The following is a 57671-nucleotide window of genomic DNA, read 5'->3' as shown; positions in this document are numbered from 1 at the left end:
TCCCCGAGCTCTTCACTGCTCAGGCGCCCGCCGTCGGCGTACCACTGCGAGACACCGATACCCATATCGATCAGCGCCCACGACACGATTTTGACGTCGTCAGCCACAAACACGCCAGATTCGATGCCTTCGCGCACGATCGCCATCCAGCGAGCTACGTAATCACGACGCATCTGCACCACAATCGAGCGCGTTGGCTCTTCTAACGCACGAATTTCGCTATTGACTATTCGTGCCCGGCGGGCTTGCTCTGCATGGAAAATGGTGTGGTATTTCATGCTGGCGAATAACTTATCCGCACTCGTTTTCATCGGTGAATAGCCGGTGGCGTGAAAACGTAGCAGGGCTTCCATGGAGCTGACAGCGATATCAGCCAGCACCTCCTGTTTCGAGCGGTAGTGGTTGTACAGGCTGGATGCACGCATGCCGACGACGGCCGCAATGTCTTCCATTCCGGTTGCGTGGTAGCCGCGCTCGTCGAAAAGCTGCATCGCGGCCTCGGCGATTTGTGCTCGGCGTTTCGGATTTGCCATGGGTGTGATCTCCTAGTCGGGCGCATTGGCGGCAAAGCGCTAGTAGTAACGCGCTGTAAGCAAAGGACTGTAAGCCATGCACTGTAAGCAACGCACTAGCAGTTGTGCAATAACAGTTAAGCATGTCAGAAAATGTTGTGTGCATTCTGCTTGACTATCAGTGCGATGTGAGTCACAATTAATATGAATGAATATTCGTTTGGAGGAGTGACTGTAACCATGTCCAATAACCCACTTGCCGCCGGTACTGACCTGCTTGGCGTCTTCAATGACTTACCGGAAGCTGATCTCAACGCATGGAAGCGTGCATACAGTCTTCGGGAACCAATTGAAGCCGTCATCAATGATTATTGGCAGCGCGCAGAAATCCCCTTTGCTCTGATACCGGAGATTGCCAAGCAAGACCTGCTCACGGATGGTTTGGACGTGGAAGGCCACGAGACCCTTTCACATCTGGGCTCTGGTCTGGCACTGATGGATGTCGCGCGTACAGATGGTTCCGTCGCCACTATCCTGGCGGTACAGGCCGGTTTAGCGATGCGTGCGATTGATATGTGCGGTTCGCAGGAGCAAAAGGATAAGTACCTGCCCAAGATGGCGAAAGGTGAGGTTCTTGGTGCCTTCGCGTTGACGGAACCAGAGCACGGCTCGGACTCAATCGCGTTGGAAACTTCTGCCGTACGAGATGGAGACGAGTGGGTGCTCAACGGTGAAAAGAAATGGATCGGCCTGGGTAAGGGCGGTGACATCACGGTTGTGTGGGCACGCACCGAAGAAGGCGACGTGTCTGGCTTTATCGTTCCACAGGACACCGAGGGTTATGACGCGGAAGTTATCGAGAACAAGATTTCGCTGCGTGCCATCCACCAGGCCCACATCAAACTCAACGATGTCCGGGTCCCCGCAGAAAACCAGCTGGCCAACGCTAAGACTTTCAAGGATACTGCCGCGGTACTGATGGCAACGCGCACAGGTGTTGCCTGGATCGCTTTGGGTGCGGCCATTGGTTGCTATGAAAAGGCCCGGGCATATGTGGATGAGCGTATTCAGTTCGGTCGTCGTCTTTCGGAAAATCAGATCATCCAGCAGCGTTTGGTGAATATGCAGCTAGAGCTCAGTGAAATGATGCTGTTGAACCGCCATATTGCGGAGCTGGATGCGGCGGGTAAGCTTACGTCGGAGCAGGCTGCTTTCAACAAGCTACGTTGTACCCGTGGCGCGCGAAAAGTTGCTGCGGATGCGCGTGACATGCTGGGTGGTGTCGGTATTTTGCTGGATAACAACATTGCCCGTCACTTTGCTGATATTGAGGCCTACCACACTTATGAGGGTACGGATACTGTGCAGTCGTTGATCATCGGTAAGAAGATCACCGGCGTGGGAGCCTTCAAATAATCACGGTGCCATATCTAGCGGGGGATATCCTGGGCGTCGCTGACAGGCTTAGTGACGACGAACGCCCCCGGCTCCAGGAAATCCACAAATTTTTTGTAATCAGAAAATTCGCCCAAAGATCACTGACTGTTGATCGTTGGCCTGCTTAATCAGCTTGGCTCCGAGGAGCAGCGCGCACAGTGGTTGGATAAGCTACGACGTGTCGACGCAATAGGGGAAAGCCCACTATAAACAAAGAGCTCCAGCAAGCGGAAGACCGGCCAGAAAGAATCTGGCCGGTCTTTGGCTACTTAGCCCTTTGTACTCAGTCCTTTGCTCGAGCCCCCTACTGTCCTACTGCTACGCCAACCTGCTCGTTGCGTCTCCGGAGCTGGGTTGTGTAAGAAATAGTGCAGCAAGTTAGGCAGCGGGCCGTGCACCACACCGGGCGTTAAGCTCGGGCATCAAAGCGGATGCCAAACTGAGCAACGAGCTGGACAAACGAACTGTAGCGCGAGTTATTCCATTTAGTTGTTCAACGGTTTGCGGGTTTTCGCCATGTGCATTGCACGCTCCACATTTGCTGGCATAGCAATCAGTGGCACCGCGTGTTCGACTTCCCGGTCCGCGAAGTCATCGAAGCTCAGCTCACTGACACCATCAGCAGCGGTGAAGTGCTTCGCCAGCTGGCGGGCGATGACGTGATCGTTATCCGTCATACCCTCGATTGGCCAACCTTCATCCAGTGGGGTGTCACCAGAGTACAGAGCGATCTTGTCCTCATTGATGGGGGAATAACCATCGATCATCTCGGCGGCCTTTTCAATGGCATACCCCAGCACGTGATCCGGCGACATCAAAATAGCATCGCCTTCACGAATGAATCCGTAATCAGCTGCGAAGTACATATTCGGCAGCGGCTTGGCATCGGTAATCACATTGAATGCGCGCTGGTGGTAATCGTCGTAAAGATGACGCATGCGCTCTAGCAAGGACACCGTACCGGACCATGCCGGGAACAGTCCGACATTACGCTCTGGGAAACCGACCTTGGTATCAGCGTGGACAACCACGCGGTCACAGGAAAGGTATAGCTCGGAACCGCCGCCCAGGGCAGCACCACGTACAGCGCCAACAACGGGGAAAGGTGCGGTGCGAAGCGTGCGCATGACCTGCGAACCGTTGCGCACGAGATCATCGATGCGCTGGGTATCGCCGCTTTCGCCTGCTTCAGCAATGGACTTCAAATCGGCACCTGCAGAAAACGCGCGCTGTTCGTCGTTGCCGATGACCAAGGCTTTGATGCCCAGTTTGTCGGCATCATCGACGACGGCGCGCACGTCGTTGAGTGCAGCCTGACTCAAAGAGTTGAGCGGTGTTTGCAAATCTAGAATGGCGACGCCGTTATCCAGCAGGTGGACGTTCAGCTTGTCTGCCTCACGCACGGTCTTGGCCTTGCCGGATGCCAGCAGTTCCTTGACCGTGACCACACCGGCGCGGTCCTTGGTCTCGGACACGGTGCCGTCGGTAGCCAGTACCTTGCCCACCTCTGGGTAGAACCCACCTGCCTTGATGGCAGCCTGCAGCAGGGCCGGGGTTTCGTCATAAAGCTCGGCGACTTTGTCCAGACCAATGGAATCAGCCAGCGCGAATGGGCCCTGTTTCCAGCCATACCCTAGGACCATGGCCTTATCCATCAGCTCGACGGTATCGGCGATTTCTTCTGCGGTATCCAAGCAGTAGCCCAGCGTGGCGGCAAACAGATCGCGTGCGTAGCGGCCACCGGTGCTGTCTTCTGCAATTACCGACGCAGCATCCTTGTGCTTGGTTGCAGGATCTTCCGGCTTTTGGCGCTCGCCATAGCTGAAGTCATCTTGAATGACCTTGTCGCGGCCCTGGTAGAAACCGCCATCGCCGGTGCGTCCAGTGAGCCCGCGTTCTACCAGGCCGTTGATGACGTCGTTTTTCTCCAGGTTGAATTGGTGCATCTTGTCCGATTCCGGCAGTGCGTTGGTCAGCGATGACCAGATGGGCTTCACCAGTTGCAGACCGATGTAGTCCAACAAGCCGAACACACCGGTGCGCGGGATACCGAATGGCTTGGAGAACACGGCGTCGGCAAGCTCATAAGACACACCCTGCTTCATGGCCAGCTCGGCACCAGCACCCAGCCAGAAACAGCCCAGACGGTTAGCAATAAAGCCTGGAGTATCACGGCAATCCACCACGACCTTGCCCAGCTGCTGTTCTGCAGCAGCATTCAAAATTTTCAGTGTATTCTCGCTGGTCTTCTCGCCTTCGACGATTTCCACCAGGCGCATCACACGCGGAGGGTTGAAAAAGTGGGTGATGGCGAAGCGGCTGGACAGATCGTCGGAAAGCTGAGCGGTCAGCTCCGCTAACGGGATGGTCGAGGTATTCGACGACAAAATAGCCCGGTCATTCAGGTGCGGCGCGACGGTTTCATAGAGGGAACGCTTAGCGTCCAGGTCTTCAAAAATGGCTTCCACGACCCAGTCGCACTCGGTAAGTTTCTCGAGGTCGTCAGTGGTATTTCCAGCTGAGATATTTTCCACGAACTTCGGGTGCACAAATCCCTTGCGCTTTTTCTGGGTTTCAATTCCTTTGTGTGCGCGGGCGCTACGTTCCTCGTGCGTTTCGCCGTCGTCGGCCATGTCCAGCAGTGTGACCTTGATGCCCGCACTTGATAGCAGTGCGGCGATACCAGCGCCCATGGAACCAGCACCGATCACCGCGGCCTTTTTCACGGGAGCTTCCACGGTGGTTGGTTGTGGGTCAGTCACAATCTTGGTTGCAGCGTTAGTCATGTTTATACAGCCTCCACAATCAAAGCGATGCCCTGGCCGCCACCAATGCACATGGTGACCAGGCCGTACTTCTTTCCTGCTGCACGCAGGTGATGCAGGATCTTCACGGTCAAAATAGCCCCAGATGCCCCGACCGGGTGGCCGTGGGCGACGGCACCGCCGTGCACGTTAGTCTTTTCGGGGTCGAATCCCAGCTCATCTTGCACGGCAATGGCCTGCGCGGCGAACGCCTCATTGGATTCGATGAGGTCGATATCGCCTAGGCTCAGGCCAGCCTTCTTCAATGCCTTCGGTACAGCAGCAATCGGGCCCAAGCCCATTTTGGTGGGGTCTACACCGGCGATGCCCCACGAAACCACGCGACCTAGCGGGTTGGTTCCGTGCTGATTCAAAGCGGATTCGCTGCCCAGCAGCAAGGCGGCAGCGCCGTCGTTAATCCCGGAGGAGTTACCCGGGGTGACGGTGCCGTCTTTGCGGAATACTGGTTTGAGCTTTGCCAGTGCTTCCGGGGTGGTTTCGCGTACGTGCTCGTCATAATCAAAAACGACCTCACCCTGGCGGGTTTGCAAGGTAACGGGCACGATTTCTTCTTTGTGCGCGCCATTGTCGCGGGCGGCAGCGGCGCGGCGCTGGGATTCTGCGGCGAATTCGTCTTGGCGCTCACGGGAAATTCCGTATTCTTCTGCGACGTTTTCGGCGGTGACACCCATGTGGCCGGTACCGAATGGGCAGGCCAGGGTTCCTAGTAGCCAGTCTTCCAAGACACCATCGCCCATTTTTAGGCCGCCGGTGCGCATGCCTTTGACGGAGTAGGGTGCCGAGCTCATGTGCTCGACACCGGCGGCTAACGCGAGGTCTGCATCTCCGCTTAAGATCTGTTGACCGGCAGAGACAATTGCTTGCACGCCGGAGCCGCATAGGCGGTTGACGTTGAAGGCGATGGAGGAGTCCTTCAGGCCGGAGTGGATACCGATCTTGCGGGACAGATACGCGTCAGACGGGGTAGTGGCCACGACGTTACCGGCGACGACGGATTCGATTGCCGCTGGGTCCACACCAGCTCGCGCGATGACTTCTTTCGCGGCAATGGTGCCCATTTCGGTAGGAGAGAGCTTGGCGAGTGAGCCCTGATTTTTCCCGATGGGAAGGCGGGCTGCATTGGCAATGTAGATCTCTGACATGAGACTCCTTGCTGTCTGAAACAACTGTCTACGAATGATTATTCGTTATGAATCGTAGTCTATGTCACAAATCTGGTTTCGGCAACGAGAACTACGCTGTAGCGAAAACTACTCAGCAATGAAAACTACTCAGTAACGAGAACTAATACGCCATTGGGAACTACTCCGGGATCGGGAATTAACCCGGGCTCTAGTCCCGCGCGGTAACCTTCTCATTCTCTGCGATCTCGGCTAACCGCTCCGTATCCACCATGCCCGCTACCACGACTGCGGAACCTCCCGCGGCCAGTGGCGACAGCACTTGACGCTGGAATGAGCTGGAATCAGTCCACCCCGTGGACAACAAGCGCTCCGCGTGGGGCTCGATGTCCGATTCAATGAGCTCTGCCAATGGGTGGGTTTCCCCCGGGTAGAAATCGCCATAAAAGCGCACCGTGGGGCCGAAATCAATCGCTCCCTCTGGGACTTGCTGTCCCAGTTCTTCGACACCGCGGCCAAATGGGTCCGTGGTCACGACGACGACATCGCCGCGATGTGTGTACTCGCTGGCTTTGTCCGTCGTGGTGAAAAAGACGACTGGCTCGGCAGCGTCAGAATTGTCACTGCCAGAAGTGTCAGCAGCGGAAGTGCCAGTAGCGAAAGTGTCGGTAGCAAAGTGCACCGTGACTCCGGCAGCCAGCGCACCGAGGGAAATCATCACCGTTTGCCACGAAACTGGCAGATCCACCAGGATCACCGAACCGTCGTCAAGATCCAATTCTTCGCGCAAGAAATTGGCCACTTTGGAAGCCCAGTTCTCGGTGGTCTGAGCGGAAAAATCCATGCGAGTACCGTCAGCTTCGTTATAGACGGTCAGTCGCGGACTTGCAGGGTCGTCGGCAAGCAAATGAGACAACATATCCATGACCCCATCCTAGGGATCACGCTGCGGACCTGCAGTGTGCACGCTGTGGATTAGTCGTGTGGTAGCAAACTGAGCGGCGCACTAGAACCCACTAGGACCTGCTAGACCCACACTGGGCAGAGCTTAGTGAGCGACTAGTGAACGCCAAGGAAACGCCTAGTGAACACAGCGCGGACCGTCCCCGCCGGCATCAATTTCTGGGGCATCCACCACGCTGCCGAAATTCTCCCCCACAGCGGCAGTGGCATCGTCGTGGCCAAGCTTGTCATCGTTCAGCGGCCCGTTGTAATCAGCGGCGACCACCACGACGATGGAATCTGGCTCCAGGTTGGCATTGTCTGTGACCGTGGAAATTCCCAGCTGCTCCGCCAAAGCCTGCGCACGCGGATCGTTGGCATCAGCAGCGACAACCTGAGAGGTAGTATAAAGCCCCTCATTGGCATTGGAAACATCCATCACGGTGTAGCCGTGCTCATCCAACCACGCGCCGACGGCAGCTGCGGTACCGGTGGGTGCTTGCGCGTTGAGGATATGCAGCTGGGCACCCTCGGCAACTATCTCGACGAGGTCGCGGCCTTGCTCATCGGCACCGTCGTGATTTTCGCCATCGCCAGCGCTGACCTCAGCGTCCGAGCCATCAGACCCATCTGGTCCGTCCGCGGAATCGTCTGGTTGATTCAACAGATGGTCCATGAAGGCATGAACTTGGTCTTCGTCGACAGTGATCACTGATTCGCCATAATCGCCGATAGCATCAACATCGGTGACCGGGATAGTGGTGAAAGTGACGTTTCCTCCCGCCAGGTTGGACAACTGGGTAGCAAAACTCATGATGTCCCAGTCCTCATCGATGATGACTGAACGCTCCACTGCGGTGGAGATTTTGTTCAGCGTCGACGGGTTAGTCAGGGTGCCGGTAGCCAATACTTTGTTCACCAACGAGGCCATATAGGCTTGTTGGCGCACGATGCGGTCTAGATCACCGCGGGGCAGGCCGTAGCGTTGGCGCACGAAAGCCAAAGCGTCGCGGCCATCTAGCGTGGACACCCCTGCGGGGAATTGTGCTCCGGACATCGGGTCGTCGACAGGCTCTTTCAAGCACACATCAACGCCACCGACGGCGTCGGTAAGCAGCACGAACCCCAACAAGCCAACCTCGGCGTAATGGTCCACTTCAATGCCAGTGAGGTCCGCAACCGCTGAAATCAGCCCGGCGCGGCCAGCGGCCATGGCGGCACGTTCTTGATCCACATCGAGATTTGGCGAGGCTTGTTCCTCTTCTGCACCTTGGCCTTGAGCACCAGCAGTATCAGCAGAAAGTCCCTGCTGGTAGGCCGCTTTGTGCTCGCTATAGACGGCGTTGAGCTTCATGTTGCCAAACTCGTCGTCATGCACATAAGTATCGCGGGGTAACGAAATCGCGGTGGCTTGGGAACCGTCGTTAGGCACTCGGATTAACATCATGGTGTCGGTGTTGTCTTCACCACCGAATTCCCCGGCATTGAGGTGATCGAGCTCTTCCCGGCTGAGTTCATTCCCGTGCGCATCGGTGCGCGAATCAGAACCGACCAGCAAGATATCGACGGCACCGTCCGGGGCTTGATTCCCAGAACCCTGGGAGGTCTCACTCAGCCCTAAATTTCCCGCCGAAGCCAAGCTGGAGCCGACGCGGCCGACTGTCCAATAACCCAAGGCGGTGATGAGCAAAGTCAACACTGAAAGCAGGGCGATGAAGACCTTGAGCCCGCCGGGGCCGCGTTGTTTGATCATGGTGCGGGAGTACGGGGCAGGCTGAATCTCTCGGATGGAGCGATTTCGATCATTCACGCTGTTCAACTTTAGGGCATCGCAGCACATTTTCGGTTACCATAAGCCCCATTGTGTCTGAGCAAACTAACCACTACAGCCGATTGCCCGTTATCACCGTGACATATTCACCGGGTAAGCACCTGCGCGCATTGCTGGATTCTCTGCCTGGTGCGACAAACCGCCCGGTGGAGGTGGTGCTGGCTGATAACGGCTCGACCGACGGCGCACCGGAAAAAGCGGCCGCGGAATATGATCACGTCACGTTTTTCCGCACCGGCGGTAACCTCGGCTATGGCGCGGGGATGAATGCCGGGGTGCGCGCCCTAGATGATGTGGACGACGAGCGCCTAGCTGACGGGACGCTTGCCGACGATTTCGTGCTGCTGACCAACCCAGATGTGCAATTCCACGACGGTGCGATCGACGAGCTGCTGGCGTGCGCGGCGCGCCATCCCGAGGCCGCGGCGATCGGCCCGCGCATTATCGAGGCCGACGGCTCCACCTATCCGTCGGCACGCGCTTTACCCAGCTTGGTCGATGGAATCGGGCACGCCATCTTGGCGGACCTGTGGCCGGCGAACCCGTTCTCGGCGCGGTACCGACAAGGTCAGGACATGGAAACTGAGCGCGCGGCCGGGTGGTTATCTGGTTCCTGCCTGTTGGTGCGCAGGGAAGCTTTCGCGCGCGTGGGTGGTTTCGACGAACGCTATTTCATGTATTTCGAAGACACAGATTTGGGTGACCGTTTCGCTCGCGCGGGATACAGCAATATTTACTGCCCGTCGGCACGGATTAGTCATGCACAGGGCCATTCCACCGAAGAAGAATCTGTGTCCGCCACCATGCTGCGGGTGCACCATGAATCTGCAGCACGCTATCTTTGTGATCGCCTACCGCATTGGTACCAAGCGCCGGTGCGTGCGGTACTGCGCGCCGGGTTAGGGCTGCGGGCGAAGATTGTGACACGCGACTGACACGCTTGCTCTGTGGTTGCAGATCCACTGTGATGGCAGATTCTTCGGGCTCGGTGTGTAAGCGCGGTTTGTCGATGTTGAACAGTTATATTTTGCTCCATGAGCAATACCGACGCCGTGATTCTGGTTGGTGGGCGAGGAACTCGCTTGCGTCCGCTGACCATCAATACGCCGAAGCCGATGCTGCCCACTGCTGGATATCCCTTTTTGCAGCACTTATTGGCCCGCATTAAGGCTGCGGGAATTGACCATGTCATTTTGTCGACGTCGTTTCGCGCTGAGGTGTTCGAGGAATATTTTGGTGATGGCTCTGACATGGGCTTGGAGATTGAGTACGTCGTTGAGGAAGAAGCCTTAGGTACTGGCGGTGGTATTCGCAACGTGTATGAGAAAATTCGCGGCAACAACGCCATGGTGTTCAACGGTGATGTGCTAGCCGCAACTGACCTGCGTGGAATTTTGCGTACCCACGAAGAAAAAGATGCAGATCTGACCATGCATTTGGTGCGTGTATCTGATCCGCGCGCTTTTGGCTGTGTGCCGACGGATGCCAATGGGCAGGTCACTGCGTTTATGGAAAAGACCGAAGACCCGCCGACGGACCAAATCAACGCCGGTTGTTACGTGTTCAAAAAAGATTTGATTGCCTCTATTCCCGCTGGGCGTAACGTCTCTGTAGAACGTGAGACATTCCCGCGGCTGCTCGACGAAGGACGCAGCGTGGTGGGGCACGTCGATGCTGCGTATTGGCGCGATATGGGACGCCCCGATGACTTTGTGCAAGGTTCTTCCGATTTGGTGCGTGGAATTGTTGGCTCTCCGCTGCTGGAGGGGCGCACCGGTGAAGCACTGGTGGACCCCGCTGCCGGCGTCGCCGGGGGAGTGCTGTTGTTGGGCGGAACCACGGTAGGCCGCGGTGCTGAGATTGGTGGTGGCTGCCGTATCGATTCTTCGGTGATTTTTGCTGGTGCCACCATCGAGCCTGGTGCGCGCATCCGGAATTCGATCATTGCTGACGGTGCGCATATCGGTGCAAACGCGATTATCGACGGATGCGTTATCGGTGAAGGTGCCCAGATCGGGGCGCGGTGTGAACTCGCGCCAGGTATGCGTGTGTGGCCAGGTGTCGACATTCCGGATACTGGTGTCCGGTTCAGTTCTGATGCTTAGAATGCTTCCGATGTTTTTCTGAATGCTTAGGTAGCGACACGCCGATGCATGACGAGAAGCTCCGCTTCTGTGTGACGAATGAACGCCTACCTGCCGATTAGTTTTCCGGAACCGATCAGGCTCTATATATAGTACCCCTGCTAGATACCCCCATTGTCGCGGTTTTGTTGCTGCTGTGACTGGTGAGGTCTTTTGCAGGGGTTTTCTGCTGGTTTCTGTTCTGATGGTGGATTCTGGGTTGACGATATTTAGTGTCTCATTGTCTAATCTTTGGAAGTATATGAACGAAACTACGGAGAAAGGACACGGCGTGGACGATATGGCTAAAAACGCCATTCTCCGTGGCGGCGCGGCAGCTCTATCGATCGAAGAGCTCTTTGGTGCGGTAGAACAAGAATGGCAAGACCAGGCGCTGTGCGCGCAGACGGATCCGGAAGCATTTTTCCCGGAAAAAGGTGGCTCTACCCGAGAGGCCAAGCGTATTTGTCAGGCCTGCCCGGTGCGTGATGAGTGCTTGGAGTTCGCTTTAGAGCACGATGAACGCTTCGGTATCTGGGGTGGCCTATCTGACCGTGAGCGTCGCCGCTTGAAGCGCGATATCGGCTAACACCTGAGTGTTCCGCGTACCCGTGAAGGGCCGGCCTCGAGGTGTGGTTAATCTTCCCACGGATAACGCGCATCCACATCACGCGGATCCAGGTTAAGGTACGTAGCTACCAAAACTGTCAGAATTTCTTGTAATAACTGCCTGCGTTGTTCGCTGTTGGTGGCTCGTTGCTCGATGGGTTTCCGGAACAACACAATCCGGGCGCGTGTCGGTTGGCCTTGTGCATCTATCCCGGGCTGTAATACGCGACCCAGTGGGACTGGTCCGTCGCTGAAAATTTCGTCGTCGACAAGAGCTAAATCCGAGCCCACATTCATGCGCGGCACGGTATCGACGGCGAGGTCTAATGCCTCCAATTGCGGGGCGAAGGATGCGTGTATGGAGCTAAAAGCATCCAGTGCAGCCATGTCGAATTGTTGGCTGCGGGAACGAAATCGCGGGGTTTGCTGTGGTAATAGCACACTACGCAGGCCGCGCCCATGGCGGTCGGTTCGTGGAGATAACCGCGCACTTTCAGTCATGGCATCAGCTTAGAACTGAACGGCAAATTTCGTCGTTGCGCCACGCCGGTTTCATCCGCTCAATCGAAAGGATGCTGCCGGGAGTACTCCCTGACCACAATTGGCAAACCTGGAGCCAATCTTTAAACTTGGTGGCGTGAATCAAATTCGTCGCTGCTCCCGTCCCGGCTGTGGTCAGCCTGCGCTCGCAACCTTGACGTATGCGTATGCCGAATCGACCGCGGTGGTGGGCCCGTTGACTAACCAGCCGGACCCGCATAGTTGGGACTTGTGCCAGAAGCACTCCGAAAAAATCACTGCTCCGGTCGGGTGGGAGATTGTTCGTGTCGGTGATGTCGATATTGATGACGAAGACGATTTGATTGCTCTCGCGGCTGCGGTGCGCGAAAATGGTCGCGTAACCAGTGGTCTTGTCGACGACCCCGATGCCAGCCCCGTAGCGCATACGTCCGCTTTCGCAGACGCGGCAGATCCAGAGCGTTCCAACCACCCGGTGCACCGCGTTCCGCGCGTGGTGGAGGAAAAGCAGCAGCGTCGCGCACACTTGCAGGTAGTGCCTGATGACGCCGATGCCGACAAGCCTGTACAAGATTCTGTCAGTGTTAATGGCAGCCGTCACGCGATCGGCCCACAGACCAATGCCGATAAGCACGAAACTGGCGGCGCACAAGATAGCGGCGACGATCATGGTGGCGACGAACATGCTGGAGAAGGCGATATAGAACGAGATGCTGATCCGGTTGATTCCATGCTGGAGGAGTTGCGTCATACCTCGGCAACCGATTTTGAATCGTTATGGCCGGATGAACGCCGCGACTAAACTGGATTAGTTGAGCCAACCTAAAAGCTGCTAGCTGCCCGGTAAGTTCCTGCTAATACCCCATGGGAACATTTTTTGTGTGCGTACTCATCGGAACCTCCGGGCACGTGACCGTTAGAATGGCGATTATGTATTCTGCGCAATTCCTCAACTCTGTAATCAAGGCCTATGATATTCGCGGTCTGGTGGAATCCGAGATCACCACGGATTTCGTCCGCAACGTCGGTCGCGCATTTGCAGATTTCCTAAAAAACCACGGCACCGAAACTCGTGTCGCTGTCGGCCACGATATGCGCCCGTCGTCTCCGGAGTTAGCTGCAGCCTTTGCAGAAGGGGTTGCAGAATCAGGTGTGAATGTCACCGCTTTGGGGCTGGTTTCTACCGATGAGCTGTACTTTGCCGCAGGGCAGCTGGATTGCGCGGGTGCGATGTTCACGGCTTCGCATAACCCGGCTTCATATAACGGAATCAAGCTCTGTCGCGCCGGAGCCAAGCCGGTGGGGCAGGATACCGGCCTGGGAGTTATCACCGATTACCTGGCAAATCTTGCCGACGATGGCGGCAGCGCTTGTTCGGCCGCGGCGCCGGAATCCAGTCACGGTACCGTCGACCGGCACGAAATTTTAGCCGACTATGCGCAGTACCTTAATGAATTGGTGCCGTTGTCTGCCGCGCGCCCACTAGTGGTTGCCGTGGATGCCGCTAATGGAATGGCCGGGCACACAGTGCCTGCGGTTTTTGCGGACCTGCCCATCGAGATTCGTCCGTTGTATTTCGAGCTGGATGGCACGTTCCCGAACCACGAGGCCAACCCGCTGGATCCGAAGAACCTGGTGGATTTGCAGCGCTTTACCGTAGAACAGGGCGCTGATGTCGGACTAGCCTTCGATGGCGATGCTGACCGCGTGTTCTTGGTGGATGAAAAGGGCCAGCCGGTGTCGCCGTCCGCCATTTGTGCATTGATTGCCGAGCGTATGCTCCAGCGTTATCCGGGTGCGACGATCATCCACAACCTGATCACCTCCAAGATGGTGCCGGAGCTCGTCGAAAAATCCGGCGGCACCGCGGTGCGCACGAAGGTCGGGCACTCGTTTATCAAAGCGGAAATGGCGAAGCATAACGCTGTTTTCGGTGGTGAACATTCCGCCCATTATTACTTCAGCGAGTTTTTCAACGCGGATTCCGGCATGCTTGCCGCGCTCCACATGCTTGCGGCCCTCGCCTCGTACGACGGCAGCCTGTCAGAGCTTATGGCTTCCTACCAGCATTATGCCGCCTCGGGCGAGATCAACTTTCGGGTTGCTGAGCAATCCGCTGCCCGCGAAAAAGTGCGCCAGACTTTTGTCGACCGAGCTGCAGATATCGACGAATTAGACGGAATGACAGTAAACCTGCAAGCAAGCACCGCGTGGTTTAACCTGCGCGCGTCCAACACCGAGCCATTGTTGCGCTTGAACGTGGAAGCAGAAACTCCGGAACAAGTCTCCGAGCTTGTCGACGAAATCTCGGCGCTGGTGTCCTAACCGCAGTTTCGCAGACCGCAGTAAACACCCCGCACTAGAAGGATTGTTTTCGATCTATGCAGCCACTCCGACCGGCGATTCGCCGCTACCCCTGGGGCTCAACCACGTTGCTTCCTGAGCTAGCCGGCCAGCCAGCGACCGGTGATCACATCGCCGAGCTCTGGTTTGGTGCGCATACGGCTGGGCCTGCGCATGTCGTCGCGTCCGATGACACGCTGATCAGTTTGGATAAGTATATCGCCGCTGATCCGCACCATCATTTGGGTGCGTTCGTGCACCACCACACCGGTGGCCGGTTGCCGTTTATGCTGAAACTTTTGGCTGCGGACGAGCCATTGTCTTTGCAGGCACACCCGACTCGGGCTGAAGCCGAAGCTGGTTTTGCACGGGAAAACGCGGCGGGGCTGGCCTTGGATGATCCACAGCGCAATTACAAAGACCCCAACCACAAGCCTGAGCTTATTGTGGCATTGACGCGGTTCCGGGCCCTGGCTGGCTTTCGCCCCATTGCGCGTACGCAGGAGTTGTTCGCGGTACTCGATTGTCCCGAGCTAGCACCCTATATCGAGGTTGTATCCAGCGCGAGTTCTGCCGGTGAATCCGAACAACTGCACGCGTTGTTTCGTCGTTGGGTAACGCTTGCCGACGATGTCCGCGAGGACTTGATCCGTGCCGTCGTCGATGAGGCCAGCACAATTCTTGCCGATGATTCCGCCTGTGGGGCTGTCGCCGGATGGATTCTCGATAGTCTGCGTACCGTGGTGGATTTACAGCGCCGCTACCCGGGGGATATCGGCGTACTGAGTGCATTATTGCTGCACCATGTCACGTTGGAACCGGGGCAAGCGATATGCCTGAAGTCTGGTCAGCTCCATGCCTATTTGGAAGGAATGGGCGTGGAGATCATGGCAAATTCCGATAATGTGCTGCGCGGCGGGCTCACTGAAAAACACGTTGACGTGCCAGAGCTGTTGAAGGTGCTGGATTTTTCTAGCGTGTCGGATCCGATCGTGGAACCATACAGCAGCGCTGATGGTCGGTTGCGTTATCCTGCGCATTCGGATGAATTTGTGCTGGAGCGTGTCGAATTAACCCGTGAGCAACCGACGTTGCGATGCGGACATGATGGGCCTGCCATCGTCTTGGTTACCCGGGGTGCGGTGCGCTGTGAGGAGCACATCATTCGGCCTACTGAAGCAGTCTGGTTACCAGCGGGTGCTGCAGAAGCGGAGTTTGCCGTGGTTGGCAGGGAAACAGGCGTAGAAGCAAGCGAAGAAACAGAAACCAGCGCTGAACTTTTTATCGCTCGGACCTAGAAGCAGAACCCCCAAGCAACTTCTCCGCAGCATCTGTCACTAGCAAGCAGCTACGGGCCTGCCCCGCTATCGAGCCCTGAATGCAGAACTCGAGCTGCTGAGTGCCGTAGAGCCAACGTCGGTGGAGTCAGTGCCGACGAACTCGTCGACGGCTTCGCGTACTGTTGTGGCTGCCTCATTCGCTGCTGCGGTGCCGCGGGCAAGCGCGTCGTGCAATTCGGCACTAGTAGGCGCGTTCGCTGTTTGGCCTGTCTCTGCTGCAGTTCCTGCTTCGGCTTCTGGTGCGTGCTCGTTCTGGTGGAACCGCTGGACCTGTTGGTCCTGCGTCGAAGTATCGTTGGGCTCGCCTGCATCGCTGGGTTGCCCTGCTTGCGCTGGTTTTCCGGCACCAGGCTGCAAACCTGCGCGATCTAATGTCTCATTGAGCAAAGGCTTCGGATCCAGTGTTGTGAGATCCTGGATCGCCTGTGGTACTTCTACCGGCGCTTGCTGGATACGGGCCTGCCCGGAAGCACTGTTTCTGGCGGCACCCTCGTTGGCGGTATTTGGGCCAGTACCGTCAGATGCAGTAGCGCCGGGGCCAGCGCCGTCGGCACTCGTGTCGCTGTGGCGATCCGTTTCCGGTGCCGGTTCGGCGATCACTAGGGAATCGTTCGGTTCTTGGTTTCTAGCACCGCGCTGGCTGCCTTGCTGTTGTGGCTGTGGATCCTCAAAGCCCCGCGGGCGGTAGACCACCGTAGGTTCGACTGGTTTGGGATCTGCCTGGATCACCGCATGCGGTGGAAGGAATGGGTCTGCCGCATCAATCTGTGTGCGGCGGGAACTCTGGGATTCGCGCGGGGTGGTGGGCAACCCGTGGGCGTCGGCAAGCGAATGTGGAGCGGAGCGATGCCGCGTATTTTGCTGCCGTGAATTTTCCTGCGTGACAGCGCTATTTTCGTTCGCGTTCTGCCCGGCAGTGTCGCGTGTTGATGTACTAGCACGGGCAGAACTTTCCGAAGCACTGGTGGTTTCTGTGATGGTGGCGGTTTCGGTCTGAGTATGGCCTGCTTCGTACACCTGCGAGGCATTGGAGAAGTTTGCCGGGTCTGAAACCTGCCAGACTCCGAAGCCAATTGCGCCCGCAAGAAGACAGCCGCCACCGATAAAAGCGATTGCCCGGCGGGTTTGTTGGCTCATGGGACGCGCGCCCTTTCGCGTTGATTGCAACTTGATAACAAACCATAACAGCTTTATCTCAAAGTAGAAAGAGGGTGACGTCGAATCCGCGCTATTGTGAGACAACTTATATATGAGGAGCTGACGTGTCGGTTGTGCTGCTGCGTGTGTCAAACTAGACCAGTTGCTGCAGATTGAGACAGGAGTACTCCATGACATCTTGGGATGAAGCTATTTTCACCGACGACAATAGCCAGGATTTTCTCGATGAGCTCGTCGATCTTGACGACGACGACATCATCGAATCGGTTCGTGATGCATGCTTGCTCGCAGCAGGTAACGACACCAACGAGGTAGAAGCCCACCACGGCTTGGTCGCAGCGACTATCGCGGCTATTTGGGCGGGAGCTCCGTTTTCGGCAGGCGATGCCGTTGCCGAGTACCCGTTTATCCGTGAGCTGTCGGGCACAACCGATGAACAGCTCACGGAAACAGCCGCCGAGCTACTCGATGGCGTCGACGGCGACTACGACCTCGATCCGTTCTTGGAAGCCTTGTCATGATTGTTGCCATCGAAGGTATCGATGGTGCGGGTAAAAACACCGCGGTTACTGCGTTGATGAAGATGCTTCGTCAACAAGGCATCGCTGTTGAGGTGTTGGCATTTCCGGACTACGACAACTCCATTCACGCCCAGCTGGCACGCGAGGCGCTCTACGGCAGGATGGGGGATCTCAGCGATTCTCCTTATGCCATGGCCACGCTTTTTGCTTTGGACCGGGCTGCGAGCAGGGACAAGTTGTGGCAGTATCATGCCGATAACCATGCCGGCGCTGCCGACAACACAAGCCACAGCGATGCCGTGCTGATCTTGGACCGCTATGTGGCCTCGAGTGCCGCCTATAGCTGGGCGCGGACCGGGGAACAGGCTGTGACGGATTGGGTCGCTGAACTCGAATTTGGGCGCTTAGGGCTGCCGAAGCCAGATTTGCAGATCCTGTTGGATGTTCCCGTCGACGTGGCTGTTGCTCGCGCACAATCGCGCTCGGAGGCAGATGCCACCCGGCAGCGGGATCACTACGAACGCGACAGCGATCTACAAACCAACACGAATGCTGCTTATCACCAACTCGCGTCGTCGAATTGGGTTAGTCAATGGCTAGTCAGCGATGACATCGATAAGATAATGGCAACGATCCACACGCGCCGGGCTGATTTAGCCCACCGTAGCGTTCCCGCAACACCACCCCCGGAGGATGAATACGACGATGGCAGCAACCATTCTGGTAGTTGATGATGACCCAGCGATTTCCGAGATGTTGACTATCGTGCTGGAATCCGAAGGTTTTCATCCCATTGCGGTGACGGACGGCAATGAGGCAGTCCCGGCGTTTCATGAGCATGAACCGGATTTGATTTTGCTGGATTTGATGCTGCCAGGCATGAACGGCGTGGATATTTGCCGCGCTATCCGCACAGAATCACCGGTGCCAATCGTCATGCTGACCGCGAAAACCGATACCGTTGACGTCGTTTTGGGGCTGGAATCGGGCGCCGACGACTACATCACGAAGCCTTTCAAACACAAGGAACTGATCGCGCGCATCCGTGCCCGCCTCCGCCCGTCGGTGGCTTCGCATGACGACGCCGCGGATTCTGCTGAAAGCATCGTCATCGGTGACCTGCACATTGATACCAGCGAGCACACCGTGACGCGCAATGGCGAAGAGATCGCGTTGACCCCACTGGAGTTTGATTTGCTACTGGAAATGTCGCGCAAGCCAGGGCAAGTGCACACTCGGGAATCGTTGCTGGAGAAGGTGTGGGGCTATAAGCACGCCTCGGATACTCGTTTGGTGAATGTGCATGTGCAGCGGCTGCGCGCGAAGATTGAAAAAGACCCGGAAGACCCGCAGATCGTGCTCACAGTGCGCGGAGTGGGCTATAAAACAGGCAAGAAGCCTGCAGCTTAGGCGGGAGGAGTGTGAAAAAGCCCGCCGCGTCTACGTCCAGTGATTCAGTAAGCAAGAACAAGGTTGCTGGTTCTGCTCGTCCTGGTGGTTCGAAAAACCGCCTGCGTCACCTGCGCATGAGCATGCTGGAGTACTGGCGTTCGTCGTTGCAGGTGCGTTTGATCGTCTCGATCTTCGTGTCTTCACTCGTGGTAATGCTGGTGCTGGCTTTCGCGTTGATCTCGGTGATCACCCAGCGTCTGGTGGATCAGAAGCTCGATGTCGCCAGCCAGGAAATTGACCGCGCTCGTTTTGCCGTCGAACAGCAAATTAACGCCACCGGTTCAGCTAATAGTGTGCAGGTGCGTATCACCTCGGCGCGCGCATCTATTTCCCATTCCAGTAGCGAATCTAGTGATGCATCTGCCATCTATGACGCCATCATCGTTGTCGATAACGGCGATGACTCTTTGACGACGGCTCCGGAGGGGTTCCGTGTGCCCGCGGAACTGCGCAGGTATGTCTCTGAGGGGCACGTTTCTTATCAGTTCACCCCGGTGGAGCGTGCTGACGGCACGGTCTATGACGCGCTGCTGATTGGTTCACCGACGCAATCCGATATTCCGGGCGCCCAGGTGTATCTGGCGCTGTCGATGGAATCAGAAGCATCCACCATGGCGTTGCTGCGCGGCCTGTTGTCTACTGCGGGTGTAGTCGTGCTGGTGCTGTTGGTGGGGATTGCTTGGTTGGCCACCCAACAGGTGATTGTGCCGATTCGCTCTGCGTCCCGTACTGCGCAACGCTTGGCGGGCGGGCATTTGCGCGAACGCATGGTCGTCGAGGGCGAGGACGAGATGGCGCGGTTAGCGATGTCGTTTAATGACATGGCCGATAAGCTGGTGCGCCAGATTAACCAGCTGGAAGAATACGGTGATTTGCAGCGCCAGTTCACTTCGGATGTTTCGCACGAACTGCGCACACCCTTGACAACGGTGCGCATGGCCGCGGATATGATCGCTTCTGATGCAGATTCACTGGCCCCGCACACTCGTCGTGCGACCGAGCTGATGACGCGCGAGCTCGATAAGTTCGAAGACTTGTTGGGTGATCTGTTGGAGATTTCGCGGCACGATGCCGGGGTGGCTGATTTGTCTGAAACCCAGATTGATGTGCGATCCAGCTTGGATGCTGCGTGGAACCAGGTGGAGCATTTGGCGGATAAATTAGATGTCAAGGTCCGCTTTTTTGGTCTTGACGACGCTTTGACCATCGCCGGTGATTCTCGTCGGATCGAGCGGATTTTGCGTAATTTGCTAGCTAATGCGATTGACCACTCGGAAGGCAATCCAATCCGGGTGATTGCCGGGTCGAATGAGCACGCGATTGCGGTGCTGGTGGCCGATCAAGGCGTGGGGCTCAAAGACGGCCAGGAAGATCTGGTGTTCAACCGCTTCTGGCGTGCGGATGTTTCGCGTAAGCGGCATTCTGGTGGCACCGGTTTGGGATTGGCGATTGCCCGCGAGGATGCGCAGTTGCACGGCGGGATATTGGATGCCGTTGGCGAATTAGGCGTGGGCGCGACTTTCCGCCTGGTGCTGCCACGGACCCCGCGCGGTGAGGTAGATCCGGCTCCGTTGGAGCTGATGGTCGCTCCAGATTTTTCGGATTTAGCGGAAACCGAACCCACTGGCGGGCAACCGGATGTAGTAGCACCCGGCGCAAGGGCTGAGAAAGCTACCGGCGCAGGGGCTGAGGATGACCATGATGATGCAGAATAAGCAGTGTATGCGGAGATTTTTCGGCAAGCGAGGCCTGTATGTTGTGCGCAGCGGCAGCCTCGCGGTACTCATGGCTGGCAGCCTGGGGTTTGTGGCGGCGTGTAGTTCCTTGCCGCGTGATACTGCCCCGCAGGCGTTGCGCCCATTTGAGGATTCGGCAAACCCGGATGATGACATGAATATCGGGCCGACTGACGGGCAAGAACCGGATTTGTTGCTGCGTGATTTTTACCGCGCGTCGGCAAGCCCAGACGGTGACTATCGTGCAGCGAAGCGGTATCTCACCGATAATGCGAAGAGCAATTGGCAGCCGCACCACGATGATATGCTGATCGTCGACCGCATCGAATTCAATACCGCGTCGGGGCCGTCGGATTCTGCGAAGCGGAAGTTTAATGTGCGTGGTACCGTCATCGGCAAGCTAGGCGATGGTGGAAAATACCTGCCCGAAGATGGTTTGTATGAGACCAGCGTGGAAATGGAACTGGTTGATAATCAGTGGCGGATTTCGTCCTTGCCGTCCGGCGTCGTGATTGAGCGCAATGAATTGCGAAACCAGTACCAGCCGCAGTCGCTGTATTTCTTCGATTCGACTGGCAGCGTCTTGGTGTCTGACCGACGGTGGTTGTATTCACAGCAAGAGTCGTTGGGTGCGTCATTGGCGACGATGCTGGTTGCAGGGCCGTCGTCACGTTTGTCTCCCGCGACGAAGGATTATGTGCCGGAGGATGCCACGTTTTTGGGCATTGATGAGGGTACCTATAAGTTCTCTGGGATGTCCTCGATGAGCACTGAGCAGCGCATGCAGTTTGCCGCACAGCTGGTGTGGACGTTGGCGACTGCTTCGGTGCCGGGTCCGTATTCGGTATTGATCGATGATGTTCCGGTCCGTGATGGTTTAGAAACGCTTTCCACCGATGATTTTGCTGGGCTGAACCCGAAGGCTTCGTCGGATGGCGTGAGTCCGTTGTATGCGTTGGCGAATGGTTCTTTGGTGCGGGTCGCTTCTGATCAGCGGGTGCCGCTTGACGACGATGCTGGTGAGCTGACAGATGTCAGTGCCGCGGATATTGGCGTTGATGGCACGGTTGCGGTGGTGCGTTCGCGTGGTGCTGGTACGGCGCAATCTGCTGGTGGGGGAGAATCCCAGTTGTTTGTTGGCGAGCTGGATGGAACATTGGAAGAGGCGTTGTCCAGCGAATTCATCACCCGCCCAACACTGGAACATGGGGGTGGCGCGGTGTGGGTGGCTACACAGGATAAGCAGGTTGTGCGTGTGGTCCGTTCGACGACTTCCGGTGAGCTATCCACCGATAAGGTTGATACTTCTGCACTGGATGAGATCGATGGCGAGATTTCTGTGTTGCGATTGTCCAATAGTGGCGCAACAGCGGCGATGATTATTGACGGCCATGTGTATACCGGCGTTGTGCAACACACCACGACTGGTGAGCGCAAGATCGTGAATGTGCATGAGATGGCCACCGAGATCGGTGGTACAGCGTTGAGTTTGGATTGGCAGCCGGATGGTTCAGTGTTGGTGGGTACGTCTGCGGCTGATACGCCGGTGTGGCGTGTGGAGCAGGATGGCTCCGCGGTGTCGTCGTTGCCGTCGGGCAATGTGACCGCACCGGTGGTGGCCGTGGCGGCTTCTGGTTCATCGTTGTATATCACTGATGCGCACGCGACACTGCAGCTTCCAGCCAGTGGCAGTGAGACATCGTTCTGGCGCGAAGTGCCTGGTTTGCAGGGGCAGCGTTCGGTTCCTGTGGTGGCAAACTAGCTGGCTGACAATAATGGGGGGGGGATCATGGTGAAGTTTCGTCGTCGCGCTGGTCGTGCCGGTTTTATTGAATTGGTCTTGCCGCGCGCGTGCGCTGGGTGTGGTGCACCCGGCCAGCTGCTGTGTCGGAATTGCCGCATGATATTGGCCCAGCCTCCGCGGCGTATCACCCCGCGCGCCGATGTCCTTGCACCGGTGTATAGCTGTGGCGGTTATGGCGGCCCGCACCGTGAAGTCATCTTAGAAATGAAAGAACGCAATAACCGTGCAATCCGTCCACACATTGCTGCGGTTTTACGGGCGGCATTGGAAACCTTGCAAGCACGCGGCGAATTCTCGCATCGGTTAGTGCTAGTTCCGGCACCTACACGAGCTCGCTCTGCGAGACTGCGTGGTGGTGACCCAATCACCCAGTTATGCACAGCTAGCGGCTTTCCGACGTGGCAAGCAGTGCGTCTGGCGCCCGCGATGCCGGATCAGTCTGGGCTCAACCGTGACGACAGGTTGCACAACGTCCGCGGTAATATTCAGCTGGTGCGCCCAGTACCACGCGGGGCCGAGGTGGTGGTAGTAGATGACGTGATAGCCACCGGGGCAACACTGGCCGCGACCGTCGACATGCTCACGTTCGATGGTGCGGACGTTGCTGGATGTGTGGTTTTGGCGGCTGCGTAAAGGTGGGAAAAGCGCTGAAAACATTTTCCAATTAAGCGCTAATTCCCAGTCGAAACCCAGGTCAAACTAGTTCGCGGTTGATACAATAAAAGTAGAGCAACCGAGATGAAAGGGAAAGATTACAGTTATGACTTTCGACGTAAACAACGACGCTCAAGCCCCAGAGGCTCAGGTCACCATCACTGGCCGCAATGTTGAGGTGCCGGAGCACTTCGCGGAGCGCGTTAACGCAAAACTATCCCGCATCGAAAAGCTAGACCCAACGCTGACGTTCTTCCATGTGGAGCTGAAGCAAGAGCAGAACCCTCGTCGTGAGGAGCAGGGCTCCCGCATTCAGATCACCGCCACGGGCAAGGGGCACCTGCTGCGCGCTGAGGCCAAGGAAGATTCCTTCTACGCGGCTCTGGAAACCGCTATTCAGAAGATGTCCCGTAGCCTGCGTAAGGTAAAGGTCCGTCGTGAAGCCGCTAAGTCCGGCCACCGCGCACCAAAAGGTACCGGTGAACTAGCAGCTGAGATGGTTGCAGCGGCGAAAGCTGAGGCTAAAGAACAGGCTCAGCACTCGAAGTACGATATTGATCCATATGCTGATTCCGTCGAGGATATTGAGCCAGGCCAGGTTGTTCGCGAGAAGGAGCACGCCGCTGTTCCAATGAGCGTCGACGATGCTCTATCCGAAATGGAGCTGGTAGGGCACGATTTCTACCTGTTCATCAACGCCGAAAACAACCGACCGTCGGTAGTCTACCGTCGTCACGCCTTTGACTACGGCTTGATCTCTCTGACCGAGGGCGACGAGAGCTAATCGCTACCACAGCGTATTAATGGCTGGCGCATCGTCAGCTACCTTGCCCGCCCAGGCCGATGAATCCCCAGTGTGTTGCTCATTAACATCGGCCTAGGGCAATTTTTTGTTGTTGCGCGCGTAGAATAGCTCAGAGCAAAAACTATTCGTGATTTTAAAGGATGGCACACCTGTGTTTGGACTTTCTAAGCTTCTCCGGGCTGGTGAAGGCAAGACCGTCAAACGCCTGAAGAAAATCGCCCAGGACGTCATGGCCCTCGAAGACGAGTATGCCGCACTGTCTGACGAGGCACTGAAGGACAAAACGGGCGAATTCCGGAAGCGACTGGCCGACGGCGAAGATCTCAACGACATCATGCTGGAAGCATTCGCGGTGGCCCGCGAAGCCTCCTGGCGTGTGTTGGACCAGAAGCACTTCCTGGTGCAGATCATGGGCGCCGCCGCCCTGCATTTCGGCAACGTTGCCGAAATGCGCACCGGTGAAGGTAAAACCCTGACTTCCGTACTCCCGGCCTACCTCAACGCATTGGAAGGCAAGGGCGTCCACGTCGTCACGGTCAATGACTACCTGGCAAAACGTGACGCCGAAATGATGGGCCGTGTGCACCGCTGGTTGGGCCTGGAAGTTGGCGTGATCCTGTCAGAGATGCGCCCTGAAGAACGCCGCGAAGCCTATGCTGCGGACATCACCTACGGCACCAACAACGAGCTTGGTTTCGATTACTTGCGCGACAACATGGTGCGCCAGTTGAAAGATGCCGTGCAGCGCGGGCACAACTTCTGCATTGTCGACGAGGTGGACTCGATTCTTATCGACGAAGCTCGTACCCCGTTGATCATTTCCGGTCCCGTTGACGGCAGCTCGCAGTACTATTCCGTGTTCGCCCAGCTGGCACCACGCATGCGCGAAGGCAAACACTACGAAGTCGATCACCGCAAGCGCACCATCGGTATCAGTGAAGACGGCGTCGCATACGTCGAAGACCAGCTGGGTATCGACAACCTCTACGCTCCAGAGCACGCGCAGTTGGTGTCGTTTTTGAATAACGCGCTGAAGGCCAAAGAGCTATTCGTGCGCGACAAGGACTACATTGTCCGCGAAGGCGAAGTCATGATCGTCGACGGCTTCACCGGCCGTGTCTTGGCTGGTCGTCGTTTCAGTGAAGGCATGCACCAGGCGATCGAGGCAAAAGAAAAAGTCGAGATCAAAAACGAAAACCAGACCTTAGCGACGGTCACGCTGCAGAACTACTTCCGTTTGTACGACAAGATTTCCGGTATGACCGGTACCGCAGAGACCGAAGCCGCCGAGCTGAACTCGATTTATAAGCTGGACGTAGTTCCGATCCCGACGAACAAACCAAACCAGCGTGTGGACCACTCCGACCGCATCTACAAAACGCAGGAAGCGAAGTTCTCTGCGGTCGTGGAAGACATCGCCGAACACGTTTCTGCCGGCCAACCCGTCCTGGTGGGTACTACCTCGGTGGAGCGCTCTGAATATTTGTCACAGCTGCTCAAGCGCAAGGATATCGAGCACAACGTCCTGAATGCGAAGTACCACGAAGAAGAAGGCAATATTATTGCGCGTGCAGGGCTGCCGGGTAACGTGACCGTCGCGACGAACATGGCTGGCCGTGGTACCGACATCGTGCTGGGCGGTAACCCCGAGGTCATCCTCGACATGCGTTTGCGTCAGCGCGGCCTGGATCCTTTTGACGACGAAGAGGCCTACCAGGAGGCCTGGGACAACGAGATCGAAGACGAAAAGGCGAAAAGCAAACGCCGCGGCGACAAGGTCCGTGAATCCGGTGGCTTGTACGTTCTGGGTACCGAGCGCCACGAATCCCGCCGTATTGATAACCAGCTGCGTGGTCGTTCCGGCCGCCAGGGCGACCCTGGTGAAACTCGGTTCTACCTGTCCATGCGCGATGAGCTGATGGTGCGTTTCGTCGGTCAGTCCATGGAAAACATGATGAACCGCCTCAACGTCCCCGACGACGTTCCGATTGAGGCGAAGATGGTCTCGAACTCCATCAAGGGCGCGCAGGCGATGGTAGAAAACCAGAACTTCGAAATGCGCAAAAACGTGCTGAAGTACGACGAGGTGCTCAACGAGCAGCGCAAGGTCGTCTACCAGACCCGTCATGAGATCCTGACCTCACAGGATATTTCCGCTCACGTGCGCAAAATGATCGATGACACCATCGGCGCTTACGTTAACGGTGCTACGGCCGTCGGCTATGTCGAAGACTGGGACCTCGACGAGCTCTGGAACGCCCTGAATAGTCTCTATGAGCCGACGATTAGCTGGCAGGAGCTGGTCGACGGCACCGAATACGGCTCCAAGGGCGAGCTCAGTGCAGACCAGCTCCGCGACGCCGTGATCGCCGATGCGCAGAAGGAATACGATGAGCTAGAAAAAGCCGTCACCGAAATCGGCGGCGATGAGCAAATGCGCAACACCGAGCGCATGGTCATCTTGCCGGTCATCGACCAGAAATGGCGTGAGCACCTCTACGAGATGGACTATCTCAAAGAGGGGATTGGCTTGCGTGCCATGGCTCAGCGTGATCCACTGGTGGAATACCAGAAAGAAGGCGGCGACATGTTTAATGCCATGAACGAAGGCATTAAGGAAGAAACCGTGCGCCAATTGTTCCTGCTGCGCAAGCGCTTTGCTCAGCAGGACGAACAGCACACTGATCCCGGCACGCCTATTCAATCCGCCGGTGGTGGCGGTGCAACCAACAGCGTGATGGGTGGCTAGAACCCGGCGGGGTGCCGGGCTCAGCCGACGGGTGTCGGACTGGTTAAGCAGCCAGCACCCGCAAGCTCACTAATTGTTCGTTCCCGCACACCGCGGTGAAGCCGTAGCGAGATCGGGCGTTCGTGGGCCCAATGAGTGCAGTGCCGAACAGTTCCCAGCTATTCGGCTGCGTTGACGACGGTCGGCTGTGCAGTGATTTCACCGCCACTGGGCCGGACACCCCCTTGCCAGACAGTCCCTTGCCGGATAATCCCTTATTGTGTTCGGCGCGGGTCCTGCGTTGTTGCGCGCCGATATGAATGCGCACCGCAGGGCCGAAGCGCTTGGTACGAATCTGGTGCTCAGGACGCAACCCGCTTAACACTTCCAACGCTATTTGCAGCAACGGTGCAAACTGGTGCAAAACATCGATATCGGTCTCACTGGTATCTGGACTACGGTCGGGCTCGTCTGGAATATACACACGCAGGTGCGCATAACCCGGTATTGCAGCGAGCATGAAATCCCTCCCCCGGAATACTACTGAAACAGGTATTGTGTCCAGTGTGCCTGGCCGAATGCGGCCTGTGTGGAAGTATGGAGAAAAATGCCATACCTGCCCGAAAACTAGGGTAGTGCGTAGGGCAAGTAGAACGAAAAAATCGGGCAAAAGGAAGAAAATATATGCGTGGACTAATCCTGGACTATACGGGAGTATTAGACGGTTCCGAAGAAGACCAGCGTCGCTGGCGCAACCTATTAGGCGCAGCCCGCTCCAACGGTGTTGCCACCGCGATTTTGTCGAACCACCCCGGTGGGCCGGAGGCAGAATCGATCCGGGAATGGGAATACCGCGGCATTGTCGATGCCGTGCTGCTTTCCGGGGAAATTGGTATGGAAAAACCAGAGATGGGCGCGTTCCAACACGCGGCTGCCGCCATGGACTTGCCATTGAATGACTGCGTCATGGTCGACGACGGCATTGATAATGTGCGCGCTTCCGTCGGCTACGGCATGGTGGGCGTGCTGTATACCCAGTTCGACCGCTCCGGGGTGGAAGTGCAAGCCATTTTTGATATTGACGGAGAATTCTAAAATGCGGATTTACCTGCCCGCGACGTTCAGTTTGCTCAAACAATGCGCCGAGGACGGCGAATTCCCAGCCCAAGGCGGCTGGGCCTTCGCGGTGACCGACGCATTGCGCGATTTTTTTGATTCTGGTGAGGAAGAAGAAATCGCCATGGTGGCCTTCGATTCTGCGGCGGAAGCCTCGCTGCGGTTGCTCACCGTCGGCGATTCTGAACTGCCGCACCGCAGGGTGGTGATCTCCGCCGATGTGCCGGATGCGTCGTGCACACCGGACCCAGAGATGGGCGAGCCGGTGGTCAAACTAGATCCAGCCGTGATTGACGTGCGGGATTTCGCCGCTATTCACATGGATGTGGCAGATGCCGAAGAAGCCACCGCCAAAGCCATCGAAATGATCGATGCAGCTGATCTGGGCGACGAAGATGCTGAGCTTGCCGTCGGCGATGCACAAGACAACCTGATGGCTTATTACGACGCTAACGAGCTCAATGCCTTAGTACAGCTGAGCAACTAGTTTTTCGTCCGGGGGATTTTTGCCGGGGATCTTAACCCCGGGCACCCTGGGCGCTTAGTTTTCCCAGTCGACGTTGCTGCGCAACGCCTCCAGCAGGCGACGCATGGCGTCCCGCCGGTTGCGGGTGGCGGCAAGGCTGGGATCATTCTCATCGAGCTCGTCGAGCGCACACTCTGGATCCGCGGGCGGGCCACTATGTGAGCACCCACGCGGACATTCCTCGGTGATCTCATCGAGATCATCGAAAACCTTTAACACGGTATCGGCGTCCACGTGCGCCAAACCAAATGAACGGATGCCAGGGGTATCAATCAACCAGCCCGCTGGCTTTTCAGCCGCGTGCTCGTCGGCAAGCGCATCTGGCAGCCGCAATGCCACTGATTGCGTCGAGGTATGGCGGCCGCGTCCAATGGCAGATACTTCGCCGGTCGCCCGGTCTGCATCCGGAACCAAGCGATTAACCAGGGTGGACTTGCCGACACCCGAGTGACCAATGAGCGCTGTGCGGTGTCCTGCCACCAGCTGCGAGACCCCATCGAGCCCGTCGGAAGTACCTGCGCACACCACCGTGATATCCAAATCGGCAAATTGTGCGGCAAACTCGCTGGGATCTGCCAGATCCGTTTTGGTCAAACACAAAATCGGTGTGATATTACCGACGAAAGCCGCGATGAGCGCGCGCTCCACAAACCCGGTGCGCGGCGGGGGATCAGCCACTGCCGTGACGATCAGCATCTGTTCTGCGTTCGCGACCACGATGCGCTCATAGGGGTCCGTATCATCCGCGGTGCGCCGCAGCACAGAACTACGCTCGGCGAGCTTCACGATGCGCGCCAGGGTATCTTTTTTCCCGGATGTATCACCGACCACGCCGACGCGATCACCCACTTCAATCGGGGTGCGGCCGAGCTCACGGGCGCGCATGCACACGACATCTGGGCCATCGTCCAAGGCCACGGTCCAGCGGCCGCGGTCTTTGCCAATGACCATTCCGAACACCGCGTCTTTGTGGCTCGGGCGGTTTTTTGTTCGCGGCTTCGAACCTTTCCCAGGGCGGGTCTTCACATCGGATTCGTCCCAATCACGGCTGGCCATCTACGACACCATCTCTTCCCACATCTGGGCGAAACCCGGAAGTGTTTTTGACGTAGTGTCGATATTTTCCACCTCGATGCCAGGGACCCGCAGGCCGATGATCGCGCCCGCGGTGGCCATACGGTGGTCGTGATAAGAATGCCATTGGCCGCCATGCAGCTGTGCCGGACGGATGAGCAAGCCGTCGGCACGTTCTTTACAATCGCCACCCACGCGGTTGATCTCGGTGGCTAAGGCGGCTAGCCGGTCGGTCTCATGACCACGCAGGTGGGCGATGCCGTACAGCTTCGATGGGGAGCTGGCCAGCGCTGCCAGTGCGGCCACAGTGGGGGCCAGCTCGCCGATATCTCCCATATCCAAGTCGATACCGCGCAGCTGACCGTCGGCAGGACCAGTCACGCGCAACTCGCCAGCTGCAGCATGTTCCGCTGCAGCCTGCACTCCTGTGTCCTGCTGCGCAACAGTAGTCTCCCCATGTGGGTGCTGGGCGCTCACAAATTCCACCTGACAGCCCATTGCTTGCAAGATCGGCCGGATCTGGTCACCAGGCTGGGTGGTGGTGGACGGCCATTGTGGAATGGTCACGGTTCCACCGGTTACCGCAGCGGCGGCCAAAAATGGCGTCGCATTGGACAGGTCGGGTTCGATATTCCACGTGCCACCCTGGATCGGGCCTGGGTGGACGCGCCACTGGTTCTTGGAAACATCCACGCGTACCCCGGCAGCACGCAGCATCTCCACGGTCATGGTGATATGCGGCATGGACGGCAACGAATCACCGACGTGACGCACCGTCACCCCCTCGGTATAACGAGCCGCCGAGAGCAACAAACCAGAAACAAACTGGGAGGAAGCAGAAGCATCAATCTCGATGATGCCACCGGTCGGGGTTCCGGCACCGATGATGCGAAACGGCAAGTGCTCGCCCTCCACCTCAATGCCGAGGGCTCGCAGACCATCCAACAGTGGGCCCATCGGGCGGGCCCGGGCCTGTTCATCGCCATCGACGTCCACCGTGCCTTCGGCAAGCGCTGCCAGTGGTGGTAAAAAACGCATGACGGTTCCGGCCAGACCACAATCGATGGTGGCGGGCTGCAGCGGGGCTGGCTCCACTGTGATGGCTTCCGGCGATTCAGTGACACCCACGCCCATCGCGCGCAGAGCCTGTGCCATCAGCTGGGTATCGCGCGAGTGCAATGGCCGAAGAATCGTCGAGGGACGATCAGCTAAACTAGCAAGTACCAAGGCGCGATTGCTCAAAGATTTTGACCCTGGAATCGCTTGCACATGCGAAACCGGGTGCGTGGCATACGGGGCAGCCCAGAAATTGCTCATAAGCGCCATGATAATAGACAGCCCGAAGATAATAGACAGCGCGAAAAAAAACAGAGCCGGAAAGGATACGTGGATGAGAGCGGAGCTTTACGACGAACCGGCAGCCGGTGCGTCGGTGACGACAGCCGAGCACACCAGCCAGCAATCGTCGGCAAGCGCCACCGCATCGGCAAACACCGGTTTTGAAGAACTTGCACTGCCATTGTTGGATCAGCTGTATGGCGGGGCGCTGAAAATGACGCGCAACCCGCAAGATGCTGAGGATCTGGTGCAAGAAACCTACCTCAAGGGTTTCCAGAATTTTGCGAAGTTCACCCCGGGAACCAACCTGAAGGCCTGGCTGTACCGGATCATGACCAATACCTATATCAACAGCTACCGCAAAAAGCAGCGCCAGCCGCAACAAACCAGCGCTGATGAGTTGACCGACGGCCAGCTATACACCAGTTCTGGGCACGATTCTGCCGGGTTGGTTTCTGCGGAAGTCGAAGCACTCGCTGCGATGCCCGATGCCACGATTGTCGCGGCTCTAAATGATCTGTCCGAAGATTACCGGCGCGTGGTGTACTACTCCGATGTGGTGGGCCTGGCGTACAAAGAAATCGCCGAGGTACTGGATATTCCGTTGGGAACGGTGATGAGTCGGCTTAATCGTGGAAGAAAAAAGCTGCGCGAAGCGTTAAAGGAAGTGGCCGCCGATCACGGCATTGCCGCGGCGCAAGCAGCAGTGCAAGAATCGGCTGATAAAGCAGCGAACAGCAAAGAAGGTGAGCGCTGATGCAACGATGGAATGCGCATGAACGTGCAGACAATCACGATGCAGACAGCTATGGTGTGGAAACTTATGCTCCCTGCGGGTGCAGCCCGGAGCGAGTTAATTATCTCGTGGGGCTGCTGATCGACGGTGCGGAAAATGATGCGCTGAACTCCGCCGAGCTGCAGGACGCTCGGGCGGAACTTGCCTCGTGCGAGCTATGTTATAAGCGGCTGGAACAAGAAGAGCGGTTCCGCGCGTTGCTTAATCGCTGTTGTTCCGCGGTTAACGAAGGTCCGGGCGATACTGCGCCGCGCAGCCTCCGGGAGCGGATTATCGTCTCAATTCGCACGGAGCAGACGACGGTGCGCACCAGCCGGCGCAGGTATTAGGATCCGGAGCTTTCGGCGGTCAAGCAATAAAAGAAGGCATCACCCGCGAGGTGCAGGGTGATGCCTTCTTCTTTTGTGTCAGCGCTCCAGCGGCTCTAAGCCCGGTACAACACTAAGGCCGAGCGGGATACTGGCAGCTAGAGCGCTAGGTTGTTAGCCAGCGCCTGGACGCTTACCGTGGTTAGCGCCTTTCTTGCGGCGGTCTTTACGCTTACGACCACGCTTGCTCATTGTGATCACTCCTTATTCATTAGGAACGGGCTGCCCACACTATACTAGCCAATCCTGCGCATAGGGTAGACCAATAGGTAGTTGCTTTGCCGAAGGTTCTTAGGCTGTGGACTCCAGGCGGCAGTGGATCTTAAGCAATGGATCTTAAGCGCTGACGCGGGCGCGGCGTCCACGGTTGCGCTTACGCTTGAGCGCGCGGCGTTCTTCTTCCGACATGCCGCCCCAGACGCCGGCGTCCTGACCAGTTTCCAGGGCCCACTGCAGGCAGTCATTGGTGACAGGGCAGCGGTTGCACACCAGTTTCGCCTTTGCCACCTGGGTCAGTGCTGGGCCGGAATTGCCAACTGGGAAAAACAGTTCTGGATCTTCGTTGCGGCAGATTGCTTCGTGGCGCCAATCAGGCATTTTGTGTACTCCTTGTGGTTGCAGTCGGGGAAACGAATGGGAATCCGTGAGAATTCTCAGTGAGGAAGACCTGTTGAGGAAAACCTGTGTCAGGAAGACCTCTGCGGTGCTACCGGCTCGGATCGCACTCGGGCTGGTGCCGTGCGCGCTTATGTGCCCGGAAGCTGCGTTTTGTGCGCAACTATCTGTTGTGATGCGCTGGGCATCGTCCGGGGTTGTGCCGGGTTAGCGGCCTGGGTTGTCGCTATGAACGAATAATGACATGAATAAAAGATGAATGCTAGGGCTCGCGAGTAAATAGTGAGTTAAATCATGTATTGCTGGCGAATATTTAACCGCAAAATGATGGTGTGAATTGCTAATATTCAGCCTTCCCACAGCATTCTTGTCGACGATGAGCAGTGACAATGTGATATGTGTGAAAAGTATTGCCAATATTATTTCGTCAAATCATAGTGTCGCTCGCGCAGCGAAACTGTAGAATACGGGGCGTGAAATCATCGTCGGAAAAGCCAGAAGCACCACTGCAGCCACCCGCAACCATCAAGTTTGCGTCGGTGATTGCGGTGGTACAGTCCGCGATCGCGCTAATTTTCGCTGCCGTGTTGATTTGGCGCAGAATCATTAACGCGGAAAACGACAGCGTAGTATCCGATGCTGCCTCCGCGAATTGGATCGGCGCCGGCACAGCTGGATTCATCTTCATCATTTTTGGCACCATCGTCGCCGCAGCGGTCTCACAATACCGCGGTAAACGCTGGGGACGCGGGCCCATCGTTTTATTGCAGGTGATCCTTGCGGCATCGTCGTTTCAGATGATGTCCGGTGGAGCTGTGTTTTTCGGCATCTTTATTCTCGCCTCGGCATTGATTGCACTGATGATGATCTTCCACCCGCAATCGAATTCGTGGATGGAGCTGCATCACCAATCCCGGGGCTAACCGTGCAGGTGGCATGCGTTATTTCAGAACCATGAGCTCGGTGCCACGCTTTTCGACGAGATGCTCACCTGCCACAGCGAGCGATACCGGTCCGTCATAACCACCGCGATCCAGCGGGATGGTGCGCTCAATCTCGCCGGTATTCCAATTAACCACGCTAATTCCGAACTCAGTAGGCACTAACGCTTTGCCATCTACAGCAACTCCGGTACCCAGAGCTGGGTCAATAATATGCTCGACCGTCAGGTCATTTGGCGTAAAGAAGTAGAGACGGTGCCCGTCGAACCAGGTCATGTGGTGCGGAAGATCAGCGGTTGCTGCGGCGGAAAAATCCTGTATGGGGGCAGCCGGTTTGACGTGACGCTGGCTGGTGCGCGTGCCGTCGCTATGAAAAGCTATGAGTTCTGGTTTCTCGCCAGGCACATAGACCGCCGCGGCTTCCTGCCCCACTGCGACCACATGCGCATTGGGATGTTCCAGCCCGATGCTGGAATCGATCTCTGGCATGCGCGAGTCTTCCGGGGTTGCTTGCTGCAGACGCAACACGCTGTGATCGGTATCGTCTGGGCAATGCTCGACTACTGCCAGTAATTCGGTGCGGGTCAACGCTGAATGAATAGTGCACTGCGCATACGGTTGGCTGTCCGGTTCCTGCGGAGCCTCGACTGCGCCGTATTCCACCGTGCGCACCAGATCCGAACGCCATAGCTCGACGCGCTTAGGCGAGACCGTGCCCACGCGGTCATTGGAACGAATCGGCGCAACCTCTTCCGGTGCCACCGCAGATCGGGTCGCGTTGTAGTTGCCCGTCGCTGCATCGAGCGCGACGACATCGCCGCAGCCTGCAGGGTTGCGATAGGTCAGCACTACAGAATCCCATGCAGCGGCGATGCTGCACAACGGATACTCGCGGGAATACTCCCAGTACGGGGCGGGTGCTGAACTGGTCTGCTTGTGATCGTCGGCAAGAGTTTCTGGTGCGTATGCACGGACAATGTGATGTCCATCCTGCTCATCATAGGTAATGACCAACCCTGCGGCGATTACCGGTGCCGCCGCAGCAGCAACCGCTGGTTCCAGAGCAGCGCCCGGTAGTGGCGCAGAATGCAGGCGAGCAACTTCGGTAAATTCTTCCGGGATGGTCTCACGCGGCGCCGGTGGCTCATAGGCGTGTTCAGCAACAATTGCCTCACTATTGCGGATTGATGCGCCCGCATAAACAATCAGCACCGCGATTACCGAAATGATGCTTAACGCCGCGATGATCATCACGTCAGTGCGTGTGCGCCGCAATGGGCGTGTCGACTGCGGCGCCATCAGCGGCGTGCCCTTTGTCGTGGCTTACTGGACTGGGGTTGGTCGCGGTGTCTTTTCGGATCAACCCCAATGACTGTTGTGGGGGCGCCGACTTTATTGTTGATCCCTGCGGGCAGGTCGAAGGCGTCGGCAAGCTCTGATGAAGTAGAAAACCACTCCGGAGGCTGTGGCTGGCCTAGGGCAAGCTCATCATTAATGGCGCGCCATTTTCCGATTTCTTCTAGCCCGACCAGTGACACCGCCGTGCCGGTTTTACCTGCACGCCCAGTCCGGCCGATACGGTGGACGAAGGTCATGGCATCGTCGGGAAGGTGATAGTTGATGACGTGGGTGATCGAATCGATATCGATACCGCGTGCGGCAACATCAGTGGCAATGAGCACGTCGACAGCACCGGAACGCAAAGCGTGCAAGGCCTTTTCCCGTTGCGGCTGCTTGAGGTCGCCGTGGACGGCAGCGACACCGAAGCCGAGGTCTGCGAGATCCTGGGCTAAAAAGGCAGCGGAGCGCTTGGTGCGGGTAAAAACCACTGCTTGTTCACGGCTCGGGCTTTGCAAGACCCGCGAGACCACGGCGAGCTTATCCAGCTGGTGGGCCTGAAAAACCACTTGCCGGGTGCTGGTATGAGTAGCGGTTGCCGTAGGGTCCTCGGCGTGAATATGGATAGGCTTGTACTGGAATTTCCGGGTCAGCGCCTTGATTTCACCGGGCATCGTTGCCGAAAACAACATGGTCTGTAAACCACGGTTGCGGGGTGCGGACTCTGGGGCGGGCGTAGGTTGGAGAACGTGGAAAATACGCTCGATATCCGGTAAAAACCCTAGGTCCAGCATCTCGTCGGCCTCGTCGAGCACACAGATAGCCACGTGTTGCAGCATCAGGTTCCCGCGCTGCGCAAGATCTAATAAACGCCCAGGAGTACCGATGACGACGTCGACGCCGTTCTCGAGCTGGTTGATCTGATTGTTGATGGAGCTGCCGCCGTAAATCGTGAGTGTGCGCACCGGGGTGTGCCGCGCGGCGCGCGTGAGATCAGCACCGACTTGGATTGCTAATTCACGCGTGGGCACAATCACCAACGCACGCGGTGTGCCGTCGAGTTCGGGAATATCCGCGTCATCAAAGACACGATCCAGCAGCGGAACCCCAAATCCAAGAGTTTTTCCCATGCCGGTACGGGCCTGACCGATGAGATCCTTGCCGTCTAATGCCAGTGGCAGGGTAAGTTCTTGGATCGCGAAAGTGTGGTGGATGGCGTCGTCGGCAAGAGCCTCGCAGATTTCCGCAGCCACGCCCAATTCTGCAAACGTGGGCGTCGTTGACTGGGGGGAAGTATTGCGGGAAGACACTCCTTAATACTAACGCGGAATGGTCGACATAGATATACAACGTGGTGGATCGTGCATGGGTGTGACTGTGCATGTGCGCGAACTTGACTAGGATATGGCACAGGACAACGCATGCAGTGTGCCGGAAACGCTGGCATTGTGGATTCACCGTGAGGGATGCACTGCAAGCGTTTTGGGTGCATGGATTGCATGCTGAAACAGCCGATAGCAATTGAAAGGTGTAGAGCAAGCGTATGAATATCAAGATCGGTTTGATTGAATCGCCTCGTGAACTGGTGATTAATTCTGAGCTTTCCCACGAAGAAGCAGTGAAGCTCGTCAAAGACGTATTGGGTAAAGCCGATGATGTCGTCGAGTTGGCGGATGCCAAAGGCCGCAAGTACCTGGTACGCACCAATGCGATTGCGTATGTCGAGGTGGGAAGCGGTGAACAGCCGGTCGTCGGCTTTGGCGGTGCCTAAATAAAGAAGATGCGGCAGGTGCGGTATTGATTCAGGTGTAAATGAATAAGCAATTCGAGCATTATGTGCGCCGCTATGGCTGGTGGCAGATCGGCATCATAGCCGTGGTGCTGGTTATCACGGCCGCGGTGCTGGTCGATGTTTCCCGTGGCGGCGATGACGCTGGTTCGCGGGATCATGCACGCAGTGCTGCAGGATCCGGTGGTTATGGCGACCGTGGTGGGCACGGCGGGCACGGTGGACACGAGGAATCGGATGGTGAGCTCGGCGCTGGCCCAGATCCCGGCACTGCCTCACGTGCTGAGCTTGGCCTGCGTGAATTGCCGGCCGGTGGTACCTACTCCGCAAACGGCAGCGGCGAATTCCGCCCCGTCGGCACGCCCGGCCAGGAGGTTGGCCATGGTGCAGAAAAGACCATTCGCTATACCGTCGAAGTAGAAGAAGGTCTCGATACCGTGCCCTATGGCGGTGATGATGCGATAGCGCACATGGTGGATGCGACACTGGCAGATCCGCGTGGCTGGACTTATGACCCCGCTTTCAAATTCGTGCACGTGGGGCCGGAGGAGAACCCTGACACCCGCATTCTTTTGGCCTCCGTCACCACTACCGCGGACATGTGCGGGGTGGATTTAGAATTAGAAACCTCGTGCCACACCACGATCACGGGGGGTTCGACGGTGCTGATGAACGAATCCCGGTGGGTGCGCGGTGCCACCCCGTTCCAAGGCGATTTGGGTGCGTACCGACAATATTTGATTAACCACGAAGTCGGCCACGCTATTGGATACCCTCATCACCAGGCTTGTACCGGGGAAGGCAATCTCGCGCCGGTGATGATGCAACAAACCATCAGCCTGCAAAATTCGGAACTGTTTCAGCTGAACCCGGAAGAAGTCTATCCGGATAATCCGGATACCTGCCGTCCGAACCCGTGGCCGTATCCCCGCCCGCTTCCCGACGGCGCCGCGCTTGACACCCTGCACGAACCCGAGAAAGAGACCTAAAACTACTCATGCCTGTGCCACCCGATCACGTCTGCGAGGCGTTTCAGACCCCAACAGAAACCCCGATTCCACTCGGTCATGCCTGGGATAATGGAACCAAAATTGGTGAGATGGTGCTTTCACAAGCAGCGCCGACTGCCCTGTGGTCTGCCAAAGTGCGCGCCGGGTTATCGGTGGAGGGCGCGCGTGTTGCCCGCCCCATCTTGTCGACGGACGGACGCTACACAGTCGCCGGTTGGAAAGCGAGTGCGTGGAGCCAGGGCGAGCTGCTGCGGCGGGTAGACGAAACAGCTTTATTGGGGCTCCGGCTTGCCGATAGTCTGCGGGAAGTCAGTGCACCGACGGCTAATCGCGATGATATTTTTGCTCGTGCGGAAGCGGCTTCCTGGCAAGAAACCGGTGAGCCTTACCGGGATTTGTCTGCTGATACCGCCTACTGTGTCGGGCATGCGGATTTGTTGGCGGCAACCATCTACCATTACCTGCTGCCTCCGGTGATTGTGGATCTGGTGCCGACGGCTGCACCCCGGCCCGTGGGTTATACGTGCGCATTGGCTATCGTCGATGGCCTGGTTGCAGGCGTGGTCGATGATGGAATTTGTGACCGCTTTGCACACATTCGAGACATGGATCAGTTACTGCTGCGCGCGGTGGCCTATCGTCGGCACGTCAATAACCTGCACCCCAACGCCAAAGCAAACACACGTTCGCATATCAATCGGGTTGAAGACCTCCTTGTGTCACGGGCGTATGCCATGCTGTAGTGCATGACGAGAATACACCCGAACCCGGACGTCAGGCTGGTTGCGCACACCCAGCAATCTCAACCACGTAAATGGGATAGGGAGCTGCCCGATAGTGGTCGCTGGAAAGTCACTGGCCCGGCTGGTTCCGGGGTGTCCTCTTTTTTGATTGATACCACCGTCGAACGCGTCGAGCAGTGTTTAGCAGCGGGGCAGGACCCATCCGGCATCGTCGTGATCGCACCGTCGAAAGAATCAGGGGCGCGGTTGCGGCGGGAATTATCGGAACGAGTCTCGCATTATTATTCCCAAGGCCCACTGGTGCGTTCCGTTCACTCGGTGGCTTTTGGCCTGTTACGTTTGCTGACAGATTTACCGCTGCGGCTTATCAGCGGTGCAGAGCAAGATGCGATGATGCGCGAGATCCTGCGTTTACAGGCAGAAGATTATGCTGCTGCGGGTGCAGACGCTGTTACCGGCGCGGGGGAGGCAGACGCTGCTGATCTGGGCACCGCTGATTTGGACACTGCTGATTTGGGCACTGCTGATTTGGGCGCCGCAGGAGGCGTTGCCGAGGCAGGGTCTGTGGAGTCTGTGGACTGGCCCGTCGATGTCCGTCCGGCGTTAACCTACCTTGGTTTTGGACGGCAATTACGCGATTTTTTATTGCGCGCTGTGGAAAGGGGCGTGTCGGCCCAGCAATTAGAAGATCTGGGGCGTCGCTATGATCGGCCGATGTGGACCGCCGCCGCGCAATTCCTGCGGGAATACACGCACATGATGGAGCTGGAAGGCACCTACCGGTTTTCGGCTGCAGAACTCATGGCGGAAGTCTCCCAGAACTTAGATGAGATCCGTGCACTCAGCCCATGGCATACCGTCATCGTCGACGATGCACAGCTGTTGGATCCTACAGCGGGGCAATTGCTGAGTGCTCTTATCGATGGTGCGGAGCTTGCAGTAGTCGGGGGGAACCGAGACCACGCCATCTTTCATTTCCGTGGCGCCAGCAGTGAGTTCTTCGACGAATTCCCCGCAGATCAGTTGGCAGAACTACGCGAAATGCACCGTAGCCCCACACGGCGGGCGCTCGTGGCCGAATCGTGGACGGATAACACCACGGCGGTGGTTGATGCGGTGCGGCGCCGCCATCTAGACGACGGCGTGGCCTGGTCTGATATCGCCGTAGTGGTCCGTTCTACTGCGGAGATTGGTGGTATTCGTCGTTCGCTACTGGCAGCGGGGGTGCCGGTATACATTAGCCCCACCGATACCGTGCTGGCAGAACAACCCGTCGTGGCACACCTCTTGCTAGGGATTCGAGCACTGCACGAAGAGCTCAGTCGTGCAGAAATAGAACAGTTGGTGCTAGGCCCTGTGGGAGGGGCAGATCCTGTGACCTTACGCCGGTTGGTTCGTGGTTTGCGCCGGTTTAACCCTCAACAGCGCGGCATTGACAGCTTGGTGGATCTGCTGGGTAGTGATGCTGAGCTACCAGATTTTGCGGAGCTGTTAACGCAACGCGAGATCGATATTTTGCTGCGCATCCGTACTGTGATCCAAGCAGGTAGGCAAGCGCTACGGGGCGGAAGCGTCGAAGATGTGCTCTGGGCAGTCTGGGATGCGACGGAGTTATCAGGCAGGTTGTCAGCGACCGCCTTGCGCGGTGGGGCCGCCGGATCGCAGGCGGATAGGGATTTGGACGCGGTGATGACGTTGTTCGATGCCGCAGGCGATTTTGTTGAGCGGCGTCCGGAAGCCTCGGTAGAGACGTTCGTGCAGTATATTACCGAACAAGAATTGCCCACCGGGGTTCGTGAACGTCGTGGTTCGCGCACGGATTCTGTGGAAATCGTGAGCGCGCACGGCACAATCGGACGGGAATGGGACACCGTGGTGGTCAGCGGCGTGCAAGAAGGTAGCTGGCCTGATCTATCTGAGACCGGTTCCCTGTTCGCCCAAGAAGACCTCGTGGATCTCTTAGATGCGGGCATTGATCCCGACGTCCATGTCTCGCATGCGGCAGACCGGCTGGGTGAAGAGCGCCGTTTGTTCCGCGTTGCCACCAGCCGTGCTCGAAACCAACAGATCGTGACGGCAGTCTGTGCTCCGCATGCCGACGAAATCGTGGAACCGTCCCGGTTTTTCCATGCATGGTGTACAAAGTTTGATCTCACGCCTGAACAGATTATTTCTGCTGCCAGCGCACAGGACGAAGACGCAGCGCTACGCGGTGCCGCACAGGAAGCAGGCGAGGCCTATGATGCAGAATCTGGCGCGGATACCGATTCTGCGGCAGCACCGGTACCAGGCTCTGCCGTGCGCGGTGTGACAGTGCCACGCTTGTTGTCTGTGTCATCGGTAGTTGCTGAATTGCGTCGGGCCGTGTGTGACCCAGAAGCCGGTGAACAAGAAACTCAGCAGGCTGCCCGCCAGCTAGCGCGCTTGGCCGTGGCCGGTGTACCGGGGGCAGATCCGGCACAGTGGTGGGCAGCTACCGAAACGGTGGCCGGGGAGATTCCAAAGCCAGCGAAAACGCGGTTATCCCCATCACGAATCCAGGGTTTGTTGGATTGTCCAATGCGGGAGGTCGTCGAAAAGCTCGGTGATTCCACAACGACGGATGCGATGCGGAAAGGAACCATGGCGCATGCGTATTTCGAAGCGGTCGGGCGCGGGGTGGATGCTGAATGGGCGCGGCTGAAAACCGAAGAAGCCTATCGCAGCGCCTACCACGGCCCAGCCTGGCAACGGCAGCGGGAGTACGAAACTTTTCGTGAATTGCTCACGCGCAGCAACGCGTGGATTGCCAGTACCCGTGAGGCCTTGGAATTCGTCGGCAGCGAAGTTGATGTCGCTGTCGAAATCGAGCCGGGGCTGAGTATCGTCGGCAGGATCGACCGGTTGGAACGCGATGGTTCCGGCAACTACGTCATTGTGGATTTGAAGACTTCGTCCTCATCGCGGTTACCAAGTCAGGCGGATACCACGAAAAATCCCCAGCTGAGCGCGTACCAACTGGCTCTGAGCAAAGGGAAGCTAGTCGGCGGCGAGAAAGCAGGTGCTGGGCATGCTGCGAATAAAGCGCACCAAGTACGTGTGATCACCGGCGATGGTATGGAAATCGGTCTGGCGATGCTGTTGTACCCACTGGGGCGCACGAATATAGCCGGAACGAGGGAACAAGCCCGTTTGGATGAGGAACAGCTACGCGAGTTCCATGCGCAACTACCACCACTGATCGATGAACTATCGGGCCCGACGGTAACTGCACGGCCATCCGAGGACTGCACATATTGTTCACTGCGTTCGGTGTGCCCGGCGCAAGCAGAAGGGGATGTGATCACCAATGTCTAATGAGCTTCAGCACAATACTGAGCGATCTGAGCAGAATTCAGGGCGATCCGGTGATATCAGCCCGCAGCTGCTTTCGGAGATTCTGGGGCAACGCTTCGCACCCACGAAGCAGCAAGCAGCGATCATCGGCGCCGAACCTGGACCATTGCTGGTGGTTGCCGGTGCCGGTGCCGGTAAAACCGAAACCATGGCAGCACGCGTTGTCTGGTTGGTTGCCAATGGCTATGCGCTGCCGGAAGAAGTACTCGGCCTGACATTCACCCGAAAAGCATCGCAAGAGCTAGCTAAACGTATCCGCGACCGCCTGCAAGTATTACGTGATTCCCCACGGCTGCCGGAAATTGATCCGGAGGGGCGTTTGCGCGCGAACCTGGAAACCATCGCCCCACGGGTGTCCACGTATGACTCCTATGCCGGAGATTTGGTGCGTGAATACGGTTTGCTGTTACCTGTGGAACCAACCGCTCGGCTGATTACCCAGGCTCATTTGGTTTCGCTCGCACAGTCGGTGGTGCGCAATTACGAGGGCACGCTGGAAACAGAGAAAAAAGAATCCAGCATCGTGGACGAGCTGCTGGAGTTGTATAACCGAATGGCTAATAACCTCAGTTTCGCTGAGGATTTCCGGGAATGCGCACGCGCTTTTGCCGAGGTGGAAAACTTGCCACGCGCGCCAAGACAACGAAAAAACCTTAATAAAGACGTCCAAAACTGGATTGCTCGCCAGCAAGTACGGGCTGAGTTTTTGCCACTAATTCAGCAGCTGGAACATGAACTGGCTGAGCGCAATGCGGTGACGTTTACCCAGCAAATGTCGGCTGCAGCCCGATTGGCTGAGCAACATCCGGCGGTGGGGGCCTCGCAGCGTCGGCAAACAAAAGTTGTCATGCTGGATGAATACCAAGACACCTCGCATGCGCAGCGCGTGTTATTGCGCAACTTGTTCGGCACCACCCCACACGAAGAGCTAACCGTGACTGCCGTGGGCGATCCGATGCAGGCAATTTACGGCTGGCGCGGAGCCACTGCAGAAAATCTGGCAATGTTCACGCACGATTTTCCCGTTGCTGCTGAGCCACCCGAAGCTACTGAACCAGCGGTGGCCGCCGAAACACCCGAAGCTAAAACGCCACCGGAAGCTGCTGGCGCTACACGCCCGGCTCCAAGCAAGGAATTGACCACGTCCTGGCGTAATCCGTCGACGGTATTGGATATCGCCAACACTGTCTCCCATGCCGTACTTGGGTCAGGCCCAGAGCGCCCGGTTGCACCCTTAGAACCGCGCGCCGGGGCTGGTGCGGGGGTAGTCAGCCTTGGTTATTGGCCAACCGTAGAAGAAGAAATCGCCTGGGTTGCCGGAAACCTGACAGAGAAATATCACGAGTATTTGCTGCGGAGAGAACACGATCCGGATGCCCGGTTTTCCGCGGCCGTGCTGGTGCGGAAAAACAAACAATCTCGGGTGATCGCAGAAGCCCTAGAACAACGCGGTGTGCCGTATGAAGTAGTCGGTTTGGGTGGCTTGCTAGAGATCCCAGAAGTCGCAGACATGATGGCAATTGCCACCATGCTGATCCGCCCGGAGGATATGGCCGCTGCGTTGCGAATCATTGCGGGCCCAGCAGTGGGGCTAGGCATGGTGGACATCAAAGCTTTGGCAGCGCGTGCGAAAAACCTGGCTGGCCGCCTGCGTGAGCACGGCGATGAAACTGAGAATGCAGCAGAGGAACCGCAGCTGCCCGAGGATATTTTGGAATCTCAGCTCGCTGCGGCATTGGAAGAAGAAGCGGATCACACCGTGGGTATCACGGATGCCATTGCAGATCTCGGTGAGCTGGATCGTTATTCCGAGGATGGTCTGGCACGCATCACCGAATTGTCGTCGAAGCTGCGGTACTTGCGCACTTATTGTTTGGGTAAACCACTCAGCGATTTATTCGCCGACATCATCGAGACCTTCCACTTGCGCACAGAAGTCTTGACGCAGCGGCGCGATGGGGCAGTGCATTTAGACAAGGCCCTGGATGCCATTGCCGAGTTTGATGGAGAGCCGTTGGAAGCGTGGTTGGATTATGCTGAGCTGGCGCGGGAACACGAAGATTCGTTAGCACCAGGTGAGACGCCGAAGGCGACGAACCGCGTGCAGATCATGACGGCGCACAAAGCCAAAGGGTTGGAATTCTCTTCGGTCTATGTGTGCCACGCTGATTCTTCCACTTACAAGGCGCAGACCCGGACTTTCTTGACCGATGCCGCGCATACCCCGCATCATGATTGGCCACGGTTGCGTGAGGCAGAAGACCGCAAAGAATTTGAAAACAATTGTAAAGAATTCATTGCTGAACAAAAGGCCGTGGATGCGGAAGAAAATGCCCGGTTGTTCTACGTTGCATTGACGCGTGCCGAAGATGAGCTGGTTATCACGGGCTCACAAAACGACCCGTATGAGCACTTTGCGGAAATGCACCGTTATGCCAGCAAGAGAGCTGCAGAGCTTGCAGAACAAACAGTGGCTGCTACACACGGTGCTGCTACACGCGGTGCTGGTGTCGAACCACCCATACAAATCGTCAACTGGAAACTTGTCACCGACGAACCGGACGAGCCAAACGAATCGGATGTGCGGGGTGACCAACGCTTGTCAGCCAATCAAGATTCGTTAGACGCGGCTGAAGACAGCAGCGGAGACGAAAGCAGCAGCGAAGACGACACCACAGCACAATTCCCGTCGGTGCGCCCACGTGACGAAGTTCGTCGTGGGGCACAGCTGGTGCAACAAGCGATGCAAGCGTTAGGCACCGAAGAAGAGATCCCTGTGCTCGGTGGTGAATTATTCTCGCTGTGGGAACGTGAAACCACTGCACTGATCGAAGAACATCAGGCTTTGGCAGCTCCTGTGGTGGATGTGGAAATTCCCGGTGAGCTTACCGCATCGGAATTAGTCGCACTGCGCGATAATCCAACACAATTTGCACGCAGGCAGCGTCGGCCGGTGCCGTTTAAACCTAATGCCTATGCCAAACGTGGTACTGCTTTCCACCAATGGATCGAAGACCGGTACGGTGCCAACGCGATCTTGGATGAAACTGAGCTTCCAGGAAACGAGGAAACCGTTGAAGGGGACTTCGAAAAACTGAAAGAAGCATTCCTTGCGAGCGAATGGGCAGATAAAACGCCGACAAATGTCGAGCAAGGCTTCGAATTTAGCCTGGGTACGTCCGTGGTGCGCGGACGCATGGACGCTGTCTTCGACATGGGGCAGTATTGGATGGTCGTCGACTGGAAAACCGGCAGGCCACCACAGGGAGAACAGATGCGTTCGGCAGTTATCCAGTTATCGGTCTATCGTGAAGCTTGGCAGCGCATCAGCGGTACTGATAAACCAGTGCGTGCAGCGTTCCACTACATTATGGATAATTACACCTTCGAACCGAAACAACTACCGGACGCCGACGAGCTCGCGAGCATGCTCGAACGCGAAAATAGGCCAGATAGCACTGGTCATAGCGATTCCAAAGGAAAATAGAGCACAACAATGCGTGGAAAAATCAGAGCGAAGCTCCAGCGGTTTGAGCTGACTTCGTTGCCGAACTACGCCTTAGACGATGTCATTCACATCCCCGAAGGCATGCGGACGCACCCTTTTTTCCTGATCCTGCGCCGATTTATGCTGGCAGCAGCTATCGTTTTTGTCATCGCCGCTGTCGTCTATATCGGGCAAGACGGTTACAACGAGAAGCTCAGTCTCATCGACGCGTTGTATTATTCGACTATTTCGCTGACTACCACAGGGTATGGCGATATCGTTCCGGTGAGCACTGGGGCGCGGTTGACCAATATCATCCTGGTTACCCCAGCCCGGTTAGCCTTCCTGATTTTGCTCGTGGGTACGACGTTGTCGGTGCTGACGGAGCGCTCACGCAAAACATTCCAGATTCAACAATGGAGAAAGCACGTGCACGACCACACAATCATTATTGGCTTTGGCACGAAGGGACAATCCGCGATGCAAACCTTGCTGGATGATGGCACTAGGGCTCGCGATATCGTCGTGGTGGACCCTGATCGTTCTTGCTTGCGCGTCGCCGAGGCGCAAGAAGTAGTGACCGTGCAAGGTTCTGGCACAAAATCTGATGTGTTGAAAATCGCCGGTATCGAGCGTGCAAAAACCGTCGTTGTGGCCACCAACAGCGATGACACCAACGTGTTGGCGACATTGTCGGCGCGTGAAATGAATAAGAAAGCAAAAATCTCGGCAGCTGTCCGCGAGATCGAGAACCGGCACTTACTGTTGCAGTCCGGGGCCAATTCCACGGTGGTCTCCTCCGAAACTGCCGGGCGTTTGCTGGGCTTGTCGACGAGCACACCATCGGTGGTCAAGATCATGGATGATTTACTCTCGCCGTCGGCAGGCTTTTCTATCGCGGAGCGCCCCGTTGCTAAATACGAGATCGGGGCAAACCCGCGACACTTGTCAGACATTGTGCTCAGCGTGATCCGCAATGACCGTGTTTACCGCGTCGATATGGATGAAACCCTGGAGCTACATGATCAAGACCGGTTGCTGTATATCCGCAAAAGCGATGAAGCTGAGCGCAAAAAGCAGAATGAAAAACATGAGATGAAACGCGCTGGCGCCAAGGCGAAACCGGCCAAGGAGAAGCCATCCAGAGAAACCAAAATCAGAGAATCAATTGACGGTACCTGGGATTGCCACGGCCGCCACATCGATGAACAACGCGAGATGAAAGAACAATAATCCGGCGAGAACGCGTAAAGGAAACCCATGGTGAATCTGGAAGTGCTTGACGACGACCAGCGTGCCGCAGCCACAGCTCCACGAGGACCGGTTGCGATCATCGCCGGTGCCGGGACTGGAAAAACCCGCACCATCACCTATCGCATCGCACACCTGATTGACCAGGGATTCGCTACCACCAATAGCGTATTAGCACTGACCTATACTTCCCGTGCAGCCGGCGAGATGCGGGACCGCCTGGCCAGTATGAATATCGGTGGAGTACAGGCAATGACTTTTCACGCCGCGGCTCTGCGCCAACTACGCTATTTTTGGCCGCAGATTGCTGGGGATCTGAAATGGAAGATTCTCGACAGCTCGTTTCCGGTGGTAGCCCGTGCCGCCCGATCTGTGACGAATACCCCGAGCAAAGACACCATTCGCGATTTACTCAATGAGATCGAATGGGCAAAATCCAGCTTGTTGGGCGCCGACGGCTATGCCGCATACGTCGATAGCATTTCCCGTACTCCACCCCTGCCAGCGGAACAAGTCGCGGAAGTTTATCGTCGCTATGAGCAGCTGAAAACCAGCGACGAAGGCATGCAGCTGGATTTTTCCGACCTCTTATTGCATGTTGCTGGTGCCATGGAAAACGCTCCGGCGGTGGCAGAAGAATTCCGGCAACGCTACCGCACATTCGTCGTTGACGAGTACCAGGACGTCACGCCCCTGCAGCAGCGTGTGTTGGAAGGCTGGCTGGGAGACCGCGATGATCTCACCGTTGTTGGTGACGCAAACCAGACGATTTATTCGTTCACCGGAGCAACCCCGCAGTATTTGCTAGATTTCTCGCGACATTTCGACAACGCGCACGTCGTCAAGCTGCAGCGTGACTACCGCTCGACCCCACAGGTTACGGGTTTGGCGAACCAGGTCATCGGCGCCGCGCAAGGCCGCATTGCGGGTACGCGCTTGGAGCTGCAGGGTATGCGTGAACCGGGGCCGGATCCGACGTTTCAGGAATACGAATCCGACCCGGTGGAAGCCCGCGAGATCGCCGGGGAGATCCTCACTTTGTTGGAACAGGGCGTTCCGGCCAAAGAAATTGCCGTGCTCTACCGCATTAATGCACAATCCGCAGTGCTGGAACAAGCGCTTGCCGATGCCGGTATTGCCTACCAGGTTCGCGGAGGCGCCAGCTTTTTCGATAACCGAGTCATCCTAGAGGCCATACAGCAGTTGGTTCGGGCGAACCTGAGACCTAATTTGCCGCCGGATCCAGTAGCGATTACTCGCGCTGCCTTGGCGCCGCTGGGCTATTCTGCCCAAGAACCTGATGGCGCCCAAGAACGAGAGCGTTGGCAGCTGTTGCGTGCATTGGTGGACCTTGTCGAAGAGATTGTGCAGATCCGCGATACCGATTCTTTGGAGGTTGTCCTGGGGGAGCTGCGGCGTCGCGCTGCGGATAAACAGCCGCCGACTGTCGATAGCGTGACATTGGTGACCCTGCACGCTGCCAAGGGGCTGGAATGGGATGCGGTCTTTTTAGCGGGCCTGACTGAAGGATTATTGCCTTTTCGCTATGCGATTGATGCTGGTGACGAGCAGATCGAGGAAGAACGGCGCCTGTTTTATGTCGGTATTACGCGTGCCCGGAAGCACCTAGCGTTGTCGTGGGCACCGGCCCGGCAAGAAGGCGGGCGGGCGAGCCGTAAGCGCACGAGGTTTCTTGACGGGCTCGTCGCGGCATCGCAGGCTGAGGAACCATCTGTGGCGCGAGTGCGGAAGACGAAAAAGTGCCGGGTGTGTAAGCAAGCGCTGACTACCCCCGGTGAGAAAGTCATCGGTAGGCATACTGAGTGTGAATCTCCGGGAAATGAGGAATTATTCGTGCAGCTACGCGGCTGGCGGGCGCGAGTAGCCAAAGAGGAACAGGTTCCTGCTTACATCATTTTTTCCGATGCCACCTTGCAAGCCGTCAGCGAAGCACTGCCGACGACGGTGGATGAACTTTACGCCATCAGTGGAATAGGTCAGAAGAAAGCCCAACTGTTTGGCCAGGACTTATTGGATATTGTCCGCCAGTATGCATAAAGCACTCGGGGCACCGCGGGTGGTTATCGATGATACGCTGCTGTGGGCGGGCATATGGATCCAATTCGTAGAGCTGGCCCGGGTGCAGCCGGTGCGGTAGGGCACCCGGCGGCGGGCTTAGTCCGTAGAGCGTTTCCACTACCACGATCACCTGCGCGATAGCGAGATGCGCCGCCGCGGTAGGGAAGTGGTGTCTAGTGTGCAAGGGGTCTGTAGTGCTGTGGCATAAGCCTTGTGCTGCGGCATGCCACGTGGGATCCCGGTCTGTGCGATGCAATTCCATGCACAGCGGGCACGGCCCCACACCGTCGAGGTGAATGGGGCCTACCACGCTGGTGGCATCGATGAGTGATACGGGAATCCAGGTGCGCGCTAGCGATAGCAACATCGGTGAAAGGCCCGTGGTTTCTGCGAGCTTATCCACGATGACCAGCGGGATATTGTTGTCTTTCGCATTTTGCATGCTGAGGTAGGTTTCTTCTGGTTCGCCCGGAAGCGGAGAACGGACCAGAAAATTGGCCTCCGCCAGGCTATTGCGCAGCATCGTTGCCAGCGGGCTGGTTCCAAATACTATGACGGGCTTAGGCGCTGCCGATCGGATGATGCCATAAGCCAGTAAGTCATCAAATAAGCTATGTGCTGCGGACTGGCTAAGGTCCGCGTAGCGGGATGTCATGGAAAAATCCTCGCGGCTAAAAACGCGAGGAAGTTGGTGCAGACCCGCTGCAAGCGCATCGGGCCGTGCGGTTTCGATGATGCCTACGCGGGTGGAATCAGCACCGAATTGCAGGCAGTGTTCATCTCGTTGGACAACGCGCACACCAGGTGCGAAATAAAACCGGTGTTGCTCGCCTCCCATACAAATCCCCCCCGAGAGTTTGTGCAGCGTAATTTAGACCATATTAACGTGAGGTGCTAACGCTCGTCGTCAGAATCACCTGAGTCGTGCGAATCAGCGTCGGTACCGTCGCCGTGACTGTCGGCCTCATCGTCAGCCGCACCGTCGTCTGCACTGCTGTCTTCACCGCGCAGCATTTCTTCTAGTTTGGCGAACTCCGCCTCAAATTCCTGGTCGCCGTTTTCATCCAGCAAACCGTCGATAAAGGCAGCTGGGTTATCCAGGTGCTCAGGCTGTGGCAAAAAGTCCGGGTGCTCCCATACCGAATCGCGCCGATCCACGCCGACCGCGACGGTAGAACGGCGCCACAACTCGGTAGCATCGCTCACCCGTGGCGCGCTGAGCTCAATGCCGACGACCTTTTCGAAGGCTTGCTCTGCAGAACCACCGGAGGCCCGACGACGTCGCCACGCTTCTGCCATGGCCTGGGTGGATGGAATGCGATCCTGCAAGGCTTCGCTAACGACGAATTCCACCCAACCTTCGATCAGCGCCAGCAAGGTTTCCAAGCGTGCCACCGCAGTGGTATTCCGCGAGGTAATCCGTGGCGACAGGTCCATACCCTGCAAATTCTGCATGGCATCCTGAATCGATTGTGGATCCCCAGATTCCAGGTTGAGGTCGCGAGCGGCTTCTTCAATATGGCTGGTATCAATGACCAAACCGACGGCATATTCCTCTACCGACGAGACCAAACGCTCACTTAACCACGGCACGTGCTTAAACAGGCGTTGGCGAGCGACTTCCCGGGCAGCGATATAAACTAGTACCTCTTGGCCTTTGACATTGAGATCGCGGGCGATGGACTGGATATTGTGCGGCAGCACGGCCGTGGTGCCGCTGGGGGCGACCGGCAAGCCGAAGTCTGAACCAGTCAGGGCCTGTTGTGCTAGGTCACCCAATGCGTGGCCCAATTGCATGCCGAAATTCATGCTAGAAAGTTGGCTCATCATAGTCGACATTGGGCCCATCATTTGCCGAGCTTCCTCCGGCATGGATTCCAGCTGGGCTTCGTTCATGTGTTTAGCTACGGGATCGACGAACCGCTTCCACATCGGAATCGTTTGCTGCAGCCAATCTTCTGCGTTCCAGGCGGCTATGCGGTTGTTGGCCGTCGGCAAGTCAGTGGCGTCGTCTAACCAGAGTTCTGCCAGCCGGGCTGCTTCTTCCACCGCGGTGGTGTCTTGGGTGGAGATTTTCGATGCAGATTTGATCTGCTGGCCGGCGATACGCTTGGCCATGTCGTAATTAACGGGGGAGTCGTCGTTGCTGTTATTCATCGACGAACCCATACCAGACAGCATCTGGCCGAATTGGTTCAGCATATCGCCGAGGCCGCCGGGACCACCGCTGCGGCCGTTGTGGTTCCGGTCATCGTCGTCATCACCGTTGCCACTAGTGGGAAAGGAAAATCCGAATCCGTTAGTCATGTCTCTAACCTACAGAACATGGTGGCGCGTGTGCTTGGGTCAGGCGCGGAAAAGCACAACGCTGTGAGCGAACAGGGTAGTCTTTGAGGGGTGAATGACGCTGTAGATTCCCGCACGGAGAACACTTACCGAACGGGCAACGCCGGCAAGAAGAAAACACCGCGCGTAAGCCAGGTCGCGCTTGGTGCCATCCCCGTCGTAATTTTGGGCGGATTGGTCAGCATGGATCATATTCCTGGTACTAATATCTCTCTGGCCGTGCCGTATGCCGCTGAAGGTAAGGGGCCGACGTTTAATACTTTGAGTGAGGTCAGTGGCACGCCTGTTGTCGACGTCGATGCCGGCGAGCAGTATACGGTGGATGAAAACCCAGCCGGAAACCTCAACATGACGACTGTCTCTGTGCGTACAAATATGACGGTCGCGCAGGCGTTCGGGCGTTGGATCGGCTCGGATGACACTATTGTTCCAATTGAAAAAATTTACCCGCCAGGTACGGATCCTGAGCAATTCCTGGAGGAAAACCACGCAGCGTTTACAGCTTCGGAAGACGTCGCGACGGTAGCCGCGATGAATTACCTGGATATGCCGACGCGTACTGCGATTGCCCAGGTGCTCGATATTTCTGCTGGCAGCGAGAAGCTTGCCGACGGCGATGTACTCCTGAAAATCGATGGCCGTGATGTGACTGCACCCGAGGATGTGCAAAGCGCGGTGCGTTCGCATCAACCGGGTGAGACGATCCGTCTGGAGTTCGAGCGTGATGGCGAGAAGCACGATGAAGATATCGAGTTGCTGGAAAATCCTCATGCCGCAGGCGAAGCACTGCTGGGGATTACTATGACGTCAGTGCCGGATGCAGATATCGATGTTACGTATAATTTGCAAGATGTTGGCGGCCCATCCGCGGGCATGATTTTTTCTTTGGCTGTGATCGATAAACTCAGCGAGGGTGATCTCACTGGAGGAAAGTTCGTCGCAGGCACGGGAACTATCGCCGAGAACGCACACGTGGGCCCCATTGGCGGAATCTCCCACAAAGTCGCGAAATCTCATGAAGTTGGTGCAGAACTGTTTTTGGCGCCCGCGGAAAATTGTACGGAAGCCACCAGTGTGGACCATGGCGATATGGTCATCGCGAAGGTGAATACCCTGGACGACGCCATCGCTGCGATGGAGGCTTTTGCCCAGGGTAAGGATGTCGAAACCTGTGCGGTTGAGCTCTAGCTAGCTCATGTCGAGCTGTGGCTAGCTCACCAGGCCTAGCTCCTTAATCTTCTGCTCTGGTTCTTCGGCATCAGCCGAGATCATGTGCTGCATGACCAGACCGGACTCGGTGTTCACCACCGTGATAATGACGGTGGATCCTAATGAGGACCAGCCGACGACGCGGTCGCCGGAATCATCCACGACCTGTGAAGTACGTAGTTCGGTCAGCGTCTGCAGTGTGGAGACAGCTTTGGATTTGGATTCGGTGAATTGGAATTGTCCCACGGACGTTCCGGTGCAGTTGTAATAGCTTTGCATGCCGACGGCTTCGCAGGAGTCGAATTCTTCAAACAACGAACGCGGAACCAGGTCACCGAAAATCTCATAGGCGTTTTCTACTGATTCGGGTAATTCTGCGGAATTGTTCGCTTGGGTTGACCGCGTCGACGTACTAGTCGAGGCTGCCGGTTTGTCTGCGGTAACTTCTGCACTGCTTCCGGCTGAACTGGCATCGCCAGAGGCGCCGGTGGTGGTGCTAGGAGAAGTGGAACTGGTGGTTGTGCCGCTTGCCGACGATGTGCTTGCCGACGAGCTGCTGGTTGTGGTTTCGCCACTGGAAGCGCTGCTGCTCGACGTTGCCGCCGTGGTAGAAGTGTCTGGTTGTGCCGATTTATCTGTGCTGCCCTCATCAGATGTGCATGCTGCGAGTACTAGTGGTAGGGCTGCGGTGGCAGCAAGTGTGGCGGCTCGTGTGGTGAACGTGCGAGCAGAAAAGATGGCGGACACGACAACTCCCGGGGTCGGCAAAGTTTCAACCTTGTGTTGAGACTATTGAGACTCTAGAGTACGTCATGACCGTTCTGGTCGAGGCCATGCCGCAATGCAGCAATAACTCCCGGAGCAATTCCTGGGCCGCCGCGCAGCTGGATGTCATCTTCGGCGAATGGGCCGGCGTCGGCAAGCTCTTCTTCGGTAGGGCGCAGTTGTAATAACGTCTGCTCAATACCTTCTGATCCTGCAGTTCGGGCAGCGTCGGTACGGGCATCGTCGGTACTTGCATTATCGGAATCATCGGGATCGTCGGCAAGCAATTCGTCGACAACCAAGTCGGAATCATTGGTGGCGGCGAATTCCTCGCGGATCACCCCTGAGAACAAACGCGCAGGCCGTGGTGCAGAATCCCGTGAATCTGCGGTGTCTTTAAACTTGATCTCTTGGGCTAAGACCGCACCGACAACGTTGTCCGGCCAGATAACCCGCGAGACATAGTCGGCAAGGTGCTCGGAGCCCGGCTCAATATTGCTCGGCAGATCGTCCTGGACAACGAGGGTGAGCGGAGAATCGTCGTCGACATCCACGGCATGCTGGGCCAATAACCGGGTCGGTACCAACGCAAACAGGGTCGGTGGGCAATCCCAGCCTTCGGGGTGAATGAAGTCGACGGCTTCCATCATCGCGCGATTAAGCATCGGCTGGGTTATCTGCTGCTTATTCATCAGAAATCAGTCCTTGTGGTTCGATGTGGTTCGATCGGCTAGTTCTTTTGTTTCGGCCTACTATTGCCTAAGCTAGATCACTATAACGCTTTCCATTTTTCGATAATTTTAAAGGAGTTGGACTTGGCTGGCAGCCTTAACCAACCGTCAACCAATCTGCGTAAGCCACCGCGCATCTTGTCGTGGTTCGTGGGCATTATCGTGGTGCTCTTCGCGCTCGGTCCGCTTGCGGTGTCGCTGTATACCGACTGGCAGTGGTTTGGTGAGGTTGATTTCCGCGGGGTGTACACGACCGCGATCATCACCCGCATCATTCTGTTTTTTGCCTTCGGTATTATCGCTGGGCTTGTGACCTTCCTGGTCGGGTGGCTCACGTGGAAAAACCGCCCGAGCGATGTCTCAATGGCAGATGTGAATTCGCCGGTGTATCAGTACCGTGATTCTATTGCCGCGACCATGCGCAAATTCCTCTACGGCGCACCGATCGTCATTGCGATTGCAGCAGGATTCATGGGCCAGGCCTACTGGCGCACCGTCCTGCTGTTTTTGAATGGCGGTGATTTTGGCCGTGAAGATGCAGAATTTGGTATGGATCTAGGCTTTTATGCCTTTAACCTGCCGTTGCTGAATATTCTGGTGTCTTCGCTGAGTGTGTTGCTGATCGTCAGCTTCCTGGTTTCGCTAGTCGGCTATTACATTCTTGGCGGTATCCGCGTTGGCAGCCAGGCAGCGGGAGTAAAGGGCTCAGTATCGAAGCCCGCACGCATTCAGCTGGCCGTTATTGCCGGCTTGTGGATGTTGGTCCAGGTTGCCAGCTATTTCCTGGATCGCTACACCATTTTGTTCAACCAGCACGATATTTTCGCTGGCGCATCGTTTACCAACCTGCATGCAGATTTGCCAGCCAAAATCATTTTGATCGTGGTTTCTGCGTTGGTGGCTGTGGCTTTTTTCATGGCTATCGTGATCAAAGACCTGCGCATCCCTGGCCTGGCTGTGGTGCTGATGCTGGTGACTTCTATCGCTGTTGGCACCGCATGGCCGATGCTGATGGAGCAGTTCTCCGTGCAACCGAACCGTGCGTTGAAAGAAGCACAATCGATTGAGCGCAATATCGATGCCACGCGTTTCGCCTACAACATCGACGAAACCAACGTGGAGTATGAGACCAACTGGGGTGCTGGAGAAGTATCTGACGACGACGTCGCTGCGGACGAAAACACGATTTCCAACCTGCGTCTGCTGGATCCAGACATTCTGGCGCCGACGTTTACCCAGCAACAACAACTTCGTAACTTCTACGGTTTCCCTGATGTGTTGTCCATGGATCGCTATGAGATCGACGGGGAACAGCGTGATTTCGTGGTGGCCGCTCGTGAGTTGGATCCGAATGCACTGCGGGAAAACCAGCGTTCTTGGATTAACCGCCACACCGTATACACCCACGGCAACGGTTTCGTAGCAGCGCAAGCAAATACCATTAACGAAGCCGCGGAATCCGCTGGCTCTACCCGTGGTGGATTCCCAGTATATACCGTGTCTGATTTGCAGACCTTGGCCTCCCGTGCTGAGGAGGAAGATGCCGAAGAACTTGGCATCAAGGTGGATCAGCCGCGTGTGTACTACGGTCCTGTCATTGCCTCGGCCGACGATGGGCTGGATTATGCGATTGTTGGGGGCACTGGCAATGACGTGGAATATGACACTGATAATTCGTCGTACACCTATACCGGCGAAGGTGGAGTTGGCATTGGTAATTGGTTCTCGCGTGCGATCTATGCCGCGAAATACCAGGAGATGAACTTCCTACTGTCGGATCGCGTTGGTGCAGAATCGAAGATTTTGTATGACCGTGACCCACGCGCCCGCGTTGAGAAGGTCGCCCCGTGGTTGACCACCGATTCGCACACCTATCCGGCTGTGGTCGATGGCAAGATCAAGTGGATCGTCGATGGCTACACCACCCTGGATGCAATGCCCTACAGCACGGAAATGTCGCTGTCACAGGCTACTCGGGATGCATTGAACCCGGATGGCACCGAACAGCGTTTGATCAACGATCGCATCGGTTATATCCGAAATTCGGTAAAAGCCACTGTGGATGCCTACGACGGCACCGTGGAACTCTACGAGTTTGATACTGAGGACCCGGTATTGGATGCGTGGCGTGGAGTATTCCCGGACACCGTGAAGGATGAATCCGAGATCTCTGATGAGCTGCGTGCACATTTCCGCTACCCAGAAGATATCTTCAAGGTGCAGCGCAACTTGCTCGCGCGCTACCACGTGGATGACCCAGGCGTGTACTTTTCCAACGATGCCTTCTGGTCGGTTCCTCTGGACCCAACCCAGCCGGAATCCCGGGAGTTGCCGCAGCCTCCGTATTACGTGATGGCTGCGGACCCAGAAAACCCAGACAAGTCCAGCTTCCAGATGGTTACTCCGTTCCGTGGTCTGGAGCGTGAATTCCTGTCGGCGCACATGACGGTGACTTCGGATCCGGAAAACTACGGTGACATCACCGTGCGTGTCTTGCCGACGAATACGCAGACGCAAGGTCCACGCCAGGCGCAGGATGCGATGATGTCGTCTGACCAGGTTGCTCGTGACCGTGGTCTGTGGGAGCGCACGAACGAGCTCTACAACGGTAACTTGCTGACTTTGCCGGTAGGCGGCGGTGAGATTCTCTACTTGGAGCCGATTTACGCCGAGCGTAAGGACCAAGATTCAGCCTTCCCGAAGCTGCTGCGTGTGTTGGTTTCTTACAAGGGCCGCATTGGTTATGCACCAACTATCGGTGAGGCGCTGGAACAGGTAGGCATCGACTCGCAGGCGGCGCAAGACATCGACCTGGTCGATGGTGATGAGTCCAGTTCCCGTAGTTCTTCCGATGATGCTGATGCGGTTGATACGGCAGAAGCTGGTGCTTCGGCTTCCAGCGACAAAGATGCCGACTCGGATCGCGATTCTGCGGATGGTTCTGGTCCAACCCCGCCGGCTAGTGGCCAAGGTGTCGACGCTATTAACGATGCCCTCCGTGATCTGGAGAAAGCGCGGGATGGTTCCTTCGAGGAATACGGACGCGCGCTGGATCGCTTAGACCGTGCGGTGGAAAACTACCAGTCGCAGAATTAGCTATACCACGATTGCCAGCTATGCAATGCCAGTAAGATATTGCTCGCGAGATTGATAATAATCCCACTGTGTGCCCAGCGCATGGCGGGATTTGGCATATCTAGCGATGGTATGTATAGTTACATGATGTCAGCGAGCGAGAGATCGCGAAGGTTCACGAGAATATAAGCCTTCAGCTGGCAGATGAATTGAATATCATCCGACGCGGGGTGGAGCAGCTCGGTAGCTCGCTGGGCTCATAACCCAGAGGTCGCAAGTTCGAATCTTGTCCCCGCTACCAATATTCAACGTATTCCCCAGTGGTGCTTAGCGCCGCTGGGGATTTTCCGTATGCCTGATTTAAAAAAGTGGGGTATCTTGGGGGTTAAGTAGCAAAAATGTGTCTGATCGGCGTGTCGCCAATTCCCTAGATTTGTCCTTTCCGGATACCGATTGAGTGTGTGTATTCAACATCGATACCCTGGTCGTAGAAGGCTGGTCGTCCTGTTTCAAGGTCGGCTTTGTTGAAGTCTTCTGGGACAAGATCTGTGACTTTGGCGAGTTGGTCTTGTCCGAAATTGCACTGCCTGGCGATCTCGAGTGGATCGTCAGGCAGTTGCGTTTGTGAGTGCAGATATCATTCGAGCATTTTTCTTTGCCGTTCCCCGCTTCTGCCTCGGTGTGCATCAGCAATGCGTTTAAGTTGAGCGTTGATACCGCCTTCTAAACTGTTGGTTGTTGATGCCCAGTTATTAGGGGAAATCGCAGTTGGTGGTGGCTGGAGAAAGGTAAATAACCAGCCTTTGTGTGAGAGATCAAGCAGTGAGTTATACGCTTTGCGCACCCGCAGATGCGTCCATTCCCAGTGGTGATTTAAGGTTTGTCTTTCTTTCGGCAAGGTTGTCTTCTCGTCGAGAAAACGTTGATGGACTCGACCGAAGTCATGTAATTGAAGTATCCATTCACGTGCCTGGTCAACGGTTGTGACCTTGGTGAGTGTGAGCGCTAAGCCGTAGATAGCTTTGCCGGCATCGGTGCGTGGCCGGCTGGTGGTATACCGGCGGACAACGCGTTGAGCATGGACCAGGCAGCGTTGAATGCGGGTGTTGGGCCAGCAAGTTTTAATGGCGGAGTATGCACCTTGTCCGCCGTCAAGGACTACTGGGGTTGCCCGCAAATCGTGGACACGTAGTGGAGCTACCTAATGATTAGGCAGCTATTTCTTTTCTGCTGGTGGTT

Annotated in this window: 47 protein-coding genes, 1 tRNA gene and 2 pseudogenes (1 of these 50 running past the window's edge); 31 read left to right on the top strand and 19 right to left on the bottom strand. The window is 56.7% G+C overall.

The window, feature by feature from the left end; translation table 11 throughout:
• A protein-coding gene (locus QP888_RS07380; RefSeq protein ID WP_284812891.1) for a TetR/AcrR family transcriptional regulator crosses the window boundary here: on the bottom strand, positions 1-533 show its 5' portion. It extends 127 nt beyond the left edge of the window; 533 of the gene's 660 nt are visible here — the first part of the coding sequence; the start codon lies at positions 531-533; its stop codon lies beyond the left edge, outside the window.
• A 219-nt stretch (positions 534-752) separates the two neighbouring features.
• Here QP888_RS07380 and QP888_RS07375 point away from each other — a divergent pair, with 219 nt between their 5' ends.
• The gene (locus QP888_RS07375) at positions 753-1928 is read left to right on the top strand and encodes an acyl-CoA dehydrogenase family protein (protein WP_284812890.1); all 1176 of its coding nucleotides are present in this window, start codon (positions 753-755) and stop codon (positions 1926-1928) included.
• 506 nt (positions 1929-2434) lie between these two features.
• On the opposite strand, the gene QP888_RS07370 is transcribed toward QP888_RS07375, so the two are convergent.
• From QP888_RS07370 to QP888_RS07355, 4 genes are all read right to left on the bottom strand, one after another.
• The gene (locus QP888_RS07370) at positions 2435-4735 is read right to left on the bottom strand and encodes a 3-hydroxyacyl-CoA dehydrogenase/enoyl-CoA hydratase family protein (RefSeq protein WP_284812889.1); all 2301 of its coding nucleotides are present in this window, start codon (positions 4733-4735) and stop codon (positions 2435-2437) included.
• Between the two features lie 2 nt (positions 4736-4737).
• Entirely contained in the window at positions 4738-5916 is a 1179-nt protein-coding gene (locus QP888_RS07365; RefSeq protein ID WP_284812888.1) for an acetyl-CoA C-acyltransferase, read from the bottom strand.
• A 190-nt stretch (positions 5917-6106) separates the two neighbouring features.
• Positions 6107-6820, bottom strand: coding sequence for a TIGR03089 family protein (locus QP888_RS07360; protein WP_284812887.1), 714 nt, complete (start codon positions 6818-6820; stop codon positions 6107-6109).
• Between the two features lie 156 nt (positions 6821-6976).
• Positions 6977-8677, bottom strand: coding sequence for an LCP family protein (locus tag QP888_RS07355; RefSeq protein WP_502869148.1), 1701 nt, complete (start codon positions 8675-8677; stop codon positions 6977-6979).
• A gap of 23 nt (positions 8678-8700) precedes the next feature.
• Here QP888_RS07355 and QP888_RS07350 point away from each other — a divergent pair, with 23 nt between their 5' ends.
• From QP888_RS07350 to QP888_RS07340, 3 genes are all read left to right on the top strand, one after another.
• Positions 8701-9603 (top strand): glycosyltransferase family 2 protein, encoded by a 903-nt coding sequence (locus tag QP888_RS07350; protein WP_502869147.1) that lies wholly within the window; start codon positions 8701-8703, stop codon positions 9601-9603.
• 99 nt (positions 9604-9702) lie between these two features.
• Positions 9703-10773, top strand: coding sequence for a mannose-1-phosphate guanylyltransferase (gene manB / locus QP888_RS07345; RefSeq protein ID WP_284812885.1), 1071 nt, complete (start codon positions 9703-9705; stop codon positions 10771-10773).
• Positions 10774-11053: 280 nt separating this feature from the next.
• A complete protein-coding gene (locus tag QP888_RS07340) occupies positions 11054-11380 on the top strand; it encodes a WhiB family transcriptional regulator (RefSeq protein ID WP_502869146.1) in 327 nt (108 codons plus the stop codon).
• Between the two features lie 47 nt (positions 11381-11427).
• Here QP888_RS07340 and QP888_RS07335 read toward each other — a convergent pair whose 3' ends face one another.
• A complete protein-coding gene (locus QP888_RS07335) occupies positions 11428-11901 on the bottom strand; it encodes a metallopeptidase family protein (protein WP_284812884.1) in 474 nt (157 codons plus the stop codon).
• A gap of 136 nt (positions 11902-12037) precedes the next feature.
• Here QP888_RS07335 and QP888_RS07330 point away from each other — a divergent pair.
• The 3 genes and pseudogenes from QP888_RS07330 to manA form a co-directional block, all read left to right on the top strand.
• Positions 12038-12472, top strand: a pseudogene (locus QP888_RS07330) (DUF3499 domain-containing protein); the annotation flags it as partial.
• Between the two features lie 377 nt (positions 12473-12849).
• On the top strand, positions 12850-14244 hold the full coding sequence (locus QP888_RS07325) for a phosphomannomutase/phosphoglucomutase (protein ID WP_284812883.1): 1395 nt from the start codon (positions 12850-12852) through the stop codon (positions 14242-14244).
• A 56-nt stretch (positions 14245-14300) separates the two neighbouring features.
• The gene (manA, locus tag QP888_RS07320) at positions 14301-15560 is read left to right on the top strand and encodes a mannose-6-phosphate isomerase, class I (protein ID WP_284812882.1); all 1260 of its coding nucleotides are present in this window, start codon (positions 14301-14303) and stop codon (positions 15558-15560) included.
• A gap of 66 nt (positions 15561-15626) precedes the next feature.
• On the opposite strand, the gene QP888_RS07315 is transcribed toward manA, so the two are convergent.
• A complete protein-coding gene (locus QP888_RS07315; RefSeq protein ID WP_284812881.1) occupies positions 15627-16739 on the bottom strand; it encodes a hypothetical protein in 1113 nt (370 codons plus the stop codon).
• Positions 16740-16930: 191 nt separating this feature from the next.
• Between QP888_RS07315 and QP888_RS07310 the strand changes: the two genes are divergently transcribed.
• From QP888_RS07310 to secA, 8 genes are all read left to right on the top strand, one after another.
• Complete coding sequence (locus QP888_RS07310) at positions 16931-17281, top strand: DUF4259 domain-containing protein (protein ID WP_284812879.1); 351 nt, start codon at positions 16931-16933, stop codon at positions 17279-17281.
• Positions 17278-18012, top strand: a complete 735-nt coding sequence (locus QP888_RS07305; RefSeq protein ID WP_284812878.1) for a dTMP kinase — start codon at positions 17278-17280, stop codon at positions 18010-18012. The genes QP888_RS07310 and QP888_RS07305 overlap by 4 nt, the downstream gene beginning before the upstream one ends.
• Positions 17987-18691, top strand: coding sequence for an MtrAB system response regulator MtrA (gene mtrA / locus QP888_RS07300; RefSeq protein WP_284812877.1), 705 nt, complete (start codon positions 17987-17989; stop codon positions 18689-18691). The genes QP888_RS07305 and mtrA overlap by 26 nt, the downstream gene beginning before the upstream one ends.
• A gap of 116 nt (positions 18692-18807) precedes the next feature.
• Positions 18808-20448: an MtrAB system histidine kinase MtrB gene (gene mtrB / locus QP888_RS07295; RefSeq protein ID WP_502869152.1), complete on the top strand. Its 1641-nt coding sequence runs from the start codon at positions 18808-18810 to the stop codon at positions 20446-20448.
• Entirely contained in the window at positions 20432-22231 is a 1800-nt protein-coding gene (gene lpqB, locus QP888_RS07290) for an MtrAB system accessory lipoprotein LpqB (RefSeq protein WP_284812875.1), read from the top strand. The genes mtrB and lpqB overlap by 17 nt, the downstream gene beginning before the upstream one ends.
• 27 nt (positions 22232-22258) lie before the next feature.
• Positions 22259-22906 carry a ComF family protein gene (locus QP888_RS07285; RefSeq protein ID WP_284812874.1) on the top strand — a complete coding sequence of 216 codons (648 nt, stop codon included), beginning with the start codon at positions 22259-22261 and terminating at the stop codon, positions 22904-22906.
• 127 nt (positions 22907-23033) lie between these two features.
• Positions 23034-23711 carry a ribosome hibernation-promoting factor, HPF/YfiA family gene (gene hpf / locus QP888_RS07280; protein WP_284812873.1) on the top strand — a complete coding sequence of 226 codons (678 nt, stop codon included), beginning with the start codon at positions 23034-23036 and terminating at the stop codon, positions 23709-23711.
• A 172-nt stretch (positions 23712-23883) separates the two neighbouring features.
• Positions 23884-26481: a preprotein translocase subunit SecA gene (secA, locus tag QP888_RS07275; protein WP_284812872.1), complete on the top strand. Its 2598-nt coding sequence runs from the start codon at positions 23884-23886 to the stop codon at positions 26479-26481.
• Between the two features lie 43 nt (positions 26482-26524).
• On the opposite strand, the gene QP888_RS07270 is transcribed toward secA, so the two are convergent.
• Entirely contained in the window at positions 26525-26980 is a 456-nt protein-coding gene (locus QP888_RS07270; protein WP_284812871.1) for a hypothetical protein, read from the bottom strand.
• Positions 26981-27144: 164 nt separating this feature from the next.
• Between QP888_RS07270 and QP888_RS07265 the strand changes: the two genes are divergently transcribed.
• Together QP888_RS07265 and QP888_RS07260 are read left to right on the top strand one after the other, a co-directional pair.
• Entirely contained in the window at positions 27145-27555 is a 411-nt protein-coding gene (locus tag QP888_RS07265; RefSeq protein ID WP_018120997.1) for an HAD family hydrolase, read from the top strand.
• A gap of 1 nt (position 27556) precedes the next feature.
• Positions 27557-28063, top strand: a complete 507-nt coding sequence (locus tag QP888_RS07260) for a DUF6912 family protein (RefSeq protein ID WP_284812870.1) — start codon at positions 27557-27559, stop codon at positions 28061-28063.
• A 54-nt stretch (positions 28064-28117) separates the two neighbouring features.
• Here the strand turns inward: QP888_RS07260 and rsgA are convergent, their stop codons facing one another.
• Both rsgA and aroA read right to left on the bottom strand, forming a co-directional pair.
• Positions 28118-29158 carry a ribosome small subunit-dependent GTPase A gene (gene rsgA, locus QP888_RS07255; protein ID WP_284812869.1) on the bottom strand — a complete coding sequence of 347 codons (1041 nt, stop codon included), beginning with the start codon at positions 29156-29158 and terminating at the stop codon, positions 28118-28120.
• Positions 29159-30493 (bottom strand): 3-phosphoshikimate 1-carboxyvinyltransferase, encoded by a 1335-nt coding sequence (gene aroA, locus QP888_RS07250; protein WP_284812868.1) that lies wholly within the window; start codon positions 30491-30493, stop codon positions 29159-29161. It abuts the gene before it with no gap.
• A 73-nt stretch (positions 30494-30566) separates the two neighbouring features.
• Here aroA and QP888_RS07245 point away from each other — a divergent pair, with 73 nt between their 5' ends.
• Together QP888_RS07245 and QP888_RS07240 are read left to right on the top strand one after the other, a co-directional pair.
• The gene (locus tag QP888_RS07245) at positions 30567-31271 is read left to right on the top strand and encodes a sigma-70 family RNA polymerase sigma factor (protein WP_284812867.1); all 705 of its coding nucleotides are present in this window, start codon (positions 30567-30569) and stop codon (positions 31269-31271) included.
• The gene (locus QP888_RS07240) at positions 31271-31639 is read left to right on the top strand and encodes a hypothetical protein (RefSeq protein WP_284812866.1); all 369 of its coding nucleotides are present in this window, start codon (positions 31271-31273) and stop codon (positions 31637-31639) included. Before QP888_RS07245 ends, QP888_RS07240 begins: the two co-directional genes overlap by 1 nt.
• Before the next feature lie 153 nt (positions 31640-31792).
• Here QP888_RS07240 and QP888_RS11280 read toward each other — a convergent pair whose 3' ends face one another.
• The gene (locus QP888_RS11280; protein ID WP_502869151.1) at positions 31793-31870 is read right to left on the bottom strand and encodes a 50S ribosomal protein bL37; all 78 of its coding nucleotides are present in this window, start codon (positions 31868-31870) and stop codon (positions 31793-31795) included.
• Positions 31871-32014: 144 nt separating this feature from the next.
• A complete protein-coding gene (locus QP888_RS07235) occupies positions 32015-32275 on the bottom strand; it encodes a WhiB family transcriptional regulator (RefSeq protein ID WP_284812865.1) in 261 nt (86 codons plus the stop codon).
• A 491-nt stretch (positions 32276-32766) separates the two neighbouring features.
• Here QP888_RS07235 and QP888_RS07230 point away from each other — a divergent pair, with 491 nt between their 5' ends.
• A complete protein-coding gene (locus QP888_RS07230) occupies positions 32767-33216 on the top strand; it encodes a hypothetical protein (protein WP_284812863.1) in 450 nt (149 codons plus the stop codon).
• Positions 33217-33234: 18 nt separating this feature from the next.
• On the opposite strand, the gene QP888_RS07225 is transcribed toward QP888_RS07230, so the two are convergent.
• Complete coding sequence (locus QP888_RS07225; protein WP_284812862.1) at positions 33235-34533, bottom strand: Rv3212 family protein; 1299 nt, start codon at positions 34531-34533, stop codon at positions 33235-33237.
• The gene (locus QP888_RS07220) at positions 34533-35882 is read right to left on the bottom strand and encodes a DEAD/DEAH box helicase (RefSeq protein ID WP_284812861.1); all 1350 of its coding nucleotides are present in this window, start codon (positions 35880-35882) and stop codon (positions 34533-34535) included. The genes QP888_RS07225 and QP888_RS07220 overlap by 1 nt, the downstream gene beginning before the upstream one ends.
• A gap of 233 nt (positions 35883-36115) precedes the next feature.
• On the opposite strand from QP888_RS07220, the gene QP888_RS07215 reads away from it, so the two are divergent.
• Genes QP888_RS07215 through QP888_RS07185 form a run of 7 tightly spaced genes read left to right on the top strand, consistent with a single transcriptional unit; the run spans position 36116 to position 48285 of the window.
• Positions 36116-36343 (top strand): DUF3107 domain-containing protein, encoded by a 228-nt coding sequence (locus tag QP888_RS07215; protein WP_018121007.1) that lies wholly within the window; start codon positions 36116-36118, stop codon positions 36341-36343.
• Between the two features lie 41 nt (positions 36344-36384).
• A complete protein-coding gene (locus QP888_RS07210) occupies positions 36385-37350 on the top strand; it encodes a DUF3152 domain-containing protein (protein WP_284812860.1) in 966 nt (321 codons plus the stop codon).
• Positions 37351-37358: 8 nt separating this feature from the next.
• Positions 37359-38114, top strand: a complete 756-nt coding sequence (locus QP888_RS07205; RefSeq protein WP_284812858.1) for a hypothetical protein — start codon at positions 37359-37361, stop codon at positions 38112-38114.
• 3 nt (positions 38115-38117) lie between these two features.
• Positions 38118-41450, top strand: coding sequence for an ATP-dependent DNA helicase (locus tag QP888_RS07200; RefSeq protein ID WP_284812857.1), 3333 nt, complete (start codon positions 38118-38120; stop codon positions 41448-41450).
• On the top strand, positions 41443-44976 hold the full coding sequence (locus QP888_RS07195) for an ATP-dependent helicase (protein ID WP_284812856.1): 3534 nt from the start codon (positions 41443-41445) through the stop codon (positions 44974-44976). The genes QP888_RS07200 and QP888_RS07195 overlap by 8 nt, the downstream gene beginning before the upstream one ends.
• A gap of 9 nt (positions 44977-44985) precedes the next feature.
• Positions 44986-46209, top strand: a complete 1224-nt coding sequence (locus tag QP888_RS07190; RefSeq protein ID WP_284812854.1) for a potassium channel family protein — start codon at positions 44986-44988, stop codon at positions 46207-46209.
• Positions 46210-46236: 27 nt separating this feature from the next.
• Entirely contained in the window at positions 46237-48285 is a 2049-nt protein-coding gene (locus tag QP888_RS07185) for an ATP-dependent DNA helicase UvrD2 (protein WP_284812853.1), read from the top strand.
• Here the strand turns inward: QP888_RS07185 and QP888_RS07180 are convergent.
• Positions 48212-49144 carry a hypothetical protein gene (locus QP888_RS07180; protein ID WP_284812851.1) on the bottom strand — a complete coding sequence of 311 codons (933 nt, stop codon included), beginning with the start codon at positions 49142-49144 and terminating at the stop codon, positions 48212-48214. The two genes, QP888_RS07185 and QP888_RS07180, sit on opposite strands and share 74 nt — an antisense overlap.
• 56 nt (positions 49145-49200) lie before the next feature.
• Positions 49201-50613: a zinc-dependent metalloprotease gene (locus tag QP888_RS07175; protein ID WP_284812849.1), complete on the bottom strand. Its 1413-nt coding sequence runs from the start codon at positions 50611-50613 to the stop codon at positions 49201-49203.
• A gap of 90 nt (positions 50614-50703) precedes the next feature.
• Between QP888_RS07175 and QP888_RS07170 the strand changes: the two genes are divergently transcribed.
• Entirely contained in the window at positions 50704-51840 is a 1137-nt protein-coding gene (locus QP888_RS07170) for a YlbL family protein (RefSeq protein WP_284812847.1), read from the top strand.
• Positions 51841-51861: 21 nt separating this feature from the next.
• Here QP888_RS07170 and QP888_RS07165 read toward each other — a convergent pair whose 3' ends face one another.
• Positions 51862-52176 carry a hypothetical protein gene (locus QP888_RS07165; protein WP_284812845.1) on the bottom strand — a complete coding sequence of 105 codons (315 nt, stop codon included), beginning with the start codon at positions 52174-52176 and terminating at the stop codon, positions 51862-51864.
• Between the two features lie 67 nt (positions 52177-52243).
• Here QP888_RS07165 and QP888_RS07160 point away from each other — a divergent pair, with 67 nt between their 5' ends.
• Positions 52244-52648 (top strand): hypothetical protein, encoded by a 405-nt coding sequence (locus tag QP888_RS07160; protein ID WP_284812844.1) that lies wholly within the window; start codon positions 52244-52246, stop codon positions 52646-52648.
• Positions 52649-52661: 13 nt separating this feature from the next.
• Here the strand turns inward: QP888_RS07160 and QP888_RS07155 are convergent, their stop codons facing one another.
• Positions 52662-53318: a PPA1309 family protein gene (locus QP888_RS07155; protein ID WP_284812842.1), complete on the bottom strand. Its 657-nt coding sequence runs from the start codon at positions 53316-53318 to the stop codon at positions 52662-52664.
• Positions 53319-53441: 123 nt separating this feature from the next.
• Here QP888_RS07155 and QP888_RS07150 point away from each other — a divergent pair, with 123 nt between their 5' ends.
• Entirely contained in the window at positions 53442-56453 is a 3012-nt protein-coding gene (locus tag QP888_RS07150; protein WP_284812841.1) for a UPF0182 family protein, read from the top strand.
• A 203-nt stretch (positions 56454-56656) separates the two neighbouring features.
• A tRNA-Met gene (locus tag QP888_RS07145) sits at positions 56657-56733 on the top strand.
• Positions 56734-56859: 126 nt separating this feature from the next.
• Here QP888_RS07145 and QP888_RS07140 read toward each other — a convergent pair.
• A pseudogene (locus QP888_RS07140) lies at positions 56860-57594 on the bottom strand (IS1249 family transposase); the annotation flags it as partial.
• Positions 57595-57671: the final 77 nt, after the last annotated feature.

This window comes from Corynebacterium sp. MSK297 (assembly GCF_030232885.1).
In the GTDB taxonomy this organism is placed as follows: domain Bacteria; phylum Actinomycetota; class Actinomycetes; order Mycobacteriales; family Mycobacteriaceae; genus Corynebacterium.
Note: the sequence above shows the minus strand (reverse complement) of the source record. Positions and strands in the feature narration are given on the sequence as shown.

What these genes read in the sequence shown, in the direction of transcription:
- QP888_RS07375 (WP_284812890.1), top strand. Translation starts at nt 753, where the DNA reads ATGTCCAATAACCCACTTGCCGCCGGTACTGACCTGCTTGGCGTCTTC.
- QP888_RS07370 (WP_284812889.1), bottom strand. Translation starts at nt 4,735, where the DNA reads ATGACTAACGCTGCAACCAAGATTGTGACTGACCCACAACCAACCACC.
- QP888_RS07365 (WP_284812888.1), bottom strand. Translation starts at nt 5,916, where the DNA reads ATGTCAGAGATCTACATTGCCAATGCAGCCCGCCTTCCCATCGGGAAA.
- QP888_RS07360 (WP_284812887.1), bottom strand. Translation starts at nt 6,820, where the DNA reads ATGGATATGTTGTCTCATTTGCTTGCCGACGACCCTGCAAGTCCGCGA.
- QP888_RS07355 (WP_502869148.1), bottom strand. Translation starts at nt 8,677, where the DNA reads ATGTGCTGCGATGCCCTAAAGTTGAACAGCGTGAATGATCGAAATCGC.
- manB (WP_284812885.1), top strand. Translation starts at nt 9,703, where the DNA reads ATGAGCAATACCGACGCCGTGATTCTGGTTGGTGGGCGAGGAACTCGC.
- QP888_RS07340 (WP_502869146.1), top strand. Translation starts at nt 11,054, where the DNA reads ATGAACGAAACTACGGAGAAAGGACACGGCGTGGACGATATGGCTAAA.
- QP888_RS07335 (WP_284812884.1), bottom strand. Translation starts at nt 11,901, where the DNA reads ATGACTGAAAGTGCGCGGTTATCTCCACGAACCGACCGCCATGGGCGC.
- QP888_RS07325 (WP_284812883.1), top strand. Translation starts at nt 12,850, where the DNA reads ATGTATTCTGCGCAATTCCTCAACTCTGTAATCAAGGCCTATGATATT.
- manA (WP_284812882.1), top strand. Translation starts at nt 14,301, where the DNA reads ATGCAGCCACTCCGACCGGCGATTCGCCGCTACCCCTGGGGCTCAACC.
- QP888_RS07315 (WP_284812881.1), bottom strand. Translation starts at nt 16,739, where the DNA reads ATGAGCCAACAAACCCGCCGGGCAATCGCTTTTATCGGTGGCGGCTGT.
- QP888_RS07310 (WP_284812879.1), top strand. Translation starts at nt 16,931, where the DNA reads ATGACATCTTGGGATGAAGCTATTTTCACCGACGACAATAGCCAGGAT.
- QP888_RS07305 (WP_284812878.1), top strand. Translation starts at nt 17,278, where the DNA reads ATGATTGTTGCCATCGAAGGTATCGATGGTGCGGGTAAAAACACCGCG.
- mtrA (WP_284812877.1), top strand. Translation starts at nt 17,987, where the DNA reads ATGGCAGCAACCATTCTGGTAGTTGATGATGACCCAGCGATTTCCGAG.
- mtrB (WP_502869152.1), top strand. Translation starts at nt 18,808, where the DNA reads ATGAGCATGCTGGAGTACTGGCGTTCGTCGTTGCAGGTGCGTTTGATC.
- lpqB (WP_284812875.1), top strand. Translation starts at nt 20,432, where the DNA reads ATGATGATGCAGAATAAGCAGTGTATGCGGAGATTTTTCGGCAAGCGA.
- QP888_RS07285 (WP_284812874.1), top strand. Translation starts at nt 22,259, where the DNA reads ATGGTGAAGTTTCGTCGTCGCGCTGGTCGTGCCGGTTTTATTGAATTG.
- hpf (WP_284812873.1), top strand. Translation starts at nt 23,034, where the DNA reads ATGACTTTCGACGTAAACAACGACGCTCAAGCCCCAGAGGCTCAGGTC.
- QP888_RS07270 (WP_284812871.1), bottom strand. Translation starts at nt 26,980, where the DNA reads ATGCTCGCTGCAATACCGGGTTATGCGCACCTGCGTGTGTATATTCCA.
- QP888_RS07265 (WP_018120997.1), top strand. Translation starts at nt 27,145, where the DNA reads ATGCGTGGACTAATCCTGGACTATACGGGAGTATTAGACGGTTCCGAA.
- QP888_RS07260 (WP_284812870.1), top strand. Translation starts at nt 27,557, where the DNA reads ATGCGGATTTACCTGCCCGCGACGTTCAGTTTGCTCAAACAATGCGCC.
- rsgA (WP_284812869.1), bottom strand. Translation starts at nt 29,158, where the DNA reads ATGGCCAGCCGTGATTGGGACGAATCCGATGTGAAGACCCGCCCTGGG.
- aroA (WP_284812868.1), bottom strand. Translation starts at nt 30,493, where the DNA reads ATGAGCAATTTCTGGGCTGCCCCGTATGCCACGCACCCGGTTTCGCAT.
- QP888_RS07245 (WP_284812867.1), top strand. Translation starts at nt 30,567, where the DNA reads ATGAGAGCGGAGCTTTACGACGAACCGGCAGCCGGTGCGTCGGTGACG.
- QP888_RS07240 (WP_284812866.1), top strand. Translation starts at nt 31,271, where the DNA reads ATGCAACGATGGAATGCGCATGAACGTGCAGACAATCACGATGCAGAC.
- QP888_RS11280 (WP_502869151.1), bottom strand. Translation starts at nt 31,870, where the DNA reads ATGAGCAAGCGTGGTCGTAAGCGTAAAGACCGCCGCAAGAAAGGCGCT.
- QP888_RS07235 (WP_284812865.1), bottom strand. Translation starts at nt 32,275, where the DNA reads ATGCCTGATTGGCGCCACGAAGCAATCTGCCGCAACGAAGATCCAGAA.
- QP888_RS07225 (WP_284812862.1), bottom strand. Translation starts at nt 34,533, where the DNA reads ATGGCGCCGCAGTCGACACGCCCATTGCGGCGCACACGCACTGACGTG.
- QP888_RS07215 (WP_018121007.1), top strand. Translation starts at nt 36,116, where the DNA reads ATGAATATCAAGATCGGTTTGATTGAATCGCCTCGTGAACTGGTGATT.
- QP888_RS07210 (WP_284812860.1), top strand. Translation starts at nt 36,385, where the DNA reads ATGAATAAGCAATTCGAGCATTATGTGCGCCGCTATGGCTGGTGGCAG.
- QP888_RS07205 (WP_284812858.1), top strand. Translation starts at nt 37,359, where the DNA reads ATGCCTGTGCCACCCGATCACGTCTGCGAGGCGTTTCAGACCCCAACA.
- QP888_RS07200 (WP_284812857.1), top strand. Translation starts at nt 38,118, where the DNA reads ATGACGAGAATACACCCGAACCCGGACGTCAGGCTGGTTGCGCACACC.
- QP888_RS07195 (WP_284812856.1), top strand. Translation starts at nt 41,443, where the DNA reads ATGTCTAATGAGCTTCAGCACAATACTGAGCGATCTGAGCAGAATTCA.
- QP888_RS07190 (WP_284812854.1), top strand. Translation starts at nt 44,986, where the DNA reads ATGCGTGGAAAAATCAGAGCGAAGCTCCAGCGGTTTGAGCTGACTTCG.
- QP888_RS07185 (WP_284812853.1), top strand. Translation starts at nt 46,237, where the DNA reads ATGGTGAATCTGGAAGTGCTTGACGACGACCAGCGTGCCGCAGCCACA.
- QP888_RS07180 (WP_284812851.1), bottom strand. Translation starts at nt 49,144, where the DNA reads ATGGGAGGCGAGCAACACCGGTTTTATTTCGCACCTGGTGTGCGCGTT.
- QP888_RS07175 (WP_284812849.1), bottom strand. Translation starts at nt 50,613, where the DNA reads ATGACTAACGGATTCGGATTTTCCTTTCCCACTAGTGGCAACGGTGAT.
- QP888_RS07155 (WP_284812842.1), bottom strand. Translation starts at nt 53,318, where the DNA reads ATGAATAAGCAGCAGATAACCCAGCCGATGCTTAATCGCGCGATGATG.